This window comes from Flagellimonas sp. L-11 (assembly GCF_056857735.1).
Map to the genome: position 1 here is coordinate 1 of NZ_JBSXNR010000080.1, position 57,671 is coordinate 57,671.

General features: G+C 42.3%; 44 protein-coding genes and 1 tRNA gene. 24 read left to right on the plus strand and 21 right to left on the minus strand.

Going from position 1 to position 57,671, the window contains the following annotated elements; all coding sequences use genetic code 11:
- Nucleotides 1-177: 177 nt before the first annotated feature.
- From AC13CC_RS16215 to AC13CC_RS16225, 3 genes are all read right to left on the minus strand, one after another.
- Nucleotides 178-816 carry a DUF1684 domain-containing protein gene (locus AC13CC_RS16215; protein ID WP_326277936.1) on the minus strand — a complete coding sequence of 213 codons (639 nt, stop codon included), beginning with the start codon at nucleotides 814-816 and terminating at the stop codon, nucleotides 178-180.
- Nucleotides 817-879: 63 nt separating this feature from the next.
- The gene (locus AC13CC_RS16220; RefSeq protein ID WP_482877002.1) at nucleotides 880-2,235 is read right to left on the minus strand and encodes an alpha/beta hydrolase; all 1,356 of its coding nucleotides are present in this window, start codon (nucleotides 2,233-2,235) and stop codon (nucleotides 880-882) included.
- Nucleotides 2,236-2,363: 128 nt separating this feature from the next.
- The gene (locus tag AC13CC_RS16225; RefSeq protein WP_293168416.1) at nucleotides 2,364-2,816 is read right to left on the minus strand and encodes an Lrp/AsnC family transcriptional regulator; all 453 of its coding nucleotides are present in this window, start codon (nucleotides 2,814-2,816) and stop codon (nucleotides 2,364-2,366) included.
- A 121-nt stretch (nucleotides 2,817-2,937) separates the two neighbouring features.
- Between AC13CC_RS16225 and AC13CC_RS16230 the strand changes: the two genes are divergently transcribed.
- Nucleotides 2,938-3,339, plus strand: coding sequence for a hypothetical protein (locus tag AC13CC_RS16230; protein WP_326277941.1), 402 nt, complete (start codon nucleotides 2,938-2,940; stop codon nucleotides 3,337-3,339).
- A gap of 9 nt (nucleotides 3,340-3,348) precedes the next feature.
- On the opposite strand, the gene AC13CC_RS16235 is transcribed toward AC13CC_RS16230, so the two are convergent.
- A complete protein-coding gene (locus AC13CC_RS16235; RefSeq protein WP_482877005.1) occupies nucleotides 3,349-6,807 on the minus strand; it encodes a methylmalonyl-CoA mutase family protein in 3,459 nt (1,152 codons plus the stop codon).
- A 142-nt stretch (nucleotides 6,808-6,949) separates the two neighbouring features.
- Here AC13CC_RS16235 and purU point away from each other — a divergent pair, with 142 nt between their 5' ends.
- The gene (gene purU / locus AC13CC_RS16240) at nucleotides 6,950-7,798 is read left to right on the plus strand and encodes a formyltetrahydrofolate deformylase (RefSeq protein ID WP_326277945.1); all 849 of its coding nucleotides are present in this window, start codon (nucleotides 6,950-6,952) and stop codon (nucleotides 7,796-7,798) included.
- 58 nt (nucleotides 7,799-7,856) lie between these two features.
- On the opposite strand, the gene AC13CC_RS16245 is transcribed toward purU, so the two are convergent.
- The 5 genes from AC13CC_RS16245 to AC13CC_RS16265 all read right to left on the minus strand — a co-directional run bounded on the left by AC13CC_RS16245 (nucleotide 7,857) and on the right by AC13CC_RS16265 (nucleotide 18,067).
- Entirely contained in the window at nucleotides 7,857-8,567 is a 711-nt protein-coding gene (locus AC13CC_RS16245) for a hypothetical protein (protein WP_482877006.1), read from the minus strand.
- A complete protein-coding gene (locus AC13CC_RS16250) occupies nucleotides 8,564-11,926 on the minus strand; it encodes an alpha-amylase family glycosyl hydrolase (protein ID WP_482877008.1) in 3,363 nt (1,120 codons plus the stop codon). Before AC13CC_RS16250 ends, AC13CC_RS16245 begins: the two co-directional genes overlap by 4 nt.
- Before the next feature lie 76 nt (nucleotides 11,927-12,002).
- Nucleotides 12,003-13,406 (minus strand): SusF/SusE family carbohydrate-binding protein, encoded by a 1,404-nt coding sequence (locus AC13CC_RS16255; protein ID WP_482877010.1) that lies wholly within the window; start codon nucleotides 13,404-13,406, stop codon nucleotides 12,003-12,005.
- A gap of 14 nt (nucleotides 13,407-13,420) precedes the next feature.
- Complete coding sequence (locus tag AC13CC_RS16260; RefSeq protein WP_482877012.1) at nucleotides 13,421-14,971, minus strand: RagB/SusD family nutrient uptake outer membrane protein; 1,551 nt, start codon at nucleotides 14,969-14,971, stop codon at nucleotides 13,421-13,423.
- A gap of 12 nt (nucleotides 14,972-14,983) precedes the next feature.
- The gene (locus AC13CC_RS16265; RefSeq protein ID WP_482877014.1) at nucleotides 14,984-18,067 is read right to left on the minus strand and encodes a SusC/RagA family TonB-linked outer membrane protein; all 3,084 of its coding nucleotides are present in this window, start codon (nucleotides 18,065-18,067) and stop codon (nucleotides 14,984-14,986) included.
- 216 nt (nucleotides 18,068-18,283) lie between these two features.
- Between AC13CC_RS16265 and AC13CC_RS16270 the strand changes: the two genes are divergently transcribed.
- The 5 genes from AC13CC_RS16270 to AC13CC_RS16290 all read left to right on the plus strand — a co-directional run bounded on the left by AC13CC_RS16270 (nucleotide 18,284) and on the right by AC13CC_RS16290 (nucleotide 25,867).
- Nucleotides 18,284-19,351, plus strand: a complete 1,068-nt coding sequence (locus AC13CC_RS16270; protein ID WP_482877015.1) for a LacI family DNA-binding transcriptional regulator — start codon at nucleotides 18,284-18,286, stop codon at nucleotides 19,349-19,351.
- Nucleotides 19,352-19,485: 134 nt separating this feature from the next.
- Complete coding sequence (locus tag AC13CC_RS16275; RefSeq protein ID WP_482877016.1) at nucleotides 19,486-20,838, plus strand: MFS transporter; 1,353 nt, start codon at nucleotides 19,486-19,488, stop codon at nucleotides 20,836-20,838.
- A gap of 100 nt (nucleotides 20,839-20,938) precedes the next feature.
- Complete coding sequence (locus tag AC13CC_RS16280; protein ID WP_482877018.1) at nucleotides 20,939-23,224, plus strand: glycoside hydrolase family 65 protein; 2,286 nt, start codon at nucleotides 20,939-20,941, stop codon at nucleotides 23,222-23,224.
- Nucleotides 23,225-23,266: 42 nt separating this feature from the next.
- Entirely contained in the window at nucleotides 23,267-25,126 is a 1,860-nt protein-coding gene (locus AC13CC_RS16285; protein WP_482877020.1) for a glycoside hydrolase family 13 protein, read from the plus strand.
- 36 nt (nucleotides 25,127-25,162) lie between these two features.
- Nucleotides 25,163-25,867 (plus strand): DUF4197 domain-containing protein, encoded by a 705-nt coding sequence (locus AC13CC_RS16290; RefSeq protein WP_482877022.1) that lies wholly within the window; start codon nucleotides 25,163-25,165, stop codon nucleotides 25,865-25,867.
- A 184-nt stretch (nucleotides 25,868-26,051) separates the two neighbouring features.
- Here AC13CC_RS16290 and AC13CC_RS16295 read toward each other — a convergent pair whose 3' ends face one another.
- Nucleotides 26,052-26,573 (minus strand): hypothetical protein, encoded by a 522-nt coding sequence (locus tag AC13CC_RS16295; protein ID WP_482877024.1) that lies wholly within the window; start codon nucleotides 26,571-26,573, stop codon nucleotides 26,052-26,054.
- A gap of 204 nt (nucleotides 26,574-26,777) precedes the next feature.
- Here AC13CC_RS16295 and AC13CC_RS16300 point away from each other — a divergent pair, with 204 nt between their 5' ends.
- Nucleotides 26,778-26,969 (plus strand): hypothetical protein, encoded by a 192-nt coding sequence (locus tag AC13CC_RS16300; protein WP_163625908.1) that lies wholly within the window; start codon nucleotides 26,778-26,780, stop codon nucleotides 26,967-26,969.
- An 8-nt stretch (nucleotides 26,970-26,977) separates the two neighbouring features.
- Here AC13CC_RS16300 and pyrF read toward each other — a convergent pair whose 3' ends face one another.
- From pyrF to AC13CC_RS16345, 9 genes are all read right to left on the minus strand, one after another.
- Nucleotides 26,978-27,799 carry an orotidine-5'-phosphate decarboxylase gene (pyrF, locus tag AC13CC_RS16305; protein ID WP_482877026.1) on the minus strand — a complete coding sequence of 274 codons (822 nt, stop codon included), beginning with the start codon at nucleotides 27,797-27,799 and terminating at the stop codon, nucleotides 26,978-26,980.
- Between the two features lie 42 nt (nucleotides 27,800-27,841).
- Nucleotides 27,842-28,918: a peptide chain release factor 1 gene (gene prfA / locus AC13CC_RS16310; protein ID WP_163625910.1), complete on the minus strand. Its 1,077-nt coding sequence runs from the start codon at nucleotides 28,916-28,918 to the stop codon at nucleotides 27,842-27,844.
- Nucleotides 28,919-29,080: 162 nt separating this feature from the next.
- Nucleotides 29,081-30,376 carry a DUF3570 domain-containing protein gene (locus AC13CC_RS16315; protein WP_326277959.1) on the minus strand — a complete coding sequence of 432 codons (1,296 nt, stop codon included), beginning with the start codon at nucleotides 30,374-30,376 and terminating at the stop codon, nucleotides 29,081-29,083.
- 34 nt (nucleotides 30,377-30,410) lie between these two features.
- On the minus strand, nucleotides 30,411-30,620 hold the full coding sequence (locus tag AC13CC_RS16320) for a DUF4266 domain-containing protein (protein WP_482877028.1): 210 nt from the start codon (nucleotides 30,618-30,620) through the stop codon (nucleotides 30,411-30,413).
- Nucleotides 30,621-30,634: 14 nt separating this feature from the next.
- Entirely contained in the window at nucleotides 30,635-31,630 is a 996-nt protein-coding gene (locus tag AC13CC_RS16325; RefSeq protein ID WP_326277962.1) for an FAD:protein FMN transferase, read from the minus strand.
- Nucleotides 31,627-32,064 carry a thioredoxin family protein gene (locus AC13CC_RS16330; protein WP_482877030.1) on the minus strand — a complete coding sequence of 146 codons (438 nt, stop codon included), beginning with the start codon at nucleotides 32,062-32,064 and terminating at the stop codon, nucleotides 31,627-31,629. The genes AC13CC_RS16325 and AC13CC_RS16330 overlap by 4 nt, the downstream gene beginning before the upstream one ends.
- A 20-nt stretch (nucleotides 32,065-32,084) precedes the next feature.
- Nucleotides 32,085-32,525: a QcrA and Rieske domain-containing protein gene (locus tag AC13CC_RS16335; protein ID WP_326277966.1), complete on the minus strand. Its 441-nt coding sequence runs from the start codon at nucleotides 32,523-32,525 to the stop codon at nucleotides 32,085-32,087.
- Nucleotides 32,526-32,573: 48 nt separating this feature from the next.
- The gene (locus AC13CC_RS16340) at nucleotides 32,574-33,752 is read right to left on the minus strand and encodes an AIR synthase related protein (RefSeq protein ID WP_482877032.1); all 1,179 of its coding nucleotides are present in this window, start codon (nucleotides 33,750-33,752) and stop codon (nucleotides 32,574-32,576) included.
- A gap of 78 nt (nucleotides 33,753-33,830) precedes the next feature.
- Nucleotides 33,831-36,017: a glutamine synthetase III family protein gene (locus AC13CC_RS16345; protein ID WP_482877034.1), complete on the minus strand. Its 2,187-nt coding sequence runs from the start codon at nucleotides 36,015-36,017 to the stop codon at nucleotides 33,831-33,833.
- 211 nt (nucleotides 36,018-36,228) lie between these two features.
- Between AC13CC_RS16345 and AC13CC_RS16350 the strand changes: the two genes are divergently transcribed.
- Entirely contained in the window at nucleotides 36,229-37,239 is a 1,011-nt protein-coding gene (locus tag AC13CC_RS16350) for a glutamine synthetase beta-grasp domain-containing protein (protein ID WP_482877036.1), read from the plus strand.
- A gap of 61 nt (nucleotides 37,240-37,300) precedes the next feature.
- On the opposite strand, the gene AC13CC_RS16355 is transcribed toward AC13CC_RS16350, so the two are convergent.
- Complete coding sequence (locus tag AC13CC_RS16355; RefSeq protein ID WP_326277974.1) at nucleotides 37,301-38,239, minus strand: calcium/sodium antiporter; 939 nt, start codon at nucleotides 38,237-38,239, stop codon at nucleotides 37,301-37,303.
- A gap of 151 nt (nucleotides 38,240-38,390) precedes the next feature.
- Between AC13CC_RS16355 and AC13CC_RS16360 the strand changes: the two genes are divergently transcribed.
- From AC13CC_RS16360 to AC13CC_RS16370, 3 genes are all read left to right on the plus strand, one after another.
- The gene (locus AC13CC_RS16360; protein WP_293168455.1) at nucleotides 38,391-38,750 is read left to right on the plus strand and encodes a BlaI/MecI/CopY family transcriptional regulator; all 360 of its coding nucleotides are present in this window, start codon (nucleotides 38,391-38,393) and stop codon (nucleotides 38,748-38,750) included.
- A complete protein-coding gene (locus tag AC13CC_RS16365) occupies nucleotides 38,750-40,492 on the plus strand; it encodes a M56 family metallopeptidase (protein WP_482877039.1) in 1,743 nt (580 codons plus the stop codon). Before AC13CC_RS16360 ends, AC13CC_RS16365 begins: the two co-directional genes overlap by 1 nt.
- A gap of 520 nt (nucleotides 40,493-41,012) precedes the next feature.
- Nucleotides 41,013-41,162, plus strand: coding sequence for an SsrA-binding protein (locus AC13CC_RS16370; RefSeq protein ID WP_326277979.1), 150 nt, complete (start codon nucleotides 41,013-41,015; stop codon nucleotides 41,160-41,162).
- Here AC13CC_RS16370 and AC13CC_RS16375 read toward each other — a convergent pair.
- Entirely contained in the window at nucleotides 41,153-41,665 is a 513-nt protein-coding gene (locus tag AC13CC_RS16375; protein ID WP_326277981.1) for an adenine phosphoribosyltransferase, read from the minus strand. The two genes, AC13CC_RS16370 and AC13CC_RS16375, sit on opposite strands and share 10 nt — an antisense overlap.
- A 64-nt stretch (nucleotides 41,666-41,729) precedes the next feature.
- Between AC13CC_RS16375 and AC13CC_RS16380 the strand changes: the two genes are divergently transcribed.
- The 12 genes from AC13CC_RS16380 (at nucleotide 41,730) to AC13CC_RS16435 (ending at nucleotide 57,630) form a co-directional block, all read left to right on the plus strand.
- A tRNA-Arg gene (locus tag AC13CC_RS16380) sits at nucleotides 41,730-41,803 on the plus strand.
- 728 nt (nucleotides 41,804-42,531) lie between these two features.
- Nucleotides 42,532-42,861, plus strand: a complete 330-nt coding sequence (locus AC13CC_RS16385) for a helix-turn-helix transcriptional regulator (protein WP_482877041.1) — start codon at nucleotides 42,532-42,534, stop codon at nucleotides 42,859-42,861.
- Nucleotides 42,855-44,147: a type II toxin-antitoxin system HipA family toxin gene (locus tag AC13CC_RS16390; protein WP_482877042.1), complete on the plus strand. Its 1,293-nt coding sequence runs from the start codon at nucleotides 42,855-42,857 to the stop codon at nucleotides 44,145-44,147. Before AC13CC_RS16385 ends, AC13CC_RS16390 begins: the two co-directional genes overlap by 7 nt.
- A gap of 939 nt (nucleotides 44,148-45,086) precedes the next feature.
- Entirely contained in the window at nucleotides 45,087-46,208 is a 1,122-nt protein-coding gene (locus AC13CC_RS16395; protein WP_482877044.1) for a formylglycine-generating enzyme family protein, read from the plus strand.
- 12 nt (nucleotides 46,209-46,220) lie between these two features.
- Nucleotides 46,221-47,033 (plus strand): helix-turn-helix domain-containing protein, encoded by an 813-nt coding sequence (locus tag AC13CC_RS16400; RefSeq protein WP_482877046.1) that lies wholly within the window; start codon nucleotides 46,221-46,223, stop codon nucleotides 47,031-47,033.
- 80 nt (nucleotides 47,034-47,113) lie between these two features.
- Nucleotides 47,114-49,588 (plus strand): TonB-dependent receptor, encoded by a 2,475-nt coding sequence (locus AC13CC_RS16405; protein ID WP_482877048.1) that lies wholly within the window; start codon nucleotides 47,114-47,116, stop codon nucleotides 49,586-49,588.
- A gap of 324 nt (nucleotides 49,589-49,912) precedes the next feature.
- Nucleotides 49,913-50,998, plus strand: a complete 1,086-nt coding sequence (locus AC13CC_RS16410) for an efflux RND transporter periplasmic adaptor subunit (protein WP_482877050.1) — start codon at nucleotides 49,913-49,915, stop codon at nucleotides 50,996-50,998.
- Complete coding sequence (locus AC13CC_RS16415) at nucleotides 50,995-52,257, plus strand: ABC transporter permease (protein WP_326278009.1); 1,263 nt, start codon at nucleotides 50,995-50,997, stop codon at nucleotides 52,255-52,257. The genes AC13CC_RS16410 and AC13CC_RS16415 overlap by 4 nt, the downstream gene beginning before the upstream one ends.
- Before the next feature lie 10 nt (nucleotides 52,258-52,267).
- The gene (locus AC13CC_RS16420; RefSeq protein WP_293168521.1) at nucleotides 52,268-52,945 is read left to right on the plus strand and encodes an ABC transporter ATP-binding protein; all 678 of its coding nucleotides are present in this window, start codon (nucleotides 52,268-52,270) and stop codon (nucleotides 52,943-52,945) included.
- Between the two features lie 124 nt (nucleotides 52,946-53,069).
- Nucleotides 53,070-53,534, plus strand: a complete 465-nt coding sequence (locus AC13CC_RS16425; protein ID WP_293168523.1) for an Hsp20/alpha crystallin family protein — start codon at nucleotides 53,070-53,072, stop codon at nucleotides 53,532-53,534.
- Nucleotides 53,535-53,999: 465 nt separating this feature from the next.
- Complete coding sequence (locus tag AC13CC_RS16430; RefSeq protein WP_482877051.1) at nucleotides 54,000-56,582, plus strand: sensor histidine kinase; 2,583 nt, start codon at nucleotides 54,000-54,002, stop codon at nucleotides 56,580-56,582.
- A complete protein-coding gene (locus AC13CC_RS16435) occupies nucleotides 56,551-57,630 on the plus strand; it encodes a response regulator (protein WP_293168527.1) in 1,080 nt (359 codons plus the stop codon). The genes AC13CC_RS16430 and AC13CC_RS16435 overlap by 32 nt, the downstream gene beginning before the upstream one ends.
- The last annotated feature ends 41 nt before the right edge of the window (nucleotides 57,631-57,671 follow it).

A 57,671-nucleotide genomic window follows, 5' to 3' on the forward strand; every position in this document is an offset into this window, starting at 1 on the left:
CCTCGGACCGGAACTTTGCCGCCGGCTTCCTTCAGATTCCACCTCGCGGTGGACACCCTTGCCCTTGGCTAATGATAGGTAGCTATCAACCCTCATAGCGGACTTTCACCGCCTAGTAATACGTCATGCACGGCGCACCACGAAAAAAAGCCTTCTTCCAATAGGATTAAGGCTTTTTTAGTCCTTGTTAAAATTTTTCACTCCTGCTCTCACTTTAGTTCTCAAATAATTTTGCCTTGGCACTAGAGGGCAGGAGTACTTTTTGTTATAAACACAATAGGGGTTGTACGCTTTGTTAAAGTCAATCACCAAGGTATCCCCTTCCGGGATGGACAAATCGATATACCTGCCACCACCATACGTTTCTTCACCATTGGTATTATCCAAAAAAGGCAAAAACAGATAATCTTCATATTCCTCATCGTCCATCAAATCCAAACTTTGGTAGACTTCCAATTGATGCGCTGTACCATTCAAGGTAAAATGTGCAATTCCGTAGACCACCTCTCGTGTTTGCCTATCCGTAGTGCTGGGCATTAAAAAAGGGTCGGCATCGGGAGTGCGTACAAAGTGGGCCTTTACTATATAAGTGGTATCGGGCGCAAAAAAATCGAGCCCTTCAAAATCTTTACGGTATTTGTCGGGCAAAGGAGAGGAATCCGGGTCTCTAAAACTTTCGTTCTGTTCTTTTTGATATTCAAGAATACCGGCGATCAAGTCGGATTCAACTGCTACCGTCTTTTCTTTGTCATGATATTTTTTTCCTTGACCACAGGCTGTTAGGAATATAACTGAAAGTAGGATTACGTATTTCATTCAGAAAGTATTTGTACAAAAATACAGCTCTAAACTAAATCAGTGTCAAGCCTACCTGATAGATTAATTTTCATCGACCTTAATATCGTACCGCGCGTCTTTCAAATATTTTGAGACAAGCTCGTTAAACTCCGGTGTAATTCTAAACAAGGCTGTATTTTCCAGATTATAGAGCTTTTCCTTGTCCTTGAAGCCCTTTTTCAATAACTCCTCCAAATAGAATAACGAAGTGCCAAAATCATCATTTTTTGCACTGATTGAAATGGTTTTTAGATAATACCCGTAGTTGTCCGGTTCTAAAATTGTTTTAAGCATATACAAAAATGCCAAGGCATCTTCATCAACCACCTTTTCCGAAGCTATAATGTTAATGTTATCCTCTGCCAATGCATTTACAAAACCCTTTAACCGATGTCCCATTTGTTTTTCATACGGTTTTGAACCAGAAATAAATTTTTCTATCTCGTCCATTTGATGGTTCCACCAACCCAAATTGTTGAAATTATGGGTATAAACATCCTCCTCCATATAATATTGATAATCTTCTTTCAGCATGGACTCTTTTAAGAAAGCGGCATTTTCCGCTCGTTTCAAGGTTTTATAATCCCTGTTTCTCCGAAGGTCTCGCTGTACCGACCTTAGGGAGTCCATATTTTTTAAAGCTCCGTATATGGAAGTCATTTCTGTCATATATTGTTCCGCCCACAATAAATCGCCAATGCTTTTCAACTGATTCAACTTTTGCAAATCTTCCTGGTACGCTTTTTCGATATAGGATGTATCTTGGGGAATCCATTTTCGTCCCATGGCATCGAGGGTGAAGAGCTGCATTCCTTTTTGTAAATAAGCCACTCCTGGCCAGTTGCCATTTCCATCGAACAACAAAACCTGATTGGGAAACTTATAGCGGTCCAAAAGCTTGGTATCCGTCAGCATAAATGGATAATTAAAGTTTTCTTTGCTGACCATACCTATAAAATGAAAAGGCTTTTTAACATTAATGAGTTCGCTATTGGATAAGGAGGCGCCAATGGACATGGCTCCGTTGACCCCATTGATCAGAATGGGCACCAAACTGGCAAATTGCCCTCCGGAATCCTCGCCTGCGGCATAAATCCGATCATTATGTATTGGCAATAGACTTGTAACTTTCTGAATAACTTGGCCAGCCACTACCATATTCTTGGTCAAAGAAATACTGTCGATCAACTTTGGGGCCGCCAAAACATAGCCTTCCTTTTCCGCAGCAAGTACAAACATGGACAGTGCCTTTTTCTCATTCCCCTCCGTATCAAAAATCATTAGCAACGGCCATTTTTCGTCCATGGAGAATGTTTTGGGAATATAAAGGGAGTAGCTGTTTTTGGTTGAATCGTTGACCGAGAGATTATCAATAATCTCCCCCTTTTTCAAAACCATTTGTTGCGAAAAGACAGAAAATATGCAAAAAATAGTCAGAAGCGGTAACAAATATGTTTTTCTCATAACCCTATTTTAACAAAAATCTAGCCAAAGTTTGTTTTAAAAACGTCAAATTTATCCGGCAACTACTTGGCTGTCCTATTTTTTTGAATCGGCGAATTGGCCACAACGTTGGACAATACAATATGTGTCCTGCACTCACCATATACGATCAGTTCATCAATAAATTCTTCTAAATGCGACTGATCACGAAGCACTACCTCCATAATGATGTTCTCATTTCCCGTAATTCGATAGCAGTTTACCACTTCCCGGAACGTTTTGACCTTATCCAAAAACGGTTTGAGTTTCCCCATAAAAGCACGCAACATAATAATGGCCTTTAGCTGATACCCGGCCTCTACATACGAAATTTTAGTGCTGTAACGCTCAATAATTCCGAGGTCCTCCATCTTTTTTACGCGCTCCGCCACAGCGGGTGGTGTCAACCCGATTTTCCTTCCAATATTGGCAAAAGATTCCCTCGCATTTTGTTGCAAATGATTCAGGATTTGCCAATTCAAGTCATCTATCTTCATATCAAAAGAAATTTACCACTATTTTTTTACTATCGAAAGTAAAATCGAATAATTGCTTTATTAACAAAAGTAAAAAAATTTAAATCGTGCTTAATTTTATAGTACAAAATTGCTATTGAAAATGGAGAGAAATTCCCTTAACTCCTTAGGTGTTTATCGTAAATCTTTGGCGCTACGCGACATGAGCGAAGCTGTAGCGGCCTATTTTGCCCAAAACAGGGAAATGCTGTCTTTGCGTAAAATTGATTCCTTCCGAGACGACATCTCCAAATCCCTTTTGACGGATGCTGATTTGATTACAAAAGAAGTGGAACAAGCTGCATTGAGCAATTGCCATACCTCGCGAATGAGAAGTCTTTCGTACGTAAACATTATGACCCGTAACATCTTGGCCTATTGCAATGGTTTGGAAAGGGACGGTGTCAAAGAAAAGGAATACCTAAATCTTCTTCGCAGAGAGATTCGGATATTCCGAGTTTCCTTTAAAAAGTGGAGAAAGTCCTTGATCAACAAGAACGACTAAGTTCCCCCCCTACATATTTCTTCGGTATTGCCCTCCCACTTGGAACAAAGCTTCGGTAAGCTGGCCCAGTGAACAATATTTTGCAGCTTCCATCAATTTTGCAAAAATGTTTTCATTATTGATAGCCGCTTCCTGTAATTCGTTCAAGTGCTCCGCAGCTTTATCAGCTTCCCTTTTGTGTAGATTTTGCAAGGTTTCGATTTGATTTTCCTTTTCGGTTTCGGTAGCCCGTATTACCTCGGTAGGTAAAATGGTAGGTGAGCCTTTGGAACTCAAAAATGTATTCACTCCAATAATGGGATATTCCCCGGAGTGCTTTAAAGTTTCGTAATGAAGGCTCTCTTCTTGTATTTTGGAACGCTGGTACATGGTTTCCATGGCACCAAGCACACCACCACGTTCGGTAATCCTGTCAAACTCCATCAAAACGGCCTCTTCCACCAAATCTGTCAATTCTTCAATAATAAATGAACCTTGAATTGGGTTTTCATTTTTGGCCAGACCCAATTCTTTATTAATGATCAACTGTATGGCCATGGCCCTGCGCACCGATTCCTCAGTCGGTGTGGTAATGGCTTCATCGTAAGCATTGGTGTGCAATGAATTACAGTTGTCATAAATCGCATACAGGGCCTGAAGCGTGGTACGGATATCGTTAAAATCAATTTCCTGCGCATGCAGACTCCTTCCCGAAGTTTGAATATGGTATTTGAGCATTTGCGCTCTCGGGTTGGCCCCATATTTCTCTTTCAGGGCTTTGGACCAAATACGACGAGCTACGCGACCAATAACCGCATACTCCGGATCCACACCATTGGAGAAGAAAAAAGAAAGGTTCGGGCCAAATTTGTTGATGTCCATGCCTCGGCTCAAATAGTACTCCACGTAGGTAAACCCGTTGGACAGCGTAAATGCCAATTGGGTGATGGGGTTGGCACCCGCCTCGGCAATGTGGTAGCCCGATATGGAAACCGAATAAAAATTGCGTACTTGCTGTTCAATAAAATATTCTTGCACATCGCCCATTAACCTTAGGGCAAACTCGGTCGAGAAAATGCAGGTGTTCTGCGCCTGGTCTTCTTTTAATATATCGGCCTGTACCGTACCTCGAACTTGGTTAAGGGTCTTGGCTTTTATTTCCTGATACACTTCTTTTGGTAGCACTTGGTCCCCCGTAACCCCTAAAAGCATCAATCCCAAGCCATTATTCCCTTCGGGAAGTCCCCCATAATATTGGGGCTGTGCCATCCCCTTCTCTTTAAAGATGGTTTTGATTTTGTCCTCGACCTTTTTCTGCAAACCATTTTCTTTAATGTATTTCTCACAGTTTTGGTCTATGGCAGCATTCATAAAAAAGGCCAACAGCATAGGCGCAGGGCCATTAATGGTCATGCTTACCGAAGTCATCGGGCTGCTCAAGTCAAATCCTGAATACAATTTTTTGGCATCGTCCAAACAACAAATGGACACTCCTGCATTACCGATTTTTCCGTAAATATCAGGCCGATGGTCCGGGTCGTTTCCGTACAACGTCACCGAATCGAAAGCGGTTGACAATCGTTTGGCGGGCATGTCCATACTCACATAATGGAAGCGTCGGTTGGTACGTTCGGGTCCTCCCTCACCCGCAAACATTCGGGTTGGGTCCTCTCCTTCCCTTTTAAACGGATACAAACCTGCCGTGTATGGAAATTCACCGGGTACATTTTCTTTCAATATCCATTGTAAAACATCTCCCCAAGCTCGGTATTTGGGCAAGGAAACTTTCGGAATCTGACTGTGCGATAGGGATTCGGTATGGGTTTTTATCTTGACCTCCTTTTCTCGAACTTTAAAGGAATAGATTTCAGATTTGTAGCGTTTTACCTTTTCCTGCCATCTTAAAATAGCCTCCCAATGATACGGGTTCAGATGCATCTTGACTTTGTCGAACTCCTTTAGCAGTAATGAAATAAATTCTTTGGATTCCTCATTTTTGATATGGGATTCAATTTCCTCCTCGTTCAAGCCCGATTTATCCAAAAACAGCTCCTCGGCTTGTTCTTGGTCCATTTCCAAAGTAGAAGCTAATGTCAAAAAGATACCGTAAAGCTTTTGAGCTATTTTGGATTCTTCCTTTGCCTTGGCATCATAACCTCTATTATTTTCAGCTATTTCTGATAAATATCGGGTCCGTGCTGGCGGAATCACGTAGATTTTCTCCGCCATTTCTTGGGTAATCTCGATGGTCGATTCCAAATTGGAACCCGCTTTCTCCACCAAGGTGCCCATCACCTTTTTATAGAGATTGTTCATCCCGGGGTCGTTGAACTGCGAAGCAATGGTTCCAAAAATGGGGAGTTCGTCTTCATTGGTATGCCATAATCCATGATTACGGGCATATTGTTTTTTAACATCGCGAAGGGCGTCCAAAGCACCACGTTTATCGAACTTATTGATGGCTACAATATCGGCAAAGTCCAGCATGTCAATTTTTTCCAATTGCGTGGCCGCACCAAACTCTGGCGTCATCACATAGAGCGCAACATCGCTGTGTTCCAAAATTTCGGTATCGGATTGACCGATTCCGGAGGTTTCCAAGATAATCAGGTCATATTTTGCAGCTTTCAGCACTTGAACCGCCTCGGATACGTGTTTGGACAGGGCCAAATTGGATTGTCGCGTAGCCAAGGAACGCATGTATACCCTATCGCTGTTGATGGCATTCATTCGGATCCTATCACCCAAAAGCGCGCCTCCCGTTTTTCGTTTTGAGGGATCCACCGAAACAATACCGATATGCTTATCGGGAAAATCCATCAAAAAACGCCGTACCAATTCGTCGACCAAACTCGATTTTCCCGCCCCACCTGTACCAGTAATGCCCAGAACAGGTACGTTGGCCTGTCTATGTTCAATTTCTTGTTGAAATTTCTCGTACTCCCTATGGCGGTTCTCGGCCAATGAAATCAATCGGGCCAAGGTATTCGGATGCTTTCTTTCCAGTTCGTCCTCCAGTGATTTTCCTTTAGGAAGGTGTAAATCGGGAACGGCCGTATCACATCGTTTCACTAAATCGTTTATCATTCCTTGCAGTCCCATTTCCCTACCATCGTCCGGAGAATAAATTCGCTCGATCCCATAATCCATCAACTCCTTTATTTCCTCTGGAAGGATGACACCGCCTCCGCCACCAAAGATTTTGATGTGTGCCGCGCCTCTTTCCTTCAGCAAATCGAACATATAGCGGAAGTATTCGTTATGCCCTCCTTGGTACGAGGTCATTGCTATGGCATTAGCATCTTCTTGAATGGCACAATCCACCACTTCGGCCACACTCCTATCATGCCCCAAATGAATCACCTCAACTCCGGTGGCTTGGATAATCCTTCGCATAATATTGATGGCTGCATCGTGTCCATCGAACAGGGAAGCTGCGGTCACAATTCTGATTTTATGTTTGGGTGTGTAGGGTTTAATTTGTTCCATCTGCAATAAAAGGTCTGTTTTCGCCCTGCAATTTACAGAAAATGCAAATGAAAATTGGTTTTGATTAAGATTATACAAAAAATATTAAAAGTTTGGACTTCCTTTTTTGAATACCATAATTTTATCCGTTCAAACCTGTTCAATGAAACTGACCATTCTTATCAATTGCCCGGACCAATCTGGTATCATCCGCTCCGTGACCACCTTTATACATCAGCAAAAAGGAAACGTAGTCTACCTTGACCAACATGTGGACAAACAGGCGGGCGTATTTTTTATGCGTTTAAAGAGTGAATTTGAACAGGATCTGGATCTACCTAAATTCAAAATGGAATTTGGACGTGAATTGGCGGAAGGCTTTAATATGGAATGGGATGCCTATACGGATATGTACAGACCCAAAATGGCCATTTTTGTTTCCAAGTACAATCATTGCCTTTACGATCTGCTGAGCAGGTACAATTCTGGGGAACTTTCTGTTGAAATCCCTTTTATTTTGAGCAACCATAAAGATTTGGAATATGTGGCAGAGCAGTTCAACATCCCTTATTTCCACATTCCCGTAACCAAAGAAAATAAAGCTGAGGCCGAGGACAAACAACTGGAACTTTTGGGAAAATATGGGGTGGATTTTATTGTATTGGCTAGGTATATGCAGATAGTATCACCAAAGGTGATCGATGAATTCCCCCAAAAAATCATCAACATCCATCACTCTTTCTTGCCAGCATTTGCGGGGGCCAAACCTTACCATGCCGCTTTTAATCGAGGCGTTAAAATTATTGGTGCCACCAGCCATTACGTTACTGAGGATTTGGATGCGGGGCCCATTATTGAGCAAGATGTCACCACAGTTTCGCATACGCATTCCGTTAAGGATTTTATTGCAAAAGGCAGGGATTTGGAACGCATAGTCCTTTCACGTGCCGTGCAGCTTCACGTAGCTCGGAAAACCATGGTCTACAACAACAAGACCGTTATTTTTTCTTGATCACAACCAAAAAAATAGGGGCATAAAGCCCCTATCTCAACTAAACTAAAAGACCATTTTAAGGGTTGGTCTTAAATTCAAAAATTTCTGATGTGGAACTATTTCCTGCACTATCCACAGTGACCACTTGCCAATAATAAACCGTATCAGCATTTATAGTGGTCTCAAAACTATTCGTATCTGTTTCCCCTAAAACTGAGCTTGGCGGGCTTGATGTACCCAAATAAACGGTGTAGGACAAGGCATCCCCGTCCAAATCGGTTCCTTCCCATGCCAAACTGATTGTTCCAGCATTAATGGCTTCCCCCATTTTTGGGTAGGGTCCGTATGCCGGAAACGGAGCATAATTTTCTATGGCGGCTCCTGCATTGTAAAAACGCCATGTTTCGCTCGAAGCCGTTTCATTGGTTCCCTCAGCACTAGTGACAATCGACCATGAATAGGCAGTGCCTCGTTCCAAGGTCAACTGAATATCAATATTTGATGTATTGGAAGAGCTTTCCTCCCCAGTCTCCAGATTGGTCAACACAAGGGTATAGGTATCTGTATTTTCGGAAGCGGTCCACTCAAAAGTAACCTGGCTTTCGGTTTCGGAAACCAATACTCCCTCGGTGCACGCTTCGTTATTATCTGGATAGATCAATATAGCTGCCGATGGAGCGGGCACCTCTGGTTCAGGTTCAGGTGGTGTTGGGTCATCACCTCCACCTCCACAAGAAAATAGCGGCAACACCATGAAAAGAACGAGATATTTATAGACTATTTTCATTGTTTTATGATTTTAAATTCGTGTGACGTTTCCTTGCCGGACACTTTAATAAAGTACATGCCTTTGGCAAAACCGGATAGGTCGATGCCAAATTTGCCAAACTGTGCTTCCACACTGTTGGAATAATGGAGCTTTCCGTTCAAATCAAAAACTTGAACGTTCATTTCATCATTGATATCAAAACCAAGGTCGACAGACACGGTATTTTCATCAACTATGGGATTCGGGTATGCTGCTGCCCTATCTGCTAGCAAAAATGTTTCTTCGGACACTCCTTGGCAATCTTTATCGGTAGATACCTTTATTTTGTTCACCGATTGATTCAGCTTCATTTCGAATGACCCCTTGGATGTCAAATACACCTCATCATTGATTTGAATCGTATAAAAATCCGAACCCTTGAGTTCCAAGGAAAGTACATTATTATTCTTGTTGACATTGGAATACACTTCCAAGGACTCAGGTTCTGTAATGGTCAATGCATAGCATTGCTGATAGTTGGATTGTCCAGAAACCGTAATACAAAGTTCATAGCTTCCTGCTGATAAGTTTTCGAACACAACCTCATCCTCAAAATTGGCAGATTCCTCTGTACTTCCTGATAAACTCGCTGTATAAGCGAGCGACTCGATAGCCGTGACTGTTATGCTTCCATTGTTGCTTCCTCTACAGGTTTCGCTGCTGGTCATTACAGTAAAGTTCTCCTCTGGCAAGGAAAAAACCTCACAACCGTCAACGTTGACAACTGCACCGAGAGTTGTGCCCGGACAAAGATCGTTGGCATCAACAACCCCGTCGGAATCTTCATCGGGTGGGTTATCGTTTGGAAAAAGGCCAGTTGGGTTGTTGCCAAATATGCGATACTCCCCTGGAGCCAAAACCAAAGGTTCGTTTACATCGACGACGACATGCTTTAGATTGTTCGCCAAAAACTCGTACCAGACGCCTGTTTCTTGAAATTTTGGGTCGATTTCCTGTTCTTCCACTCCAAAGTTCCCCACAATGGTTACGTAACCAATTTCATCCACTCCTGCTGAAGCATTGGTTAAATGGATGGTTTTTAAACCTGTGGAACTATCCACATCCAAGGAAAAGTCTGCGGTTTCAAAAATGGATTCTTCCACTGCCAATAGGTTTAGGTCCGACCACGTGTCGTAAACATCCTTTCTATCAGCATTGTCGAAATAATCCCACCGGATGGGTTTGTTTCCGATTCTTCCGTTGTAGTCTATGGAGTAATCGTATCCCAGTTCACCGAATTGCCAGATCATTTTCGGACCCGGAATGGTAAAGAAGAAGGCTCCTGCCAGTTCCAATCTGTCCAAAGCGGTGGAGAGTTCCTGTATATTGTAATCGCCTGATGCATTTCCGTAATTCAGGTTACGATACATCATGCGCTCCTCATCATGACTTTCCATATAAGATACGTTGGAAGGAACTGTCCAGTTTCGGTTTAGATAGGATACCCACGAGAAATCAGAGTTGTCGTTCCAACCCATAGCCGCCTCACTGTATGGACCATTAAGATTGCCCCATAACATGATTCCCTTGCCTTCATCCAATCGATATTCGGCCCACTCGGTTTCTTCCTCATTGGTACCCAAATGTTCAAAGATGACCAAGAAATCCTCGTTGACCTCCCATTGATAGTCCGCATATTCCTTGAGGACGGCGACCCTATCGGCTTGATAACTGCCCGTGCAGCCTTCATCGGAAGCAGTGCAGTTTTGGGTAAAGCCTTTGGTCAAATCCCAGCGATAACCATCAATATTATATTCTTCAATCCAAAACTGTGAAACACGCTTCACATAATCCTGGGTGGCTTGTTGGCTATGATTAAAGTCGTTGAAAACATTGTAGGAATGGGTCGGTTCTGCATTGAAAAATGGGCTATCACCGGTAGCTGCACCTCCATAACCTCCGTTGTCGGTATTCCATAGTCGATAATATGGGTTTTGTCCCGTAGCATGGTTGAAAACGACGTCCAAAATAACAGCCATGCCCCTGCCGTGGCATTCATCCACCAATTGTTTGAAGGTTTCGGCATTTCCATAATATTTGTCCAAGGCCATATGGAAAGATGGATTATAGCCCCAGCTTTCGTTTCCATCAAACTCGGAAATGGGCATTAATTCTATGGCGTTTACACCGAGCGCTTGTAGATAATCCAACCGAGCGCGTACGGCATCGAAACTGTGCAGTTCATCAAAATCCCTGATCAACAGTTCGTAAACGACCAAATCGGTCTTGCTGGGCAATACCACATCATTATTAACCCAATTGTATTCCGGGTCTCCCGTTCTGAGTACCGTAACAGCGTGTTCTGTTTGTCCCGTGGGGTATTCTGGCAAATTTGGATAGGTAACATTATCTATGTACGAATCATTGTTTTCATCCAAAATAAGGGTGGAATATGGGTCGGCCACTGTAATCTCTCCATCCACTACATACTGATACAGGTGATTGGCTTGAGGGGTAAGCCCTGTCAACTCTATCCAAAAACGATTTTGAGCAGTGTCCTTTTTCAGCAAATAATCATTTTCAATGGTCCAATTGTTGAAATCCCCAATAAGATGGACGATCTCCTTCCCGGGTGCATAAAGGACCAATGTTGCGGATGTATCATCGTTTGGGTCCAAATTGATGCCGTCCATCATTCCAACGGGAACTGCCTCTTCTTCCACATTAACCACAACCATGAAGTCCTCAGTACGGGTTTCCCCTCCACTTTCGGCTTCCAAGGTGTACTGTGAATTTTCTGTAATGTTCACATCATCGTAGGTATATTCGGTTCCATTGGATGTATCCACGATGTTACCGTTAACGGTCAAGGTAAAATCTGCCACCACCGAACTTGATGCTGCTATGGATAAATTATCCCCTGGATTCAACAAGGTCAAACTTTCCGTAGGACTGTTCAATTGTAGTTGAAAGGTCCCTACCTCAAAAAAGAAATCGTTACATCCATTATCCTTCAGCTCCTGATCGCCTGCTGCATTGCGAAATACCATTCCCATTTGAGTGGCATTATCGGCTTGCTCGGCAGTTAACCCGTAATAGGTTTCGGGTACAAGAGTGATGCTCCACGTACCATCTCCATTGTCGGTCATCTCACCAATACCATCATCCTGACCCCAATTTCCAATGACCGTGGTCCAAGGATCTACGTCGTCACCAATACCTGAGTGTAGATAGACCTTGTTCGGGTTTGACAATCCATTACAGTCCGTTTCATTACTGTTGGCATCCACGGTAATGGTTATTTCATCATCCATGGCAAAGGGATAGGGTTCAATGGTAACTTGGGACCAAGAAGCTATAGCAGATAACAGAAAACCAAAAAGTAAAAATTTCTTCATATTGATTATTTATAAATAAAGGGAAACGGCTAAGCCATTCCCCTTTATCTTTTTATTTACAAGGGGCTCCTCTTACCTATCTCGCATTGAGCGAATAAGCAGACGAACCTCCTTCTGAAAGATCTAATTTGATCAAATAGGTTCCTGCAGTAACTGCGATATTATCGCCTCCTGGATCTAGAGTTCCATCGGCTCCGGTATCTCCATAATCAGAATCCCAAGCTTCATTTACCCTGAACTTAATTTCGCCATCGATCAACTCTACATTTTCGCCAACCCATACTCCTGGATTCACTTCGGTCAACATGTAGTCATCTCCAGCGTTACCCCAGTCGTTATATCCTGAACCGACCACACCTAGAAGTTCAGCTTCTTCCATGGTATAAGTTCCTGCATTGAAATCCAAAGTGATTAAATAATATCCTGCAGTAACGACCAAGTTATCCCCTCCTGCATCCAAGGTTCCATCGGCTCCTGAATCACCAAAGTCGGTAACCCATTCGTTGTTCATTCTGAATTTGATCTCACCATCAATCAACTTAACACCCACTTTAAAGGTATCGGTGGTGTAATCGTAGAAAAATTTGGCATCGGGACCTAGATTACCCCAATCGTTGTATCCAGATCCGACAACACCCCAGGAATATTCCTCCATGGTATAGGTGTTATCATTTAAATTCATTGTGATTTTGTAATCCCCTGCAGTTACTACTATGTTATCACCACCAGCATCCAAGGTTCCATCAGCATCAGTATCTCCAAAATCATTATTCCATTCGTTGTTTTCACGGAATTTGATTTCCCCATCAATCAAGTTAACGTAAGCTACCAACACACCGTCTGTATCCGTTGTGTAGAATGGAGCATCTTCAAAAGCACCCCAGTCATTGTAACCAGAACCTACAACTCCCCAACTGGAAATTTGGATTCCACCTCCAGTATCGGCTGATTTTTCCACAACGGTAATGGTCAATGCAGCAACCTGGGACTCTGTAGTCACAGCATCCACACCTTCCCCACTTCCTGCAAAGGCGGTTACTTTGAAGTAAACAGTTCCAGTGTTATTTGGGTTTCCTTGATCATCCGTCGTAGCTGGGTCATCGTCCAATCCCAAACCTTCGGCCATAGTCAACAATTGACCTACGGTCACACTGGCATTCAGGGTAGTCAGTGTTCCCGAATCGAATTGATAAGCCCCATCGGCATCAAAACTCTCGGATATAGATCCTTCCAATTGATACGATACTTCGGTAGGCACACCAAAATCCACTTCGTTCCAAACAAAGCGCTCGGCTATATTGTCGGGCGTTTCATCAGAAAGTAAATAATCTGCCAAGAATTCATTTTGAAAAGCTACATCTTCTGAAGCAGCCTTCAAGGTAAATTCCGGTACGTGATCGTCATTTTCACATGCAGTGAAAAGAGCTAGGGCCGTTAGCACCCCTAAAACTTGTGCTATAAATAATTTTATGTTTTTCATGAGAGTCGTTTTAATTAGAATCCTGGATTTTGAGTTAGGTTTTCATTGGCCTCCAAAGCGGTCAATGGAATTGGGAAAAGTCTGTAGGTATCTGGAATCGAGGTACCATTCAAGGTATTTCCCTTCCAAGGCCATAGGTAACTGTTCCCTGTAAATTTGCCGAAACGGATAAGATCGCTTCTCCTATGCCCTTCAAGGTTGAGTTCTCTAGCTCTCTCGTCCAAAATGAAGTCCAAGGTCAAAGCTGATTGGGAAATGGAGCTTGCATTCGAACGATTTCTAACATCGTTCACATAACCCAATGCGGTTGCCATTTCAGTACCCGAAGCACCTCTAACGGCCAACTCGGCATACATTAAATAAGCATCGCCCAATCGGAACAATGGAAAATCGGTACTGGAGAAACTTGTTGGATTGGAATCGCTGAAAAAGAAGGTGTTCCTGAACTTAACGGCTGGATAACCATCGGTCCATGCCCTGTAATCGGTCATTTCGTAATTATGGCCTTCTGTCCAGAACAAAGCCGCCCTGTCGTCGGTACTGTTTTCAAGGTCTCCATCATTAAAAAGCCCGTACCATGCTTTGGTGGCTCTGTGTCCGCTCCATCCTTCTTCAGCTCCAAAATCGCTAAGGGTCATGGTTTCGGTTCCCAAACTACCGTTGACGATATAGGTAGTGTTCCCATAACTCTGGCTGATATCGGCATCAGCAATCAGCGGGAAAATAATTTCATTGGACATGAAGTTGTCGCCGGAAAAGATACTTACAAAGTCTTCATCCAATGAATAGCCCCCTTCATTGATTACCTGATTCACTAAAGGCACTGCTTCATCAAACATAGTTGTCCCTGTATAAACCCCTGCATTCATATAGAGCTTGGCCAGAAGCATTTGTGCCACACTTTTATTGGCTCTACCATATTCGTTGGTATCGGGCAATAGCTCAATAACAGCCAACAACTCGTTCTCCACATAGGTAAACAACTCTTGGCGGTCTACTTCGGGCAATGGATCTGAGGTACCATAGTTTTCTTCAGTAGCCAATACTCCCTTCCCAAAACAATCGATCAAATAGTAATATGCCAAGGCACGAATAAACCTTACCTCACCTTCAATTTGATTCTTATTTTCCAAATCGACCGCACTTAAAACCAAAAGCAGGTTATTCGACTGCGGAATGGTATAATAAATACGGTTGTAGAGATAACGGAAAAACTTGTTGTTCTCATCCCAATCGGAAGTAGTGGTCAATTGGTCCAAACCATCATCCCCCCAACGGTTTTTCATGGCGTCGGCCGTAAAATCCTGAAGATTCACAATCCCTCTAAGGAATGGTGATTCCCCTGCATCGTCGTCTATATCCGAGCTTCCTGGCCCATCCGGTCCTGAAAGTGCAAAAGAGGCATACAGTCTTGACAGAATACCACTAACGGCATCTGGGTCCTGCTCCAAGAGCTCATCCAACGTAAGCTCTACCTCTGGTTCGGTATCCAAATCTTTGGTACACCCTTGTATCATTAAGGCCAAGGGAACTACTAAAAATAATATTGATATTAATTTTTTCATGTCAGCTATATCTTAAAAATCCACATTTACCCCAAACGTGAAGGATCGAGGCCTTGGATAGAAATTATTGTCTATTGCATTGAAATTCTCTGGGTCCTGTCCATTGTATTTTGTAATAATGAACGGATTGTTCAAAGCGCCATAAAAACGCATGGATACATTGGGCAAGGCGTCATCCAAACGATAACCCAGTACTATATTCTCGCATCTTAGGAAAGTGGCATCTTCCAAATAATAATCGGAGAACGGTACGTTTCCACGTACGTCAACAAAGTTGAAATCCGCTGCTCCGTTATAAAAGTCCAAAACGTTGGACAAGCTATTGGAGTTGTTTGGAATGGCACCCTCTATCCAACCCGATGTCAGTCTTCGTGAGTTATACACCTGACCTCCATATTGTCCCCGGAAGCTAGAGCTCAAATCGAACTTACCATAGTTGAAATTAAAACCGAAACCAAAAGTCCAATTGGGACGTAGCGAACGGTAATACCTATCGTCATTATCCACGGTACCATCTCCATTGAAATCAGCAAATGCTCCATGAATCGGATTTCCTTCGGTATCGTACAATTGTCTGAACACCCAAGCAGAATACGGTTGATAACCCACTGCATGATAGGCTAGATTCACACCTGTACCTGTTGGAATACCTGACTCACTGGCCGTAATTCGGGAAACATCTTCAAGATTGGTCACTTCCGCCCTATTGTAGGCAGTGTTTCCATAAAACTCAAGATTCATTTTTTCAGTTGTCAAAGCTTTCACATTGACATTGACCTCAAAACCTTTGCTCTCGGTTTCTCCAACGTTTTTGACAAAGGATGATGTAAGTGCTTGACCTGGAGCAACGGGTACCGTTGCCAACAAATCAGAAGTGGTCCTATAATACACATCAAAAGACCCACTTAGCACATTGTTAGGGAACAATCCAAAATCCAGACCCGCATTATAGGTCTCCGCTTTTTCCCAAGTTAGATCGGAATTGTACGGACGCGCGGAGTAAAGCGCATAGCCTTGTAAGTACTGACTGGTTACCGAACCTGCCTCAAACAACGGCAGTGATGGGTAGTAACCAACGGCTCCGGTAATATCCTGCTGCCCTGTTCTACCCCAACCAAGTCTCAACTTCAAAGTATTGATGAATTCAGCATTTTCCATGAAATCCTCTTCATATATTTTCCAAGCAAATGCGGCAGCTGGGAAATAACCCCATCTATTTTCTTCTGAGAACAACGATGATGCATCCGCCCTAAAGGAAAGTGTCAACAAATATTTATCATATAAGTTGATATTACCCCGTCCAAAGAATGACTGTAAATTGAGCTCGTTAAAATATCTATTGGTAGGGTTTTGCGGGTCGAACACCAAGAAACGCTCACCTGTGGCGGTGTTATAATTGTATTCTTCCTTATTACCATCATTCCTAAAGTTTTGGTAAGAGTACCCTGCTTGTACATCAAAATTTGTGATGGCTCCATCCAAATCCTTTTCATAAGCCAAATAAGCTTCAAGGGTTTTATTGATGATATCTTGATTTTCCCTGTAATTTACCCCTGGATTGAATCGATAATTATCCGCTGGATCTACTGCGGTATCATCTTGACGGTATGTTGCCAAGGAATTGTCGGTATATTCTTCCCTAACTTTTGCTTTGGAAGCTTCAACCCCTATATTGGCAACAGCACGAAGTTCTGGCATAAAATGCATCTTGTAATCAAGCTCCATATTGGCCAAAATCTTACTCACCTGTTCAGGGCGATAACGTTGCATCAAAATGGCAACTGGGTTCCATTGACCGTCCAAGCTAAGAAAGCCACCATCCAATACCGTGTTTTGGTAATATCCTCCAAAACGATTGTCAGCAGAATCATCATAAATTGGTTTTGTGGGATCCATGTTCACCGCACCACCCAGTGCGCCGCCTTCATCGATGGCGTTCTTTTTTGATATAATCCCTTTTGCATTCAAATCAATCTTAAGATGGTCGTCCAAGAAACGTGGAGTCAGTTTTACCGAGGTAGTAACACGCTCGTAATCACTGGTTTTTACCAAACCCTGGGTTTCTGTATACCCTAAAGACATACGAATTGGCACAGATTTGAAAATACTACCGCGTGCGCTGAAATTATGATCAAAAGAAATTGCCGTGCGGTAAATGGCATCTTGCCAATCTGTATCAGATAAAATTCTACCCTCGATCACATCTGTGGTAGCTAAATCATCCTCCGCTTCGGTATTGGGGTCATCTACTCCCAAATAATTAGTGAATTGGGGATGATATTCCTGAATGAAGCGGGTAAATGTACTGGAATCCATCATATCTATTTCCTTACCCACGGTACTTACCGTTGTATTGGAAGAAAAGTTGAACTTAAATTCCCCCGTCAAACCCTTTTTTGTTGTAATAATGACAACACCATTAGAGGCTCTGGAACCGTAAATTGCCGTGGCCGAAGCATCCTTTAAAATGGAAAAACTCTCCACATCGTTTGGGTTGATCAGTGTCAACGGGTTGCTAACACCAGCTGGATTTGTATTATCCACGGGAATACCATCAATAACAATCAATGGATTGTTGTTTGCCGTCAAGGAAGATCCACCTCGAATACGTATGTTCGGTGCGGAATCGGGCTGTCCACCATTGTTTGTAATTCGGACCCCTGCTGTTTTCCCCGTAAGAAGTTGATCAGTGGAAACAATGGCTCCTTTGTTAAAGTCTTCCGTAGTAACCGAAGAAACAGAACCTGTAGCATCCTCTACCGTTGTGGTACCATAACCGATGACCACAACTTCATCGAGTAGTGTAGTGTCTTCATCTAGGGTAACATTCATTGTGCTCCCTGAAACCACTACTTCCTTGGGTTGAAATCCAATGTAGGAGAACACTAAAGTGTCGCCCATATTGGCTTCGATCAGGTAATTCCCATCAAAATCCGTCGCCGTACCTTGACTCGTACCTTTGATGATGATACTCACACCAGGTAATGGGTCCTGGGTTGCGGTATCCGTAACCATCCCTTGCACAGTAATTTGGGCATACTGAACAAAAGGAACCAAAAACATGCACCATAAGAGGTACATTCGTTTAATTCTCATATTGAAGTTTGTTAAAGTTAATTTTTAAGAATTTGCTATATTTCACTTCCCAAAGGCGAAAATATGTAATTAAGACCCCCATTTTTTTGACATTTGTCAGTTTTGGGCACTTACAACGTTTTCTGGTTGACAAAAAATTACCTTCTGATTCTTAATCCGAGTATATTTGGGAAATAATTGGATTTTTCCCCTGAATCCGATGAAAGATTATGCAGCATGAAGCCTAAAATGACGCTCAAAAAGATTGCCTCGGAGTTGGGGCTTTCCATTTCAACTGTATCCAAAGCACTTAAGAACAATAAGGATATCAGTAAGGAGAACAGGGAAAAAGTACAGGCATTCGCCAAATACTACAACTACCGCCCCAACAGTGTTGCCCTCAGCCTCAAAAACAGGAAAACCAAGACCATTGGCGTGATAATTCCCGAAATAGTGCACCATTATTTCGCAAAAGTCATTTCCGGTATAGAAGAAGTGGCGAACTCCAAAGAATACAACGTTATTATCGGAGTGACCAATGAATCGTTCAACAAAGAAATCATCAACATGGAAATGCTGATTGATGGCAGTATCGATGGTTTTATCATATCACTTTCCAAAGAAACATTACAGAAAAAGGATTATAAACACATCCGAGAGACCATCAACCAAAATATACCCGTGGTAATGTTCGATAGGGCCGTTGATGAGATTCCATGTGATAAAATAATCATAGATGATCGCGAGGCTGGGCGTATGGCCATTCAAAAATTGATTGATGAGGGCCGCCAAAAAATCCTGTTGCTTACTACAAAAGATTATTTGAACATAGGTCGCCTCAGAACAGAGGGATATAAAGATGCACTGGCCGCCAACAACATCCCCTACCATGAAGATTTAGTTGTACGAATCGGAGAACTTGGGGATTCCGAAGATGATCAAAGAAACTTGGAACAACGTATCAACAGGGTGTTTGAAATGCACCCAGATATTGACGGGATTTTCGGGGTCAACGAAATCTACGCTGTAACCGCCTTAAATGTGGCCAGGCTGCGTGGCCTCGACGTGCCGGAGCAACTTTCCGTCATCGGCTTTTCCGATGGTATCCTCTCCAAGTATGCAAGACCTCACCTCACCACGGTCAGTCAGCATGGCTTCCATATGGGGGAACTCGCAGCGGAAACACTCATTTACAGATTGGAGAAAATGGACAAGGACCAGATACCTCCCTACACCACCCAAGTGGTGAAAACAAACCTTATTATTCGGGATTCCACCAGAAACAATACATCAATTGAATTGTAGCTGGAAAAGCCAAAAAGAGGTTCTTTATTATAAAAAGACATATCTTTGTCCCTATCAACGCTTATATTTTACTTCCCAAGTAAATAAAATGAGTAGTTTAAGCTGCTCATATTGTGAAACTAACACCGATCACAATGTTTCAAAAGCCTAGATTAAGCTTCTGGGAAATCTGGAACCTCAGTTTTGGATTTCTTGGAATTCAAATGGGTTTTGCCCTCCAAAATGCCAATGCCAGTAGAATTCTCCAAAGTTTTGGGGCCGATGTCCATGAACTATCCTGGTTTTGGATCGTAGCTCCTCTCACTGGACTTATCGTACAGCCTATTGTAGGCCATTACAGCGATAAAACCTGGACCCGTTTGGGTCGTAGACGACCCTATTTTTTAACAGGGGCCCTTTTGGCATCCCTAGGTCTTGTTCTAATGCCCAATGCGGACATGTTCACCGCCTTTTTGCCTTCCTTATGGGTTGGCGCGGGTATGCTCATGGTCATGGATGCTTCCTTCAATATTGCCATGGAACCTTTCCGGGCCTTGATTGCGGATATGTTGCCTTCGGACCAAAGAACGTTGGGCTACAGTATCCAAACCGTCCTTATCGGGGTTGGGGCCGTCATAGGCTCATGGCTTCCCTACGCATTGACGAATTGGGTGGGAATCAGCAATACGGCAGCTGCGGGGGAAATTCCTTTGAATCTGTTACTTTCCTTCGTCATAGGTGCATTGGTACTCATTGTCAGTGTGGCAATCACGGTGTTCACCACCAAGGAGTACACACCCGAGGAGATGGCGTTGCTCAATCAAAATGAAGAAACTAAAAATGATACGATAAGCACTGGGGGACTGTTGGATATATTTACCGACTTTGCCAAAATGCCAAAGACCATGCGCCAATTGAGCTGGGTACAGTTCTTTTCGTGGTTTGGACTTTTTGGTCTTTGGGTATTCGCCACCCCGGCCATTGCAGAACATATTTATGGTTTGGACCCTAACAACAGCCAAAGTACCGCCTATCAAAATGCAGGTGATTGGGTGGGCATCCTGTTTGGGGTGTACAATGGGGTTTCTGCCATTTTTGCCTTTTTCCTGCCGGCCATTGCAAAAAAGGTAGGACGAAAAAAGACCCATACCATTTCACTAGTCATAGGAGCCATCGGTTTCCTTTCCATTTACATAATGCCCGATGAAAATTGGTTGATACTCTCCATGGTTGGAATCGGTATTGCTTGGGCCAGTATCCTAGCAATGCCATACGCAATATTGGCTGGAGCCATCCCTCCCCAAAAAATGGGGGTTTACATGGGTATTTTCAACTTTTTCATTGTCATACCTCAGATCGTGAATGCCTTTATCGGAGGACCTATGGTGGAATACCTTTATGGTGGTCATCCGATTTTCGCATTGGTAACAAGCGGGGTATCATTTTTAATTGCCGCACTATTGGTGGCAAGAGTAGAAGATATTGATGACAAAGGACTCTCAATTTAACTTAAATTCATATTTTTCAAGCCGCCCTAACACACACAAAAACAAAACCATAGGTTTTAGATTTTATACAAAAAAGAAACACGTCAATCAACAGTAAAAAATGAATCAAGACTATATACAACCCAATCCATGGAGCCTTATTGAAGAGGGTTTTGATAAGGAACGCGTAAAGTCTTCCGAAAGCCTTTTCAGTATGGGAAATGGAGCCATGGGACAACGTGCCAATTTCGAAGAATCCTATTCAGGCCCCACTTTCCAAGGCAGCTATATCGGAGGGGTATACTATCCCGACAAAACCCGTGTGGGCTGGTGGAAAAATGGCTATCCCGAATATTTCGCCAAAGTACTGAATGCTCCCAACTGGATCGGTATCGATATTGAGATAGATGGAATACCTTTGGATTTGGCCACCTGCTCCAACGTTAAAAATTTTAAGCGCGAACTGAATATGAAAGAGGGTTGGTACCAAAGAAGCTTTGTCGCCACAACCCCTAACAACATTCAACTTGAAGTCGTTGCTACACGGTTTTTGAGTCTATCGCATGATGAAGTTGGGGCCATTAAGTTTGATATCACTCCGCTTAATTCCGGCGCTTCAGTTGTCTTTAAACCCTATATCGATGCGGGCATAACCAATGAGGACAGCAACTGGGACGACAAATTTTGGAATACCACAAAGGTAACATCAGAAAAAAACAGGGCATTTATTGAGTCTCACACCATGAAGACCCATTTCAATGTGTGCACATTCATGCAGGCCCATTTGGTATACAACGACAACATAAAAACCACACCCGATTCCGAGAATAAAAAAGAGCTTTCCATTGGTTTCGAATTTGCTCAGAAAATAAAAAAGGGAGAAAAGATAAGCTTAATCAAGTACGGAGGGTATACGGTAGATCGTAATCATAAAGCCGATAAATTGACTACAGCTGCCAAGGTTGTTTTGGACGAAGTATCTTCCCTTGGGTTTGATGGACTTCTGGAAGAACAGAAAAAAGCTTGGGCACAGGTCTGGGAGATGAGCGATATCCATATCGAAGGCGATGTAAAAGCACAACAAGGCATTCGATTCAATATTTTCCAACTGAATCAGACCTACACGGGAACGGATTCTAAATTGAACATTGGCCCCAAAGGTTTTACAGGAGAAAAATATGGCGGCAGCACCTATTGGGATACCGAGGCATACTGTCTGCCCTTCTATATGGCGACCAAGAATCAGGAAGTAGCCCGAAAATTGCTCAAATACAGGTACAACCACTTGGACAAGGCCATTGAAAACGCTGAAAAGCTAGGCTTTAAAAACGGTGCCGCCCTCTATCCCATGGTAACCATGAATGGTGAAGAATGCCACAATGAATGGGAAATCACCTTTGAGGAAATCCATAGAAACGGTGCCATAGCCTATGCCATTTACAATTATACCCGCTATACCGAGGATTACAGTTACGTACCTGAAATGGGATTGGAAGTCCTGATTGGAATAGCCCGTTTTTGGCAGCAACGTGTTAACTGGTCCGAAAACCGTAACAAATATGTAATGCTTGGTGTAACAGGGCCAAATGAGTATGAAAACAACGTGCACAACAATTGGTACACCAACTATATGGCCAAATGGTGTTTGGAATACGCATTGGAACAATTGGAACATGTGCAACAGAACTACCCTTCCGACTACAAAAGGGTAATGGACAAAACACAATTGTCCAACGACGAGACAGGGCTTTGGAAAAAAGTTGCCGCCCACATGTATTTTCCTTACTCCGAAGAGCATGGGGTTTACCTGCAGCAAGATGGTTTCTTGGATAAAGATTTGGTCCGCGTGGCCGATTTGGATAAAAAAGAGTGTCCCATCAACCAACATTGGAGTTGGGACCGCATTCTAAGGTCTCCATACATTAAGCAGGCCGATACCTTGCAAGGATTCTATTTCTTCGAAGATCACTTTACCGACGAAGAGCTCGAAAAGCATTTCGATTTTTATGAACCATTTACCGTTCATGAGTCTTCGCTATCGCCTTGTGTGCATTCCGTTCAAGCTGCGAAATTGGACCGCATGGAGCAAGCCTACACCTTTTACCTCCGTACATCCAGATTGGATTTGGACGATTACAACAAAGAGGTGGAAGAAGGATTGCACATTACCTCAATGGCCGGTACATGGATGAGCATTGTAGAAGGTTTTGGTGGTATGAGGGTACGGGATGGAAAGCTATGCTTTGCACCAAAAATCCCTGACCAGTGGGAGAGGTATTCCTTTAAAATCAATTTCAGGGATAGGATCTTAAAAGTGACGGTAACCCAAGACGGAACCACCTTTGATATGAACGAAGGAGAAGCTTTGGAAATTTTGGTGAACGGCGAACCCGTCCAACTTTCTTAATCCATCTTTTGACGATACCCTTTAAACAATTAGAAAAACATCATGAAAAAATTGATAATCTTGGTTTTCTTGGCCATTTGTGCAAATACATTTGGCCAAGTAGAACGTGTAGAGCCCCCTTATTGGTGGACTGGAATGAAACAGACCGAATTGGAACTTTTGGTCTATGGCGACAATATCAGTGACCTACAACCTGAATTTTCAGGAAATGTCACCATCAAAAAAGTGGTGAAAGTGGAAAACCCCAATTATCTGTTCGTAACGATTGACACAGATGGAATTACCGCTGAAACACAGACTTTATCCTTCAAAAAAGGACGTAAGACGGTGGATTCCTATGCGTATGAGTTCAAATCCCGGCGTGAAAATTCCGCGCAAAGAAAAGGCTTCGACTCATCAGATGTGATATACCTTCTGATGCCGGACCGGTTTGCCAACGGAAATCCATCAAACGACAGTACTCCGGAGACCATTGAAAAAGCCAACAGAGAGCACCAAGGTGGCAGGCATGGTGGAGATATCCAGGGAATCATCGATCATTTGGATTACATCCACGAACTTGGAGCCACCACATTGTGGAGTACACCGCTTACTTTGGACAACGAAAAAGTCTATTCGTACCACGGTTATGCGAGTAGCGACCTTTACAAAATTGACCCACGTTATGGTTCCAACGAAGATTTCGCAAAACTTTCCGCAGAACTCCATCAGCGGGACATGAAGCATATTATGGATTTTGTCCCCAACCATTGGGGATTGAGCCATTGGCTAATCCAGGATTTACCTTCGAGTGACTGGATACACTATTGGGAAGGTGGAGAAAATGGGTTTAAGCGAAGTAACTATATCCAAACTACCCAGTTTGACCCCTACGCCTCGCAAATCGATGCCAAGGGCTGTATGGATGGATGGTTCGACTACACCATGCCCGACATGAACGAAAACAATCCCATGCTAATAAACTACTTGGTACAAAATGCCATTTGGTGGATAGAGAGCGGGGATTTGGATGGCATCCGGGTGGACACCTACCCATACAACGACAAGCAAGGAATTACCGAGTGGGTAACCCGTGTGATGGAAGAGTATCCCAACTTCAACATTATGGGAGAAATTTTCATGCATGAAACCGCTCACATCGCCTATTGGCAAAAAGACAGTAAAATCGGCGCCATACAAGGGTTCAATTCCAATTTGCCCACAGTAATGGATTTTCCGCTGCACGATATTCTACCAAAGGTTTTCAAAGAGGATGAGCAAAATTGGGGAGACGGTGTATATCGGGTTTACGATCATTTGACCAAGGATTTCCTCTACCCCAATATCAACAACCTTTTGATAAAAATGGGCAACCACGATGTCAACCGTATCAATCAGGAATTTGATGGCGATGTGGACAAATACAAAATGGCACTCACCTTGATCATGACCCTACGTGGAATACCACAGATCTATTATGGTGATGAAATAGGAATGTTGGGAGACAAGGGCAAGGGCGACGGCGATATACGTCGCGATTTCCCGGGCGGATGGGCCGCAGATGAACAAAATGCCTTTACTTCCGAGGGAAGAACCGATGTACAAAATGAGTATTTCGATTTTAGCCAAAAATTATTAAACTGGCGAAAAGAAAAAAAAGCCATTCATTTTGGTAAAACCCTTCACTTTTCTCCCATAAACAACGTCTACGTATATTTTAGATACTTGCCAGAACATCCTGATGAAACTGTAATGGTGGTCTTGAACAATTCCGATAAAGACCAAACAATTGACCTCGAGCGATTTTCGGAAGGTATCCAAGGGCACCAAAAAGGGATGGAAATAATTTCAGGGCAGGAATATGAAATGAATCAAGCTATGGAAATCGGTGCTAAAACTGGATTGGTTTTTGAATTAAGGTAATTCGGAGTATTTTCATATCAACTTAAAAATTTAACCATGAAAAGACTATTGTTATGCGTATTGGTATTTCAACTTGTAGGCTGTGCTGAATTGCAGCAAGTTGTAAATCAATTGCCCCAAGGAACAGCAGGTATCGGAAACGACCAAATAGCCCAGGGATTGCGAGAAGCCCTCAATATGGGCATTGAAAAGCAAGTAAACAAACTTACCAGTGAAAATGGATTCTATAAGAATGAACTGGTAAAAATATTGCTGCCCGAAGAGCTTCAAAAAGTGGATAAGACCTTGCGTGATGTTGGTTTGTCCAATTTGGCCGATGAAGGACTTAGGATCATCAACAGGGCTGCCGAGGATGCCGTGGGCGAAGCCACTCCAATATTTGTGGATGCTGTAAAGGGCATCACTTTCAATGATGCCAAACAAATTCTTTTGGGGAACGACAATGCGGCGACCCAATATTTACAACAGGCCACTCGTACCCAGCTCTACAATAAATTCAACCCAATCATCAAAAACTCGTTCCAAAAAGTAGGGGCCGACCAAATCTGGAGCAACATTATCACCAAGTACAATAGTTTGCCGCTTACCAACGATGTAAACCCGGATTTAACAGATTATACCACCAACGAAGCTTTGGAAGGTGTATATACGATGATCGCCGTGGAAGAGAAAGAAATTAGGACAAAAGTTTCGTCCAGGACAACAGATTTGTTAAAAAAGGTCTTTGCGCTTCAAGATTAATCATAATTTTTTGTCAAAAACGCAATAACTCCAAAAAGAAGTCGTTATAAACTCAATAATCAAGAATAATTATAACAAATTCCTAAAGTTAAATTAACCTTGACCTGAAGGTTAAACTTGAATTTTGTAAAAGTTATCTGAGTTAGCATTTTTTTGAGTTAGTTAGTTTAAAAACCGGTGTTCTTCACCGGTTTTTTGTTTTCTTGACTTTTTGGTACAATCCATCAAAAGCAACTGAAACAGTACCATCATTTCCCACAACCTGCCATAATTGCCTCACGGTTCCATCATCGTTTTTGGTCCATGTGATTCGATTTATAAAGGTTTTACCATCCTTTTCAAACTCCTCCGAAACCAAAATCATCTGGTTATCCACCTTATTGCCCCTCAATTTTAGAACATCCCCAACATTGTCCACCCACAATTGCTCCCACTGATTGATTTCTGCATTGTAAAAATTAAGACTGGTTCCCGTATATCCTGCTTTGGCACTGGTCCAATTTTCTCGAATCACACAACCATCTTCTTCCTTACTGATTACACTGGACCCGGCTGGGCTTCCATCCTGTGAATTGACCACATTCCATTCTCCTATCCAAAAATCAAAAGCCCTGTGATTTTCCGTACAGCAATTGCAACTGTCATCATTTTGGGCATATAGAACAAACTGAAGTAAAATGGTCAGGGTCAAGACAGATTTCCTCATGATGAGCATAATTTTTTATCAAAAAAGGACTCCTTTTAAAGGTACGTTAATTTTATCCGACCTAAATGTAATCTATCAAGCCAGTTAGGAACCCATACGTTAAATTTTAGATAATTTACCTGATTTATAGATGTATACCACCCTTGGGCATAATCCACAAGCCCGTTTTGAACGTATCTTTGTTATTAACAAATCTTGAGAGCTATGAATAATCAGTATTGTAAAGTTGGATCGGTCACGCCCATCACAGGTTTAAGCCAAGCAGCCTCGGTTTTGGAGGTAATGCACCAAAATTTTATGGAAAAGGCCGCTAGTGTTGCCGGTAAGGATAATCAATTGGGTGAATTCTTTAAAAGTAAAGCACAGAGCATTAAAAAAGTATTGGAAAGCCTGTAAACCGAACCTTATTTCTGTTTAGACAGTTCAATTTCCATTTGCTGCTGGATTTCCTGTGCCTTATTCGTAGCTACTTCGGCAAAATCCAAATCGGTGGAGGCATACAAAATGCCCCGGGAGGAATTTACCAGCAAACCTACATCCTTGGTAATTCCATACTTGCAAACTTCCTGCAAACTTCCTCCTTGCGCTCCCACTCCAGGTACCAACAAAAAACTTTCTGGAACAATTTTTCGAATATCTTCCAAATAAGTAGCCTTCGTCGCACCAACAACATACATTAACCGTTTCGAACCTTTGTAGGTTTTGGAGACGGACAATACTTCTTTATACAGTTCCTGACCATTTACATTTTTAGTCTGAAAATCAAAAGCACCTTGATTGGACGTCAATGCCAATAAAATGGTGTGCCTATCCTCAAATTCCAAAAAGGGTTCCACTGAATCTTTACCCATGTAGGGTGCAATGGTAATGGAATCAAAATCCATGGTCTCAAAAAATGCCTTGGCGTACCGTGTTGAAGTATTCCCGATATCCCCTCGCTTGGCATCGGCAATGGTGAACATTTCCGGATGCTTTGTATTCAGATACTCCATAGTACGCTCCAAGGATTTCCAACCCTTTAGACCATACGCTTCATAAAAAGCGATATTGGGCTTATAAGCCACACAATAGGAATGTGTCGCATCAATGATGGCCTTGTTGAAAGCAAAAATGGGGTCTTCTTCTTTTAGAAGGTGTTTTGGGATCTTATCCAAATCAGTGTCGAGACCAACACAGAGAAACGATTTTTTTTGATGTATCTGGGCAATTAAATCTTCAATCTTCATTTTGATGGATTCTCGACCGTACTTGAACTTGGTTTTAACAGCTTAAAATATCTCCGAGGCTTCTTTGAGTTTTTCCGTGTTTTCCACCAACATCAACTCATCGATGATTTTTTGGATATCCCCGTTGATGATGTTCTGTAAATCATAAAGGGTCAATCCAATTCTGTGATCGGTCACCCTACCCTGCGGATAATTGTAGGTGCGAATTTTTGCCGAACGGTCGCCACTACTCACTTGCGAATTACGTTTGGCAGCATCCTCTGCCTGTTTTTTGGCCAATTCCATATCGTACAAACGGGCACGAAGCACCTTGAATGCTTTATCCTTGTTCTTGTGTTGGGACTTTTCGTCCTGACATTGCGCAACGATACCCGTAGGCTCGTGCGTTAAACGCACCGCAGAATAAGTGGTGTTCACCGACTGTCCACCAGGTCCAGAGGAACAGAAGTAATCTATCCGCACATCTTTTGGATCTATTTGAACATCGAACTCTTCCGCCTCGGGAATCACCATAACGGTAGCCGCACTGGTGTGCACCCTACCTTGGGTTTCGGTCTGTGGTACGCGTTGCACACGGTGCACTCCTGCCTCAAACTTAAGTGTTCCGTACACATCCTCGCCATTGACCTCGAAATGGATTTCCTTGTATCCGCCGCTGGTTCCTTCACTCAAATCGATTACGTTGGTCTTCCATCCTTTGGATTCGCAATATTTGGTGTACATACGGAACAGGTCACCGGCAAAAATACTGGCCTCGTCCCCTCCGGTTCCAGCCCTGATTTCCATAACCACGTTCTTTTCATCTTCAGGGTCTTTGGGAATCAAAAGGTATTTAATTTCTTCTTCCAATTTGGGCAAGGCACTCTTGGCCTCATCCAATTGCATTTTGGCCATTTCCAACATTTCTGTATCACTACCGTCGGCAATAATCTCTTCTGCTTCCTGGATATTGTTGGTAAGGGCTATGTATTCGTCGCGTTTGTCGCTGAGCAACTTCAAGTCTTTGTACTCTTTGTTCAGCTTTACGTACCTTTTTTGGTCCGCAATAATATCGGGTTGTATGATCAGGTCCGAAACCTCATCAAAACGCTGTTTTACAATGTTGAGTTTGTCTAGCATAAATCAATCCTCCTAATGGGAATGCGAATTTACGATTTTTTCGTTGGATTATTTTTTAAAATCAACTACCTCGGAGCAAGCCAACGAGGTGTTCAAACGAAAAAAATTAATTCATTCCGACCTAGAACACCGGAAAATCAAACCCTCGATGAGGAATTGAGGTCAGTTTCCAACAAAAGTAGTACCAAGCGTAACAATAAAGGCATTGAGGCCATCACTACGATCATATTGGCTAAATCGCAGGTTGATGGTTTTCAACCCAAAATTGAACACTCGGGCTCTGGTAAAAACATCCTTGTACTGTACCCCAATCCCATACTGATGGGCATCGTATTTGGACAGATCATAGTCCGAAGTATAAAACGCGGAGGTGGATAATGCCTGCTCCTTGGGATAAAAATAGTCGGCTGCGGTTTGTGTGTAGTATCGGTAACTTGGGTATAAGGTGAATTTATCCGTCAACTTAAAAGGCGCTTCCAAACTTGTGGTATGGGAACGAATCCCCCAATCGTCCCAATAAAAACGGTAGTAGGAACGCAGTATGACCAAATCGTTCAAATAATAATTCAACCTACCGCCCACAGGTATTTTGAACCGGTTATCGGGCAACTGCTCCACATTATCCGCCAATTGAAAATCATCAATATAAAAATCTTCAAAATCCGAGAAGTACACGCGTTGGAATGGCGTGCTCAACAATCCGTTCTGAGAGACCACATCCACAAAAAGGGCACCTTGCAATTTTTGGCCCAAAATCTGGGAGAAATTCAAGGATAGTGAGTAAGAATTCCGCTTTTCATACTCAAACTCGGAAAAAATGGGATTGTAAGCACCATTTCCGGTGATACGGTCATCAAAGAAACCATCACGCAGCTCAATAGGGTACTGTGCATTCCATTTATCCAAATACACATTACCGCTTAGTGTGACCTCTGTGTTCTTCTCGTTGAACAACTTGGTGTAACTGCCTCCAAATCCAATGGAAAAATAATCGTACTCCGACGAAAAATAGGCATTGGCACTCCAGATGGAATTACGATCATCGGAACTGTGCCGATATGTTGGTTTGACATAGGCCAATACATCCTTTCGAGATTCTCCCGAAGAAGCATCAAAAGGAGTAGCATTGGCTCCGCCATCCAAAGGATTTACATTACTGGAAGATGCCGAGGTATAGGCGGACAACCCCACATCCACCGTTAAAATATCATCCTCGTTCATCGGCATTCGCAAGACAATGCTAGAAGTAGCATCCGTTAATTCCTCGGTACCTTCGCCACCTGTAACAGCCGCATTTTCCCCATCTTGTCTGTAATAACTAAAAAGCATGTCAACCTCACTTGCCTCCAACACCCTTCGCTTGTACGAGGTATCTCCCTGTTGCGACCATCCCAAGGATACCATCAAAAATAATAAGACTACGAAAACGGTTTTCGCTGATTTGGATGATCGGGCCATGAGGTTTTTTAAATTAATCATTTGAAGTTCCCATTCAATTACATCCGCATCCACCACCTGTCTTGCCTCCGTTGGCACCAGAGGAGGCCTCCCTATAAACATGGAAATTGGTTTCAAAACGTTCCCAAGCTCGCGCACTCAACTGCATCTCTTCGTCGTTCACATACACTTTATCGTACTCGCGGACGGCGACACAGGAACTTGAGAAAATCAATAGTAATAGCAAAAAAAGAGGTTTTACCATATTTTAAGTATGTTCTAGTTCGTATCGAACATTATACCCGAGCTTTTATGGATTTTGCTTTCGGAGTCGACCACAACGGCTTCTACTCCATCGATCTGGTTGATCATGTGCAGACCAACGTCCCTGCCCATTATAAAAACTGCGGTGGCAAGGGCATCGCACAATTCAGCTTGTTTGGCAAAAATCGATACACTATTAACACCTGTGGTAGGATATCCTGTTCGCGGGTCAATAATGTGTGAATATTTTTTTCCGTCCAGCTCAATATACTTCTCGTAATTGCCCGAAGTAGCCACTGAAGATTCTATTATAGGCAACCAACTGAACACTTTATCCTTGCTCAATGGATTTGCAATACCTACCAACCATTTTTCACCGGTCACTTTGGTGCCCCAAGTGGTAAGGTCGCCCGAAGCATTGATGATTCCTCCTTTCACATCTTTGGATACCAAGAGTTCTTTGGCCCTATCTGCAGCATACCCCTTTCCGATAGCACCAAATCCAATGCACATTCCTTTTTCGGGCAAAAAAACGGTTTGGTTATCTTGATCCAACTGTATTTTTTGATATCCGACCTTTGCAATGGATTTTTCAATTTCTTCTTTTGAAGGAATTTTATCCATGGTTCCATCAAACCGCCAAACCTCGTCCATGGAGGCATAGGTAATATCAAAAGCTCCATCTGTTATTTCCGATATTTTGATGGACCGTTCGATTAGATCAATCAATTCCTGACTCACCTTCACAGGTTTGATTCCAGCATTTTTGTTGATTAAAGAGGTTTCGGAATCCTTGTCCCATGATGAGATGATTTTTTCTATACGCTCAATTTCCGAAACAGCTTCGTCTATATTAATGTAGCCAATATCCTCGTTCGGTGCCACCACGGTAATCTCGAACCGGGTACCCATTAGTTTTAGGGTCTTTTTTACAGTGACATCTGTTTGCCTCGACTGCCCAAAGGACAGCAGGCAAGAAAAACTGCAGATAAGGGCTATAAAGCTTTTCATTTTAGAAATTTGTTAAGTGTTCTGATATATTTTTCGGGACTGGTTCGGGCCACAAAACCTGTAGTGCCCAAAACGTTTTGGTTCTTGTCCATTACCACAACCAGTGGAAAATAACCCTTTGGGTTATATTTTTCGGCCAAGGACTTATTTACATTTAATTTTTCTTCAGGTAGTTGATTTTTCTTTTTGCGGGGAAAATCCGCATCATACATCACATAATGCTCAGAGGCATAGGCTTTGAACTCCCCGCTATCAAAAACATGTTTTTTTAAACGGATACATGGCGCACACCAATCCGAACCGGAAAAGACCAAAACAATGGGTTTGTTCTCAACAGCTGCTTTGGCAAGGGCATCATTAAAATTATCTTGCCATTCTTGGGCCTGAAGTATGCCTGCACATGCAAAAATCAGTATGTAGATTAGATGTTTCATAAGATTTGGGACTCAAAAAACTATTCATAAATCCGTAAAATGGAACCGTTGAGTTCCGTATTGTAAACCTTGAGTGCTCTTGCGGGGGAACTGTCAACTTGGTTAAGGGGTGTTCCATCCTGATCAAAACGAGATCCATGCACATCGCAATAAAAAATACCGCCACTTTGATCTACAAATCTCACTTGATCATATGATTGATGACTGCAAACCTGACTTGCCGCCACATATTCGCCTTCTAAATTTTTAGCTATAACCACTAAGTTTTTTAATATAAAACCTCCATTGGAAGCCAAAGCTTGAGCTTCTTGCGAGCTAAGGTCTACGGTAAAGTCGACACCTGTGGGCTCTTCCACTATATCCCCGTTCACATCATCCTTGGAACACCCTTGTAAACAGGGGAATGTAAGTGCAAAGGCTGCGCCTGCGCCCAAACTCCGCAGAAACTCTTTTCTTTCCATAGCGTGGGAGGTTTATTACAAGAACGCTATTTCAAGCTAAATCGTATGTTAATAATCAAAGTTGCCGTACGGGCTTTGGATAGTCAACTTTTTACTGCTAGCGGATGCTACACGACCAATAATTTGGGCATCCACATCAAAACTTTTGGAAATGGAGATGATTTCTTCCGCAACCTGCTCATTCACATAGAGTTCCATACGATGTCCACAGTTAAAAACCTGGTACATCTCTTTCCAATCGGTACCTGATTGTTCTTGAATCAGTTTGAACAGGGGCGGAATCGCAAACATATTGTCCTTGATAATATGAAGATTATCCACAAAATGAAGAATCTTGGTCTGTGCCCCTCCGCTACAATGCACCATGCCATGTATTTCTTTGGAAGTATATTTTTCCAGTACTTTTTTAATGATGGGTGCGTAGGTTCTTGTTGGGGACAGCACCAATTTCCCTGCATCTAATGGAGAATCGGGTACCGCATCTGTGAGGTTTGTGTTTCCGGAATACACCAATTCTTCCGGAACCGATGCATCAAAGCTTTCCGGATATTTTTCAGCCAGATATTTGGAGAATACATCGTGCCGGGCAGATGTTAATCCGTTACTGCCCATTCCTCCGTTGTATTCGGTCTCATAAGTCGCCTTTCCAAAGGAAGCTAGGCCAACGATCACATCTCCAGCTTTAATATTGGCGTTATCTATCACGTTTTTTCGTTCCATTCGGGCCGTTACCGTGGAATCAACGATAATGGTTCTTACCAAATCGCCCACATCTGCGGTTTCACCTCCCGTGGAACGGATGGTAATGCCATGCTTTTCCAAATCGGAAATAAGCGCTTCGGTACCATTGATGATGGCCGAAATCACTTCACCGGGAATCAAGTTTTTGTTCCGCCCAATGGTCGATGACAACAGTATGTTATCTGTGGCACCCACACAGATCAGGTCATCCACATTCATAATAAGTGCATCTTGGGCAATGCCTTTCCAGACCGAAACATCGCCTGTTTCTTTCCAGTACATGTATGCCAAGGAGGATTTGGTACCTGCACCATCGGCGTGCATCACCAAACAATGGTCCTCGCTACCTGTTAAATAATCGGGTACAATTTTGCAGAACGCTTTGGGGAAAAGTCCTTTATCAATATTCTTGATTGCGTTGTGCACATCTTCTTTGGAGGCCGAAACACCTCTTTGGGCATATCTTTTACTGGTATCCGATGACATATAAATGGTTTGGGCAAAAATAACGGAAAGCCATCAAATTATTGATATGCTTTCCGTCTTTTCCTTTTGAGTGTTATGCTATTTGGAAAACAACATTTCCCTGTATTTGGTAAATGGCCAAAATTCATCTGCAATCAATTTCTCCAAGGTATCCGAGTGTTCCCGGATTTTATCAAAATAAGGCCTTACATTATTACAGTAGGCCTGGGCTTTTTTATCAACCACCGACATGCCATTGGCTCTTCTGCGAGCATCTGCCATTTCATCGGTAAGTTTTTTGATCTCCACGATATGTTCGCCGATCTGTTCCAAAATATTCAGCTGGCCTTCGGCCACTTTCTTGTGCGCCGCTCCATAGACCTCTTTTAACCCATGAATGTTCTCCAGCAGCATGTTTTGGTACTTGATTGCAGCGGGAATGATGTGGTTGTACACCATTTCGCCCAATACACGGCCTTCTATCTGAATATGGAAAATATAAGCGCCCAATTCCACCTCTTTGTGGGCCTTGAGCTCCACTTCGTTCATCACGCCCATTTGCTTAAAGAGCTCGTAGCTTTCCTTTGATGTGATGACTTGGAGTGCCTCGGGTGTGTTTTTATTGAAGCTCAACTTTCGCCTTCTTGCTTCTTCTTGCCATTCAATACCATACCCATCCCCTTCAAAACGGATGCGCTTGGAGGTTTTTATGTATTCTCGAAGCACATTGAACACTGCTTCGTCCTTTTTCAGGCTTTTCTTGTCAATCAGCGTATCCACTTCTTTTTTAAAGTCGGTAAGCTGTTTGGCAACGATGGTGTTGAGCGTGGTCATGGGCTTGGCACAGTTCATCTTGGAACCTACCCCCCTCATCTCAAACTTGTTTCCGGTGAACGCAAATGGCGATGTACGGTTCCTGTCCGTATTGTCCAATAATATCTCCGGAATCTTACCTACCACATTGAGCTTGAGCTCTGTTTTTTCCTGAGGGGACAATTTTCCTTTGGAAACCCCTTCGAGTTCGTCCAGCACATCGCTTAATTGTTGTCCTATAAAGATGGAAATAATAGGCGGCGGTGCTTCATTGGCACCCAACCTGTGGTCATTACTTGCCGAAGCTATAGAGGCTCTCAACAATTCCTCGTAGGTATCCACCGCTTTGATGGTGTTCACGAAAAAAGTGAGGAACTGAAGGTTTTTCATGGGTGTTGTACCTGGGCTCAATAGGTTCACCCCTGTATCGGTACCCAAGGACCAATTGTTGTGCTTGCCCGACCCGTTGATGCCTGCAAATGGCTTTTCGTGGAACAATACGGAAAAGTTGTACTTGTCGGCTATCTCCTCCATCACGTCCATCAACAATAAATTATGGTCCACGGAGAGATTGGCTTCTTCAAAAACCGGGGCAAGTTCGAACTGGTTTGGCGCCACCTCATTATGACGTGTTTTTACAGGGATTCCAAGTTTGGTACATTCCTTTTCCAGTTCACTCATAAAACCTAGGACCCTTGCCGGTATCACACCAAAATAGTGGTCATCCAGTTGTTGTCCCTTGGCCGAAAAATTACCTACTAGGGTTCGCCCTGTCACGGAAAGGTCCAAACGGGAATTCACCAATGACTTATCAATCAAAAAATATTCTTGCTCCCACCCTAGCGTGGCATGCACCTTTCTTACATTCTTATCAAAATACTGCGCTACACCTGTGGCAGCCTGATCTATGGCTTGCAACGCCCTCAACAATGGCGCTTTATTGTCCAGAGCTTCCCCGGTATAAGCTACAAATATGGTAGGAATACATAGGGTTGTTTTGTAAATAAATGCTGGAGAGGTCGGGTCCCAAGCCGTATAGCCGCGTGCCTCAAAAGTGTTTCTGATTCCCCCGCTCGGAAAACTGGAAGCATCGGGTTCTTGCTGCACCAATTGTGCGCCCCCAAACTTCTCCATGGCCCTTCCGTCGGGAAGGATATCAAAAAATGCATCGTGCTTTTCTGCGGTGGCCCCTGTTAATGGCTGGAACCAATGCGTATAATGTGTGGCCCCCATGGACAGTGCCCAAGCTTTCATACCCTCGGCCACTTGGTCGGCAATCTTTCTGTCGATCTTATTTCCTTGATAAATGGCTGATTTTACTTTATCAAAGGCTTCTGCTGTCAAAAATTGCAGCATTTTTTCTTCGTTAAAAACATGCTTACCGAACAGGTCGGATCTTTTCCCTGTCTCATTAATAGTGGCATATTCCCTGTTGCGGCTTTCTACCAAGGCTTGGAATCGTGTTTTAGGCATTTTCAATAATATTTAATTTTCAAATCTACAATTAACAATTTAATAAAATATACTGCAAAAATTACTTTTTTTTCATTCTACCCTAAATAAAACAGGGGTAATATAAATAATAGGTTCAAATTTGTGATTTTACCCCCATAAAACATTGATAATAAAATGAAAAACCTATTTTTGTGAATCATAAAATTGAGAACGATTAACTACCAGAATTATGAGCAAATCTAAATTAGAGTATCTATGGTTGGATGGTTATGAACCAACGGCCAACATTAGAAGCAAAACTAGAATAGAAGAGGATTTTAGTGGCAAATTGGAAGACTGCCCCATGTGGTCCTTCGATGGTTCATCCACCAAACAAGCCGAAGGCGGTTCCTCTGACTGCCTGTTGAAGCCTGTTGCCATTTACCCTGACCCAGCAAGAAGAAACGGTTATTTGGTAATGACTGAGGTGTTGAATCCTGACGGAACCCCGCACGAGAGCAACTCCAGATCCACTATTGACGATGAGGATGATGATTTCTGGTTTGGATTTGAGCAGGAATACTTTATTATGGATACTGCAACCCAACTACCTTTAGGATTCCCTGTTGGTGGTTATCCTGGTCCACAAGGGCTATACTACTGCTCCGTTGGTGGAAGAAATACTTGGGGAAGAGACCTTGTTGAGGAGCATGCCGACCTTTGCTTGGATGCTGGACTTACCTTTGAAGGTATTAACCAAGAGGTTGCTGCCGGACAGTGGGAATTCCAATTGTTCGCAAAAGGTGCCAAGAAAGCCGGTGATGAAATTTGGGTAGCGCGTTATATGCTACAAAGATTGACAGAAAGCTACGGATACTACATTGAATACCACCCAAAACCTATTAAAGGTGACTGGAACGGTTCCGGTATGCACGCCAACTTCTCCAATACTTTGTTGAGAACCTGTGGTTCCAAAGAAACTTACGAAAAAGTATGTGAAGCGTTCCGTCCGGTAACCAAGGAGCACATTTCCGTTTATGGTGAGTTCAACGATGAAAGATTGACCGGTAAGCACGAAACTGCTTCCATCTCTGATTTCAGCTACGGAGTTTCCGATAGGGGTGCTTCCATCAGAATTCCAATTATGACCGTAGAGAAAGGTTGGAAAGGATGGTTGGAAGATAGAAGACCTGCTTCTAACGCAGACCCATACAAGGTGGCGGCCGTAATCGTGAAAACGGTTAAATCCGCAGCAGTATAAGTACGTATATAAATTAGTTGTTGATTATAGGTGAAAACCGTCCCGTTTTGTGGGGCGGTTTTTATTTTATGGTAAAATAGATAAAGGTGGCATAAAACGCCAAGAGTATCAATCCATCCCTCCACCCCAAGCGTAGGCCTTTTGGGAAGAACACCAAAGGAAGGATAAGGAAAGAAATCCCCAACATCCAAAAAATATCGCTGGACAACAATCCTTCGTCCATAACGGTTATCGGAGTAATTATCGAGGTAATTCCCAAAACGGCCAACAAATTGAAAATATTGGAACCTATCAAGTTCCCCAAAGATATAGCCTTTTCTTTCTTTAGTACTGCTATTACCGATGCTGCCAGTTCAGGGATACTTGTTCCTACGGAAACAATGGTTATACCAATTACACGATCACTTACCCCAAAAGAGGATGCAAGACCCACGGCCCCATCTATAAGTAATTCGGAACCTCCCCAAAGCGCCGTTCCGCCGATTCCCAAGAAAAGTGCGACCTTATATAATGGTAGGGGTACGTCATCTTCGGGCATTTCGTCCTCAACCGCTGTTTTTTGAAATCTAAGCAGGTACACCAAGAACACAAATAAAAGGGACACAAGAACAATCCCTTCATATTGCTGGAGCTCTCCATCAAAATAGATAAAACCACATAACAAAAGCGAAGCGACCATCATTACAGGCCAATCGGTGGTATAAAAACTCTTCCGCACATTTATGCTCCCCATAATTATGGTGATTGCCAAAACCAATCCCAGATTAGCAATATTGGAACCTACCACATTTCCCAAAGAAAGGTCCGGGAAACCATCCAAAGCAGCTTTTACACTAACAATAAGCTCTGGAGCTGAGGTAGCGAACGAGACCACCGTCATGCCTATGATAATTTTGGGGATGTACAATCTCAAGGATAAGGCAACCGCCGATTTTAATAACCAATTTCCCCCGGCTATTAAGAGGACCAATCCCAAAACAATAAAGAGTAGATTTCCCAAAAAAATAAAATTTTGCGCAAAGATACGGGAAGAATAGCTGGTCAGAGAAGGTTCTTTCAAAAAGAAAAACTACAAAAATAGTTAATAAACTATAAAAACAGTTGTTTAACTAAAATATTAGTATTACGTTTGGGCATACAACAAATACATCATGCAAAAATTGACCAACAAGGAAGAGGAGATCATGAAAATCCTCTGGGAACTGAAAAAAGCTTTTGTAAAGGAAATACTTGAGGAGATACAGGGCGAAAAGCCCCATTACAATACCTTATCCACCATTGTTAGAAATCTTCAGGAAAAAGGGTTCGTAGATCATGAGGCCTTTGGCAACACCCATAGATATTTCCCAATAGTAAGCAAAGAGGACTACCGGAAAAAGTATGTGAACTCAGCCATTGCAGATTATTACAATGACTCTTTTAAAAGTTTGGTTTCCCACTTTGCCCAAGAGGAAAAAATATCCATTGCAGAACTCAAAGAGATCATTGACCTAATAGAAAAGAAAAAATAATGGAACCTATATTCATGTACTTTTTACAATCCGCCCTTATCTCCGGTGGTTTTTTGGCGGTTTACCATATTTTTTTAAAGCGCGACACCCTTTTTACGGAAAACCGCATGTTTTTGTTATCGGGATTGATACTCGCTTTTGTACTCCCCTTCATCAAGATCAAAAAAACGGTGGTGGTTTCCAAACCCATACTTATTCAGGCCGATGAGTTGGGAGCTCAAGCTACCTCATCCCTTGCCGAAAGTAGTTTGTTCACTGCGGAAAACATACTCCTTATCCTATACAGTGCAGTAAGTGCTATTTTGTTGGTAAAGTTTATGATTAGATTGATTTCGTTAAAAAAATTGGCCGAAAATGCCCATAAAAGAAAGGAAAGTCCTTTTTTACACTTGGAAACGGAAAAACGAATATCCCCTTTCTCTTTCTTCAACTACATTTTTTATAATCCAACACTTTTTGAGCCCAACGAACTGCATTCGGTTTTGGAACACGAAAAGGTACATGCCCGTCAATACCATACGTTGGACATCTTATTCCTTGAGGTTTTAAAGATTGTTTTCTGGTTCAACCCTGTATTGTGGCTCTACAAAAGTGCTGTGAGGCAAAACCTGGAATACTTGGCAGACCATTTTGCCATAGCACATGCGAAAGACAAAAAATCATACCAATACCTGATGCTAAAACAGGCGGTAGACACACAAGAATACGTTTTAGCCAATTCATTTTACAATTCATTAATCAAAAAACGAATAGTCATGTTAAATCAAAATCAATCCAAAAAAATCAATGTCCTAAAAACCCTGCTCGTAGCTCCGTTGTTGGGGTTGCTTCTAGTGAGTTTCAGTATTGAGGAAACCTATCTGTATAAGGATTCCGACAATACTGGGAGCTCAATGACCGAAAAAAAATCAAAAGACAACAAAAAAATCGAATTCACCGTAGATAAAAATACATCAGATGCCAAACTCGATAATATCAAAAAAGATTTAGCCAAAGATGACATTGATTTCAGTTACACCGCCGTTAGAAATAATGCAAAAGAGATAATTGGGATTTCTCTGCAATTGAGCGGTAAAAATGATGAGGGCAAAAAAGTGAACGGAAATTACAGCACTAATTCCGATGGCGCCATCGGCCCTATAACGGTTATTTATGATGATGAAAACAATGTGGTCTCCTTTTGGAATTCCGGCAAAAAGAAAAATGTTAGTATCCATAAAATAAAAGGAACGAGTTCTTGGACCACTAATGATGAAACCGAAATCACCATTAAACAGGTAGATAATGAAAAAGTTGTAATTGTAGACGGTAAAAGGCTTAGTGACAAAGAAGCTGAAAAACTACATATTGAAGATGATCAGGACATAAAACATATTAGCATTAAAAAAATTGAAAAGAAAGGCGAAGAAAACAATGTGATGGTCTTTAGTACTGATAAAGACAACGATATTGAAGTAAAAAGAAACAGCAATGTAACGATCATTAAAGATTCGGATAACGATGGGGACATTGAAGTAATCAGTAACCATGACAATGCCAGTTTCTTTTTTATAGACAATGATGGCAAAGGCGAGCCACTTTATTATATAGACGGTAAAAAAGCAAAGGCAAAGGATATCAAAAAGATATTGCCTAGCGATATAAAAAGCATGACCGTCCTAAAAGGTGATAAAGCTATTGACAAATATGGCAAAAAAGCTAAAAATGGGGTTGTTGAAATAACCACCAAGAAAGGTAAATGATTATAACATAATCATTTTTTGAATAGTCCTAGGAGCCGTCTTAAAAGACGGTTCCTTTTTTTGTGTCGCCAAACGAAAACCCAAAAATGGGCACATTTTTGAACAAAACCTCCCTTGTTTTTCAAAAAACAACTCAAAACGCCTCTATATATCTAACATTTTATTAGTTAAAACATATAAATACATTTCAATTCAATATTTTACATAAGGAACTAGCTTACATTTGTAGAAGCATTACGTTTTTAGAGATACAATCTCGTATGCAATTACATTGATTTTAGTCTAATTGTTTGGAAGCATGACTTTTATCATTATATATTCGAAGAAACAATAAAAAAGTCATAGTTTTTTAAACCTAAAATCAATCAAATGATAGCAATCGTAAAATTTTTCATTGCACTTCTTGTTCAACTCTTAACAATAATATTTATGTAGTACGTAAGATTTTATCCACATAAATACTCATAAAGCCACCTTGTAAACAGCTTTACCTATATTTACACAAAACCAACGCAATTATATGTTTTACAAGATTTTGGCAAAAATCAACAAAGCTGTACTTCCCTCCTACTCTAAAAAGGGCCTGGACCTTTCCAAGGCATCTAAATTACAAATGGCCATTATAGGTTGGAGATACTATGTTACCAAAAAAGCATTGGATCAAAATTGAAGAAGCACCTCTTTTTGGTAACCTTTTACTTTTTCAGCTCCATTTAAAAAGGTGAGTTCAATCAAAAAGTTGCATTGTACCACTTCTCCCCCTAATTTTTCAACTAGTTTACAAACGGCCTGAGCCGTACCTCCAGTAGCCAAAACATCATCGTGCACCAATACCCTCTCCCCTTTTTCTATGGCATCCGAATGGATTTCCAACGTTCCAGTGCCATATTCCAGATCGTAAGACTGGGAAATCGTCTTATATGGTAGTTTTCCAGACTTACGGACAGTTACAAAGCCTGCACCCAGTTTTTCGGCCAACATGGGCGCAAAAATAAACCCACGGCTGTCCACACCAATAACTTTGTCTATTTTCGTGTTGCCCACCAAAGCCAACAGGGCATCCGCGGCCTTTTGGAAAGCGCTTGGGTCTTTTAGCAGCGGGGTTATGTCCTTAAAAACAACACCGGGCGTAGGGAAGTCCTCAATATCGCGAATGTAGTGTGTGAAATCCATTATTTTTGTATGCTAGGGTTTTGTGGTAAAGTTAAAAAGAAATATATTTGCAGCCCTTAAATAAGGCCGCGTGGCGCAACTGAATAGCGCATCTGATTACGGCTCAGAAGGTTGCAGGTTTGAATCCTGCCGCGGTCACAATTTTAAACACTTTTTTAAGCCTAAGTAATTGATGCTTAGGCTTTTATTTTGAATGCTACTAGGGTCGCACTCAAGTAGAAGCTGATTTACAATCTATTGATAATCAGTAAATTATATTTTAAGAAAACTGGTTTTGTCCCACTAACTACCCACTAGCACGAATCGTTTCTTCCTAAGATTAATCTTTTCTGACAGGTTTTTCTATCTTTAAAGCACCCTCTATTGGAATTCATTTTTTCCAACACAACTAAATTGTTTGAAGTTTTCATTGATGAAAATAAAGCATACTAATGTTAATATCCCTAAAGAAAAACCTTTTAGAATTGCAAGCTAAACAGAGCGCCTATTGCTGAAATTATGCGTCAGGTAAACTATACTCATAAACACAAAAGCTCGAAGCTTATGTTCTTTTGATATCTTAAATAAGGGAATTAAAAAAATGATTGAATCCAATCCAATTTTATTTACTATTATTTGTGTTTTAAACCTACAGTTGTTGACCTTAAAAGTTATAATGCGAACTTCGAACAACTTAGATCAAAACTGGAATTTTTCAAACACACAAAAAGGCATTGAGAAAAACACAACATGACAAGGATAGGCTATGGCTTAGCACCAATGAAGAAGAATAAAAACAATAAGTCAGAAGAAGTAGATTTTAAAATCTAATATATTATACTTTATTCGTATTTTTATTATATTAAATATAATTTATTATACCTATAATGATAACTTCTAAGTCATCAAACGAGTCTATTTTAAAAGAGCTTACGAAAAGGGTTCGCCAGCGACGCTTGAACCTAAACATGACTCAAGAGCAATTGGCCAATACAACCGGCTTGCATACCCAAACCATAAAAAACTTTGAATCTGGCAACAATACTTCATTATTGACCTTGATACAAATCCTAAGGGCATTTGGGGACTTAGCAGCCTTGGACAAATTCTTGCCCGATCCCGGCATTAGTCCAATTCAACTCCTCAAATTAAAGGGAAAAGAGCGTGAACGTGCTTCGGGCACCGATTTTGATAAAGGAAAAGACTCGGAATGGTAGATGTTATTGGTGTCACTTTATGGGGTGAAAATGTAGGTGCATTGAGTTGGGACAATGAACGCAATCTAGGATTCTTTGAATACCAACCCAGTTTTATCAACAAGGGTCTGGACGTATCGCCCATAAACATGCCCATTGCCGGATCGAAAGATAAAATTTACAGTTTTCCAACTTTGGATGAGCAGACCTACAAAGGACTTCCTGGAATGATTTCCGATGTATTGCCGGATGATTTTGGAAACCATCTGATCAATCGATGGTTAAAATTGAACGGTATTGTAAAATCCGCCTTTTCGCCTTTGGATCGTCTCACATATATCGGCTCCCGTGGAATGGGGGCATTGGAATTCGAACCTGCTAAAAAATTGGGGTATGATCAATCTACTGAATTGAACATTTCAAGTTTAGTAGAATTGTCCGGAAAGATTCAGCAGAAAAGAGAAGACATTACATTGAACCTCCAAGAAACCGAGGCAATGAATGAATTGATCAAAGTGGGGACCTCAGCAGGAGGACAGCGAGCCAAGGCGATCGTAGCCTATAATAAAGACTCCAAAGAGGTGCGCTCCGGTCAAACTAAAGTACCTGAAGGCTTTGAGCATTTCATTCTCAAATTTGATGGGGTGACCAACAAGGAACTTGGAGATCCACAAGGGTATGGAAAAATAGAATATGCCTATTACCTGATGGCCATTGATTGTGGCATTGAAATGATGCCTTCGCAGCTTTTGAAAGAAAATGGGCGAGCACACTTTATGACAAAGCGATTTGACAGAACAGGGCAAGGGGAAAAATTGCATATGCAAACCCTTTGCGCCCTTGCCCATTTCGATTATCGAAAACCAGGTGTTCACGGATATGAGGATGCGTTGGACATAATGAGGAAACTTAAACTCCCCAAAGAACAAGCGGTTCAACTCTTTAGAAGAATGGTCTTCAATGTCATGGCCCGCAACCAAGATGATCACACGAAGAACATTTCATTCATAATGGATAAATCCGGTAAATGGAGACTGACGCCCGCATATGATGTCACCTATGCGTACAATCCAGCGGGCCAATGGACCAATGGGCACCAGATGACAATTGCCGGTAAACGTGACAACTTCACTAGAAAAGATCTTCAATCCATCGCCGATGAGATAAATTATACAAACGCAAATGATGATATTGAAGCTATACAAGTCACATTGAATCAATGGGAACATTACTCTGATAGAGCAGGTATTCCCAAAAAGCAATCCCAAAAGCTAAAAAAAGCGTTTAGACTAAATTTTAAGGTATGATATTATATATGTAAAATAGATTAATTACTTTAAAGTATATTATTTTATACTTTAAAAATAATATTTTATTCATCTTCTAGTATTACTTTCAAATAAATATAGGCAATGATATACTTATGTAACCCAAATGGAACGGCCCAACAGAACATAAAGCTCCTACTGGCCTCATTTTTTGCTATCCAGCCTGACCCTAAATGAAACCAGTAAATCCGTCAAGGGATTTTGGATTAAAACCCTTATCAGGTGATGCCAAACTAACCTTATTGGACCTTTTGGAAAATTGTTGGAGAAGAAACAGGAGAATATCCTAATCTTTATGCCTCCATTTACAATTATCCCCTACCAAAAACAGGAGTCACTGTTGATGTTCCCAAAGGTAAAATCGAACGCATAAATGGGGTGGATAAAGGCACAGGTATTATCCCCGATATTCTAATCAAAGACCACTTGCTGGATGAAAAAGATGAGATCTTAGAGGGGTTATTGAAAAGCATGGAAGATTAAATCATAAATTGGCAATTACCAATGGATGCAATCAATCCAGCCACACCCTAATCTACAAGTTAACATCAAGAAGTGCTACTTGATTGAAAAGAAGTTAGAATAAAAATTCCTATCCTAAATGACTGTTGCCATGATATTATTTTATTTAAAGGGCTAGAAGCTTCTCTTAGGTATGCTCCAAATGAATGTAGCCTAACCCATTTTGGGCAGTTTCCACTGATGGAACAATTCACCTGAAAAAGGAGCAAACCATACAGGTAAATGCACTTCATATTGGATATAGACCCACTGAAACAGTCTTCAAATTCAAATAAATGTTTAGTCTTTTTTACAATCAATAAAGCTGGTTTAAAAAAACTCTTAGGCTTTTGTGTATCCTGATCACCACATATTATTTTTTTGTATAATTCAATTTCAGACTATTTTAGGAATCCAATGAAACATCAACTAAACAAAATGACACCTCAGCACACCTTTTCTTTTTACTTTTTATTATTTGCCCTGCTTACAAGCTGTAAATCCAAAACGGACCAATCAAAAGAAAGTGTTGGCACTTCCAAAACAACAGAGCATGTAAAGCCAAGAAAAGCTCCCAGTAAAGCTCCCGAAGGTATGGTTTGGATACCTGGAGGGACATTTTACCAAGGTGCTGTAGAATCGGATAAGATGGCCATGGCACACGAGAAGCCAAGGCACCCAGTTGCGATAGATGGTTTTTTTATGGACATTCATGAGGTAACCAATGCCCAGTTTGCCAAATTTGTTGAGGAAACTGGCTATGTTACCATGGCCGAACGTGAGATTGATTGGGAAGAAATGAAAAAGCAGTTGCCCGAAGGCACCCAAAAACCCCATGATTCCATTCTACAACCGGGTTCTTTGGTTTTTAAAAAAACAAAATCCAGTGTCCCCAACCTGTATGATTACTCCCAATGGTGGGAATGGAAAATCGGTGCCAGTTGGAAGCATCCCAATGGCCCCGACAGCAATATCGATGGCAAAGAAAACCATCCCGTGGTTCATATAGCCTACGAGGATGCACAGGCCTATTGTAAATGGGCAGGGCGTAGATTGCCCACGGAAGCTGAATGGGAGTTTGCGGCCCGTGCCGGAAAAACGGACAGCAAGTTTTTTTGGGGCAACGACATCGATCAGCTCAGTTCCCATGCCAATTCTTGGGAAGGCGAATTTCCTGTGGAAAATACGATGGAAGACGGTTTTGAACGCAGAGCGCCGATCATGAGCTATCCCAAAAACGATTTTGGCCTTTACGATATGGCCGGCAACGTTTGGGAATGGACCAGCGATCGGTACAACACGAACTACTATCAAAAGCTGGCTTCGAGCGGGGAGGTCGCACAGAACCCAACAGGGGCAACAACTGCCTTCAACTCAAATAACCCTTATGCCAAGGAACGCGTCATCAAAGGTGGATCGTTCCTCTGTAGTGCTTCTTACTGTGCAAGCTATAGAATTTCGGCGCGCATGGCCACTAGTCCGGATTCGGGTATGGAACATTTGGGCTTTAGAACCGTTCGCTCAGCGAATATGCCCTAATTTTAGTGACCTATGGGTACAGCAATTAAAGTGAACAACAAGATTTCACATGCACTGGATATAAAAATCGAGCCCTTTGATGTGAACAAACGCTATACCAGACCACACCGGCACAATAAGTATCTGGAACTGGTTTATTTTTGCAAGGGATCAGGTTTTCACCATATGGATCAAGATTCGTATGAAATCAAACCTCCCATTGCCTTTATCATCAAAAAAGGTGAAGTGCACCATTGGCAGATCGATACCGTACCCGAAGGGTATGTCATTATAATTAAAGATGGTTTTTTGGACAAAACATTGGACAAACACATCAATGATCAATTCAGACAACTTGAAAATCACCGAGCATTTGAAGTACCCATTGATGCAATGCTCAATTCCCTCTTTAAATTGGCCTCCGAACTGGTTAAGGACCAAGCAAAAGGTTCCCAAATTACCGTGGAAGGAATTCTTAAGGCCCTGCTGTCCAAAATATTGCACTACGCACCCAACAAATCCCATCTGGAACAGAATTTGGCATTTAATTTTAAACAGCTACTTCAAGAAAGCCCAAAAAATGATGTCTCACATTACGCTGATTTATTGCATACCACCTCCCAGAACCTGAACACGCATTGTAAAAAGGAGTTCGGCAAGACGACTTCACAGGTAATTGCACAACATATTGTACAAGAAGCAAAACGCCAACTCACCTATACCAACCTTTCTATAAGCGAGATAGCTTATGCCTCAAATTTTAAGGACAGCTCCCATTTTATAAAATATTTTAAGCGGTTTGAAGGTGTGACCCCGCTACAGTTCAAGAAAGGCAAGGTTTTATAGATACCATTCTTTTTTCAAAAGGACTATAATCACACTATTGCGGCATTTAATTTTGAGGCAAATAATATCAGCCTTAAACTATGCCGTACAGATTCCACCTCTGCTTCCTTTTGCTCTTGTTCACAACCGTTACATCCGCCCAGATTACTGGAAAAATTGTCGATGCAACGGAGCAAAACCCCTTGGAATATGCCACTGCGGCCCTCTATGACCAATCTTCCGAACAGCTGATTACGGGAGTCATCACGGATTTGGATGGAAACTTTAACATGGAGGGAGTAAAAAAAGGCACCTATTATCTTGAGGCCTCATTTATAGGATATCGCACAAGGGTGGTCAAGGATATTGAAATCCCTAATAGAAACGCTAAAATACAGCTTGGCACCATAGCATTGTCCATGGGCGAAAATCAACTGGATGAAGTTGTTGTTGAGGGGGAACGGGCGGCCATCATCAACAAAATTGATCGACAGGTTTTCGATGCCACCAATTTTCAGAACAGTCAAGGGGGAAGTGCCACGGATGTGATACGGAACATTCCTTCGGTCACGGTAAACGGTTTGGGCGAAATCAATGTGCGGGGCAGTAGTGGCTTTGTAGTCTTGCTCAATGGCAAACCGGTGCAGGGAGGTGCAACGACCTTATTGAACCAACTACCTGCCAACTCCATTGACCAAGTTGAAGTGATTACAGCTCCTTCGGCCAAGTATGATCCTGAAGGAAAGGCTGGAATTCTCAACATAATCACCAAAAAAGGAGCTATTGACGGGGCATTTGCCCAAATCAATATAAAAGGGGGATTCCCATCCATAGAAAAATATGACAACGCAGAGGCCCATCAACGTTATGGCATTGATGCTACCTATAACGTGATCAAGGGCGATTGGAACATTTCCCTTGGGGCCAACTACCAGCAAAATGACCTTGGAGGACGACGCGAAGGGGATGTCTTTACCATCATTAACGATACATTGACCCAGTTTCCATCCGACGGGGAACGCAGTTTTGACGAGGTGAACTATAGCGGAAGGTTTTCGGTGGATTACACCCCGGACAGTACCAATACATATTCCCTCGGTTTTTATGCAGGCAAACGCAGCAAGGACAGGACTGCGGACATCCTTTATTATGACAACCATGCCATAACACCGGCAATGGGCGGGAATCGTGTGTATACCATGCAGTACTTTAACGAGAACCTGAGGATCAGAAAAGGGGACTTTGTTTTGGGAAGCCTGGATTATGCCCACATCTTTAACAATACCTCCAAACTTTCCACTTCATTCCTATATGAGTATACCTTGTTGGGAGGCCCGACCACCAACCGCAATCTCGGGTACCCGGATACAAACACGGTTCTACAGGACGAATACAATACCAACGACAACCCTTTGCACGGAATTCGCTTTCAGCTGGATTATATATGGAGTCCTTTTTCCTTTGGGCAATTGGAAACAGGTTACCAGTACCGATTGTTGGATCATACGGGCGATTTTGTTTATGAAAGAAGAAACAATGCAACTGGGCAGTTTGAACTGGTACCGGAATTTTCAAGCGAGGTGGACCTCAAAAGGAAACTACATTCCGGCTATGCCCAATTGAGTGGTAAAAAAGGGGCATGGGAATATTCAGCGGGAACAAGGGTCGAGGCCATGGATCGGGAATTTGACCTTAGGGACAAGACCAATACCATAGACACCACCTATGTGTACGATTACGTAAAACTGTTCCCATCCGCTTCGGTGCAATACACCTTTAAAAACAAAACCAAAGTAAAAGCCGCCTATAGCAAAAGAGTGGAACGCACCACCACATTTAAAATGAACCCGTTTCCGGAACGGGAACACTCCGAGACCTTGGAACAGGGAGACCCTACATTAAAGCCAGAATTTATTGATTTGTTCGAGTTGGGAGCAACCAAAAACTTCAAAGGGGGAAACTCAGTTTATGCCACGGTTTATTACCAAGATGTAAAAAATCTGGTCAACCGTGTCAATACTATCTATAACGATACCATCTTGAACCGAATATATAGCAATGTGGGCAAGGCCCGCTCCCTAGGCTTGGAAATCGGAGCTCAAATCAGCCCCACCAAAAACTGGTCCAACTTTATCGGGGGCAATCTCTATACCTACAAAATAGATGGCTCTTTTGATGGAAGACCGGTGGATTCCGAAACCTTTGTATATTCCATTAACGCCAATAGCACCTTTGATTTTTCGGAAACGGCATCACTTCAGTTCACCTTCAATTATATTTCGGATAGAAACACGGCCCAAGGAGAGGATTCCAGGTTCTATTCCCCCAACCTAAGCTTCCGAAAATCCTTTTTCAATGACCGCCTGAGCGCAACATTGCAATGGCAGAATATGGACCTAGGGCTACTGGACACCAATGAGCAAAGAATCACCACTTCTAGGGAAGGTGGGTTTTATACCACCACAAACTACGTCTACGAAGTGGATATGATCATCCTCAACCTCTCCTATACCTTTAATAACAGCACGAACAAATCAAGGTTCATCGACAGTGAATTTGGAAAAAAAGAATTTTAATCGATTATTGAAACCATAAATTATTTAAAAAAGCACTAAATACACAGGGGCAATTCTCTGTTTTTGGATACCCTAAACCTCCTCCCCTTTAACAATGCCCACCAAAATCAGGTAGCACCCAAAAGCATTTTTTTATAATGTCCTTTTTGATGGACAGCAAGCACACCTGTATTCCATTTCGAAGGATTCACTATTAGGGAATGATGGCTCTCTCGCAATCATTTGAATCAGTATCGAGTTGGATTATGATATGTTTACTGATCTTGCTCATATTTCAAATCGGTATTTTATTGGTAATTTGAGCAATATCCCATGCCTATTGCAATGAAATACTTTTTGCTGTTTACCATCTTCTCTTTCCTCCTATGCTCTTGTGCCAAAAAAAGGGAGCAAATATATCCAGAAAAACTCCCGATGACCGAATCCGTTTATGCTTCCGCAACCGTACAGCCTGACAGCATGTATCAGGCGTATTCCGTGGCCATGGGCATTCTGGACAAAATCTGGGTGGAAGAAGGGGATAAAGTGGCTAAGGGAGACCAGATACTACAAATCACCAACACCTCCCCGGAACTGAACCAGAAAAATGCCCGATTGGCCCTCGAATTGGCCAAAAAAAATTACAGTGGCACTGCGGCAGTACTGAGCAGTATCGAGGATGAAATCCAAGCGGCAAAACTCCAGCTCAAAAACGATTCCATAAACTATAACCGTCAAAAAAAACTCTGGAACCAAAACATTGGCTCCAAAGTGGAGTTTGACAACAAAAAACTGGCCTATGAACTATCCCAAAACCAGCTGGAACTCCTAAAAAAGAAATTCGATCAGGCCAAAAACCAACTGGAAACCCAACTTAGACAGGCCGAGAACAATTATAAAACCTCACTCACGACCACCAACGATTTCACCATCAAGAGCAAAATAAACGGAACGGTGTATGCGCTCTACAAAAATCCGGGGGAAATTGTGAATACCGTGGAGCCTGTGGCAACCATAGGCAAAAGCGATATGTTTGTTGTGGAGTTGTTGGTGGACGAGGTGGATATCGTGAAACTCCATATCGGGCAGAAGGTATTTATCACGCTAGACTCCTATGGAGAAACCGTTTTTGAAGGTACCTTGGACAAAATCTACCCCAGAAAAGATGAACGTTCACAAACTTTCAAGGTAGAAGCATTGTTCAATGACCCACCGGAAACCTTGTATCCCGGCCTTTCCGGAGAGGGGAATATTGTCATTGCCGAAAAAAAAGAGACCCTTGTCATTCCAAAAACATATTTGATCAATGGGTCCAAAGTGCTTACGGATGAGGGTGAAACATCTGTAACCATCGGACTTGAAAACATGGTTCTAGTGGAGATTCTGGACGGAATCAACGAAAACACGGCCATATACAAACCTGAACCATGATCAATTGGAACGTGATATTGGGCATAGCCAAGACCCATCTTCTCACCAAGATGAAATCCACCGTGACTGCCACACTGGGGGTCACCTTCGGGATAGGCTCCTACATCACCCTAGTAAGTTTCATGACAGGACTGAACACCATGTTGGATGATCTGGTACTGAACCAAACTCCCCACATTCACATCTATAACGAGATCCGTCCCTCCCCTGAACAACCCATCGCCCTTTATGACGATTTCAACAATGCATTTAACGTGGTGCACTCCATAAAACCCAAATTGAGCCAAAAAAAGATCCACAATGCCCTTCCCATTCTTAATTATCTGAAAAAACAGCCAAACGTGGATGGGGCAACTCCACAGCTCAGGGCACAGATCTTTTATATATCCGGTTCCATGGAGCTGGGTGGTAACCTTATCGGGGTAGATATCATGGAAGAAGTCAGGTTGTCCAACCTACGGGACAATATTGTGGAAGGCTCCCCCGAAGCCTTGAAAAATAATGAGAATGGTATTCTATTGGGATCCGGGCTTGCCGAAAAAATGTCTTTATCGCTTGGTGACAGGGTGCAGATAAGTACGGTGTCCGGAAATATATTTCCCTTGAAAATAGTGGGCATTTACCAAAGTGGCATTGCAGAAGTGGACAATATACAGAGTTTCACCAACCTGAAGACCGTGCAGCGCATTTTGGGGGAAGCAGAGAATTATGTCACGGATATCAACATCAAATTGCTGGACATTACAGAGGCCCAATCGATGGCGGAACAATTGGAAAAACAGTTCAATGTCAAGGCCATGGGAATCAACGAGGCCAACGCTCAGTTTGAAACGGGATCGAACATCAGGAACCTTATCACTTATGCCGTCTCCATCACCCTGCTCATTGTGGCCGGATTTGGTATTTACAACATCTTGAACATGCTCATTTATGAAAAAATGAAGGACATTGCCATACTCAAGGCGACCGGATTTTCTGGAACGGACGTGCAACTTATCTTTATGGGGCAGGCCATGATCATTGGTATCGCAGGTGGCATTTTGGGACTGTTGATCGGGTTTGTGCTCTCAAAACTTATCGACCAGACCCCTTTTGAGACGGAGGCGCTGCCCACCATCACCACTTATCCTGTAAATTACGATCCGACCTATTATGTCATTGGGATCATTTTTGCCCTTTTGTCAACCTTTGTTGCGGGCTATTTGCCCTCCAACAGGGCCAAAAATATCGATCCTGTAAAAATCATCAGAGGAACCTGAACCCGCGTTTATGGAATTTGTATTGGAAACCAAGGATATCAACAAATATTTTCACAAGCCTAAGGAATTTCACGTGCTCAAGAACATCTCCTTTGGGATAAAAAAAGGTGAGTTCGCCTCCATCATGGGAAAGTCAGGATCTGGAAAATCCACATTGTTGTATATTCTTTCCACTATGGACACGGATTATACAGGGCAATTGCACCTCAATAATGACCTAGTAACGGGCAAATCCCAAAGGGAACTGTCCCGCATCCGCAACAAGAATATCGGTTTTGTGTTCCAGTTCCACTATTTGCTGTCCGAATTCAGTGTTTTGGAAAATGTGATGTTGCCTGCCAAAAAACTCGGCGAAAAACCTCTTGCCGAGATTGAACGCAATGCCCAGCAAAAACTTGAAATGCTCCATATAGGCCATTTGGCGCACCAGCGTGCTTCTCGGATTTCTGGAGGGGAAAAACAACGCGTGGCCATCGCACGGGCATTGATCAACGATCCCACCATTTTGATGGGAGATGAACCCACTGGAAATTTGGACAGCCAAAACTCTGAAAATGTGTTCAACATCTTCAAAAAACTCAAGGAAGAACAAGGACTATCGCTCTTGGTGGTCACCCATGATGAGGATTTTGCCAAACGCACCGACCGTATCGTTCAGTTGGAAGACGGCGAAATCATTGTGCAATAAAAACTATCAAACCATTACCTTTCTCCTTCTTGGGTGACGCACATCATTCCACCAGAGGGAGGTTGTATCTAATTTAGTTCCACTTAGTTGTAAAATATTTTATATAACCTAAAAAAAATGTGTCATGTCATTAGTTAAATTTAGAAGCAGACCCTTTGGAAACCTGATCAAATCCAATTTTTTCGATCTTGATGATTTCTTTGAAGACGAAGTATGGGATTCCGACCTCTTAAAAGATAGATTTTGGAACGGAAAAAGCATGATTCCGGCCATGAACATCAAAGAGACCGACAATGATTATGAAATTGAACTTGCAGCACCGGGTTTTGACAAGAAGGATTTCAAAGTAACCATTGAGAACGGATGTTTGAACATTTCCGCAGAAAAATCGACTTCAGAGGAAGAGAAAAAGGCAAATTATACCCGTAGGGAGTTCAGCCACAATTCCTTTGAACGTTCCGTCCAATTGCCGGATACCATCGTGGACGATACTGTAAATGCAAAATACAATGATGGTATACTCCGTTTTAAGCTGTCCAAAAAAGAGGAAGCCAAAAAACAGAAACCCAAGGTGATCCAAGTCTCATAGATACACCTTGTAACCAATCCCCATTGCAGTTATCCCGACCTTTCATTCCTAAATTTCTGCAATGGGTTTTTTTGTATTTGCTTCTATCCATACCATGCAAAACAATGCCTTTGCCCTACCCCTTGGTCATGCCTTTTCAAATAGGTTCATGTCGCTTCTTCCAGCTTCCAAAACAATGCATCTTGGCTTGTGGCCGAACAACCTTAAAGCCATTCATTTGAACACCTCAAAAAAAACTGGTTTCCAGATATTTACACCAATAAATGAACGCTTTTGAACATGATTATTATCATAGCAACACAGGAAAGTGTATGCTATATTTGGTAATATTCTTTTTATTGATTCTTGAAAGTTTTGAACACCCATCAGTCCATAAAAATGATCCATGTTTTTAAAAACTGAAGGGGAATCAAGGAATCCATTTGCTATAATTCACTGTTATGACCTAAAAAACCACCTATTTAAATGAAACGGCGAAATTCCAAAGAAGAAAAACGATCGTATCCTATGTTTGAGGGTGACCGAAAACTGAGGACGTTGGTGGAAAACCTTCCGGGCATTGTATTTCGCTGTGAGAACGATTCTGATAGAACTATGCAGTTCATCAGTAATGAGTGTAGATGGATTACAGGATATTGGCCAGAGGAATTTTGCAGGACAGGTGGCATTAGATGGGCATCCCTGATTCATCCCATGGACAAGGATGATGTCTGGAACACTGTAGAAATAGCCTTGGCAAAAAACGAAAAGTTCCAGTTGAAATATCGGATAATCGATAAGGAAGGAAAGATTCACTGGATCAGCGAAACTGGAGTTGCAGTTGAAAAAAAAGAAGGCACGGCATTTCTGGAAGGATATATGCAAGATATTACTGCCCAAATCATGGGTGGCAACATCAATGTTATCAAGGAGAGGGCCTTGGATGAGGTACGGAACGGTATCGTCATAGCAAATGCCAAACCTAAACAGTTTCCCATCATTTATGTCAACAAGGCTTTTGAAAAAATTACGGGCTATACCAGCGAGGAGGTCATCGGTAAAAATTACAATTTCCTACAGAGTGACGAATGCCAACAGCAGGAAATTCAAATCATCCGCGAAGCACTATCAACCCAGTCCTCATGCCATGTGGAAATCCATAATTACAAGAAAGATGGCACCCTGTTCTGGAACGAGCTGTCCATTACCCCGATTCGGGACCTCCATGGTGAAACCAGTCATTTTATAGTGATTCAAAATGACATAACGGAACGAAAAAACCTTGAATTACTGAGAAAGGCGAAGAACGATGTGCTGGAAATGATCATCAAAAAAAAGCCGTTGCCAGATATTTTTGACCGGATTCAAGACGCACTGGAACAACAAATGCGAATCGGCACTGTCGCTATTTGTTTATATGATGACAGCGCACAGGCCATCAAAAGGGTCTCTGGCAACAAAATACACCCTGCCATCGCCAAGGCCATGGATCAAATTTTGGGGACTTCCGATGCCTGTCCATGTATACGGGCCATAAGCTCTAAAAAGAAAGAAAGTATTACTGATATCTTGGAGGAGCCATCATGGTCCAAACATCAAGCTACATTGATTGAAGCAGGCATCAAATCCATCGGTTCCACCCCCATCTTGGATGCCGATGACAACATTGTAGGGGCTTTGTCCATTTTCTATCCCGATGGATTCCTGAGTTCCCCTCAGAAGGAAGATTTAGTGGATGAGATGGCGGGACTTGTAGGTTTGGCCATTGAACAGGACAAGATCAGAAAAAGGCTCCAAATGAACCAAGAACGTTTGGAAGCACGATCCAAAGGTTTGGAAAAACAGGTGGAGCTGCGTAATAAAGACTTGGAACAAATCCTTAAGGAGTTGAGAGCAACAAACTTTGAACTGAACGTTCAGATAGCAGATGCCCAAAATGCCAGAAAAAGGGCTGAAATACAAGAAGCCATGCTTTTGGCCATTGCACAGAAGTTTCCAAGGGGTGCCATCATTTTGGTGAATGAACAAATGCAGATAAGCTTTGTGGAAGGAGCCGAACTAAAATTCCTTCAAAAACAAATCCGTTCAAACCAAGAACTGTCCATAAACAACCTCGATGGTTTTTCGATCAAGAGCAAGTCACTCTTGTTGACCTGCATTAAACAAACATTAAGAGGGAAACACTTAAGTTTTGAGATAGAGTACCAAAAAAGGAACTATATTGTGAATACCACGCCCTTGTTCATAGAAAATGGAAAGGCGTCCCTTGCGCTTCTTGTCCTGTTCAACATATCCGACCGAAAACGAAATGAGGGAAAAATGCTCCAAAACCTTATCAAGGAAAGGGAACTGAGCGAGCTAAAGACCCAGTTCATCAGCACAGCCTCGCATGAGTTCAGGGCACCGCTGAGTGTTATCCTATCCTCTGCTTCACTCATCGAAAAGCTGAACAACCCCGACAAGGGCGAGAGACGTTTGGTCCACTTGGAAAAGATAAAGTCGAATGTTCGTCAATTGGTCAACATACTCAACGATTTTCTTTCGGTGACCAAATTGGACGAGGGAGAGACCAAGGCCTCGCCCGAATATTTTGACCTGCTCCATTTTTCAAGGTCTTTGATTGAAAAATTGAAAATAGGAAAGAAAAAAGAGCAATCCATCTTTCTGGAATGTGAAAAAGCTGAATTGGAAACCTTTTTAGATCCCAAGCTTATGCACCTAGTGCTCTCGAACCTGCTCAACAATGCCATCAAATACTCCGATGAAGACCAACCCATCCTTTTAAAAATTGAGGACAATGAACTCCATGTTAAGCTTTGGGTGATCGATCATGGGATAGGAATTCCGGAAGATGACCAAAAACATCTTTTTCAGCGGTTCTTCAGGGCCAAGAACAGTGTAAACATTGCCGGGACCGGCCTGGGTCTGCACATTGTCAAAATGTATGTGGAACTCATGGGCGGAAAGATAGGATTTGAAAGCAAGGAAAACCATGGAAGCACCTTTAAACTGGAGTTTCCCAAAAAACACTACACAAATGAAAAAAATACTGGTAATCGAAGATCATGAGGAGTTCCGAGAGAACACTATGGAAATCCTTGAAATGGCCAATTATGGCGTTTTGGGTGCTGCCAATGGCAGATCTGGTATCCAAATGGCGTTGGAACATCTCCCTGACCTCATCATAAGCGACATTATGATGCCCGAGGCCAATGGATATACCGTACTGGAAGTCTTGGGCAAAGATCCGAGGACTTCCAAGATTCCCTTTATCTTTTTGACCGCCAAGGACAGAAAAGAGGATATGAGAATGGGAATGAACTTAGGGGCGGATGATTACATCTACAAACCCTATGAAACCCATGAACTCTTGGATGCCATAGCAATGCGGTTGAAAAAAAGCAGTTTTATCCACCAACATTTCTCCAAAACACCCGTTGGAATCAACCATTTTTTCAAGGAAGCATCGGAATATCTGGGCAAAGAGCTCACCTCACAAGATAGGGAATCCCAATCTTTCCGTGACAGGGAGGTAATTTACAGGGAAGGGAATGCCGCACATTTCCTCTATTTTATAGAGGAGGGAAATATCAAAACTTACAGGGGCACCGAGGAAGGCAAAGAAATGATCACTGGACTTTATGGTCCCGGGGACTTCGTGGGGCAGCTCTCTCTTTTGGGCAACGGGGGCACCTATCTCGAAACGGCCATTGTCATGGAGCATGCCACCGTTCTGGGTATTCCGAAAGAGGATTTCATCCACTTGGTCTATCAGGACAAGGAAGTCGCCAATAAATTTCTTGAGATCATTTCCAACAATATGGCCCATTTACAGGGAAGATTGCTGGATATTGCCTATTCCTCCGTAGATCGACGAGCGGCAAAAGCATTGTTGGAACTTCACGAAAAAGGAATCTTGAAAGATGACCATCATAAGGGCGTGGATATGCTTCGGGAAGATTTTGCCTCCATGATCGGGGTGGCCAAGGAAACAGCCATTCGGACCCTCACCAAGTTCAGGGAAATTGGTCTGGTAGGCACCGACAAGCGGAGAAAACTCACGCTATTGGACAAGGATAGGTTGAAGCGTATCGCCGATTTCGACGATATGGTGTGATTTCATCAAGCGCAGATGGGGAAACCTAATAATAAAGATCT

What these genes read in the sequence shown, in the direction of transcription:
- AC13CC_RS16215 (WP_326277936.1), bottom strand. Translation starts at nt 816, where the DNA reads ATGAAATACGTAATCCTACTTTCAGTTATATTCCTAACAGCCTGTGGT.
- AC13CC_RS16220 (WP_482877002.1), bottom strand. Translation starts at nt 2,235, where the DNA reads ATGGTTTTGAAAAAGGGGGAGATTATTGATAATCTCTCGGTCAACGAT.
- AC13CC_RS16225 (WP_293168416.1), bottom strand. Translation starts at nt 2,816, where the DNA reads ATGAAGATAGATGACTTGAATTGGCAAATCCTGAATCATTTGCAACAA.
- AC13CC_RS16230 (WP_326277941.1), top strand. Translation starts at nt 2,938, where the DNA reads ATGGAGAGAAATTCCCTTAACTCCTTAGGTGTTTATCGTAAATCTTTG.
- AC13CC_RS16235 (WP_482877005.1), bottom strand. Translation starts at nt 6,807, where the DNA reads ATGGAACAAATTAAACCCTACACACCCAAACATAAAATCAGAATTGTG.
- purU (WP_326277945.1), top strand. Translation starts at nt 6,950, where the DNA reads ATGAAACTGACCATTCTTATCAATTGCCCGGACCAATCTGGTATCATC.
- AC13CC_RS16245 (WP_482877006.1), bottom strand. Translation starts at nt 8,567, where the DNA reads ATGAAAATAGTCTATAAATATCTCGTTCTTTTCATGGTGTTGCCGCTA.
- AC13CC_RS16250 (WP_482877008.1), bottom strand. Translation starts at nt 11,926, where the DNA reads ATGAAGAAATTTTTACTTTTTGGTTTTCTGTTATCTGCTATAGCTTCT.
- AC13CC_RS16255 (WP_482877010.1), bottom strand. Translation starts at nt 13,406, where the DNA reads ATGAAAAACATAAAATTATTTATAGCACAAGTTTTAGGGGTGCTAACG.
- AC13CC_RS16260 (WP_482877012.1), bottom strand. Translation starts at nt 14,971, where the DNA reads ATGAAAAAATTAATATCAATATTATTTTTAGTAGTTCCCTTGGCCTTA.
- AC13CC_RS16265 (WP_482877014.1), bottom strand. Translation starts at nt 18,067, where the DNA reads ATGAGAATTAAACGAATGTACCTCTTATGGTGCATGTTTTTGGTTCCT.
- AC13CC_RS16270 (WP_482877015.1), top strand. Translation starts at nt 18,284, where the DNA reads ATGAAGCCTAAAATGACGCTCAAAAAGATTGCCTCGGAGTTGGGGCTT.
- AC13CC_RS16275 (WP_482877016.1), top strand. Translation starts at nt 19,486, where the DNA reads ATGTTTCAAAAGCCTAGATTAAGCTTCTGGGAAATCTGGAACCTCAGT.
- AC13CC_RS16280 (WP_482877018.1), top strand. Translation starts at nt 20,939, where the DNA reads ATGAATCAAGACTATATACAACCCAATCCATGGAGCCTTATTGAAGAG.
- AC13CC_RS16285 (WP_482877020.1), top strand. Translation starts at nt 23,267, where the DNA reads ATGAAAAAATTGATAATCTTGGTTTTCTTGGCCATTTGTGCAAATACA.
- AC13CC_RS16290 (WP_482877022.1), top strand. Translation starts at nt 25,163, where the DNA reads ATGAAAAGACTATTGTTATGCGTATTGGTATTTCAACTTGTAGGCTGT.
- AC13CC_RS16295 (WP_482877024.1), bottom strand. Translation starts at nt 26,573, where the DNA reads ATGAGGAAATCTGTCTTGACCCTGACCATTTTACTTCAGTTTGTTCTA.
- AC13CC_RS16300 (WP_163625908.1), top strand. Translation starts at nt 26,778, where the DNA reads ATGAATAATCAGTATTGTAAAGTTGGATCGGTCACGCCCATCACAGGT.
- pyrF (WP_482877026.1), bottom strand. Translation starts at nt 27,799, where the DNA reads ATGAAGATTGAAGATTTAATTGCCCAGATACATCAAAAAAAATCGTTT.
- prfA (WP_163625910.1), bottom strand. Translation starts at nt 28,918, where the DNA reads ATGCTAGACAAACTCAACATTGTAAAACAGCGTTTTGATGAGGTTTCG.
- AC13CC_RS16315 (WP_326277959.1), bottom strand. Translation starts at nt 30,376, where the DNA reads ATGGCCCGATCATCCAAATCAGCGAAAACCGTTTTCGTAGTCTTATTA.
- AC13CC_RS16320 (WP_482877028.1), bottom strand. Translation starts at nt 30,620, where the DNA reads ATGGTAAAACCTCTTTTTTTGCTATTACTATTGATTTTCTCAAGTTCC.
- AC13CC_RS16325 (WP_326277962.1), bottom strand. Translation starts at nt 31,630, where the DNA reads ATGAAAAGCTTTATAGCCCTTATCTGCAGTTTTTCTTGCCTGCTGTCC.
- AC13CC_RS16330 (WP_482877030.1), bottom strand. Translation starts at nt 32,064, where the DNA reads ATGAAACATCTAATCTACATACTGATTTTTGCATGTGCAGGCATACTT.
- AC13CC_RS16335 (WP_326277966.1), bottom strand. Translation starts at nt 32,525, where the DNA reads ATGGAAAGAAAAGAGTTTCTGCGGAGTTTGGGCGCAGGCGCAGCCTTT.
- AC13CC_RS16340 (WP_482877032.1), bottom strand. Translation starts at nt 33,752, where the DNA reads ATGTCATCGGATACCAGTAAAAGATATGCCCAAAGAGGTGTTTCGGCC.
- AC13CC_RS16345 (WP_482877034.1), bottom strand. Translation starts at nt 36,017, where the DNA reads ATGCCTAAAACACGATTCCAAGCCTTGGTAGAAAGCCGCAACAGGGAA.
- AC13CC_RS16350 (WP_482877036.1), top strand. Translation starts at nt 36,229, where the DNA reads ATGAGCAAATCTAAATTAGAGTATCTATGGTTGGATGGTTATGAACCA.
- AC13CC_RS16360 (WP_293168455.1), top strand. Translation starts at nt 38,391, where the DNA reads ATGCAAAAATTGACCAACAAGGAAGAGGAGATCATGAAAATCCTCTGG.
- AC13CC_RS16365 (WP_482877039.1), top strand. Translation starts at nt 38,750, where the DNA reads ATGGAACCTATATTCATGTACTTTTTACAATCCGCCCTTATCTCCGGT.
- AC13CC_RS16370 (WP_326277979.1), top strand. Translation starts at nt 41,013, where the DNA reads ATGTTTTACAAGATTTTGGCAAAAATCAACAAAGCTGTACTTCCCTCC.
- AC13CC_RS16375 (WP_326277981.1), bottom strand. Translation starts at nt 41,665, where the DNA reads ATGGATTTCACACACTACATTCGCGATATTGAGGACTTCCCTACGCCC.
- AC13CC_RS16385 (WP_482877041.1), top strand. Translation starts at nt 42,532, where the DNA reads ATGATAACTTCTAAGTCATCAAACGAGTCTATTTTAAAAGAGCTTACG.
- AC13CC_RS16390 (WP_482877042.1), top strand. Translation starts at nt 42,855, where the DNA reads ATGGTAGATGTTATTGGTGTCACTTTATGGGGTGAAAATGTAGGTGCA.
- AC13CC_RS16395 (WP_482877044.1), top strand. Translation starts at nt 45,087, where the DNA reads ATGAAACATCAACTAAACAAAATGACACCTCAGCACACCTTTTCTTTT.
- AC13CC_RS16400 (WP_482877046.1), top strand. Translation starts at nt 46,221, where the DNA reads ATGGGTACAGCAATTAAAGTGAACAACAAGATTTCACATGCACTGGAT.
- AC13CC_RS16405 (WP_482877048.1), top strand. Translation starts at nt 47,114, where the DNA reads ATGCCGTACAGATTCCACCTCTGCTTCCTTTTGCTCTTGTTCACAACC.
- AC13CC_RS16410 (WP_482877050.1), top strand. Translation starts at nt 49,913, where the DNA reads ATGAAATACTTTTTGCTGTTTACCATCTTCTCTTTCCTCCTATGCTCT.
- AC13CC_RS16415 (WP_326278009.1), top strand. Translation starts at nt 50,995, where the DNA reads ATGATCAATTGGAACGTGATATTGGGCATAGCCAAGACCCATCTTCTC.
- AC13CC_RS16420 (WP_293168521.1), top strand. Translation starts at nt 52,268, where the DNA reads ATGGAATTTGTATTGGAAACCAAGGATATCAACAAATATTTTCACAAG.
- AC13CC_RS16425 (WP_293168523.1), top strand. Translation starts at nt 53,070, where the DNA reads ATGTCATTAGTTAAATTTAGAAGCAGACCCTTTGGAAACCTGATCAAA.
- AC13CC_RS16430 (WP_482877051.1), top strand. Translation starts at nt 54,000, where the DNA reads ATGAAACGGCGAAATTCCAAAGAAGAAAAACGATCGTATCCTATGTTT.
- AC13CC_RS16435 (WP_293168527.1), top strand. Translation starts at nt 56,551, where the DNA reads ATGAAAAAAATACTGGTAATCGAAGATCATGAGGAGTTCCGAGAGAAC.